Here is a 55942-nt window from a genome sequence, read left to right as displayed (position 1 = left end):
GCCCGAGCAGCGGGTGTCCGCCTCCGCGTTCTACAAGAAGATCGACCGCCCCATTGAGGCCTACGTGGTCAACTTCAGCGGCGACTTCACGACCTCGTACGCCAACGCGCCCGAGGCGCAGCTATACGGCGGAGAGCTTGAGGCAGTGAAGTACTGGCCGCTGGAGGGGATCGGCAGCGGGTTCTTCGCCCCACGCCGGCTGGTGACGATCGCCAACTACACGTTCAGCCAGTCCAAGCTGAAGGTGAGCGCCGATGATACCGTCGCGGTGTTCGGTGCGGCGGCATCGGACGCAGCCAGCTACTTCCGCAACGGCGCGCCGCTGACGGGGCAGTCGGACCACATCGTCAACCTGCAGCTTGGTCTGGAAGACACTGACCGCCTGTCTCAGCAGACGATCCTGCTGAGTTACGCCAGCGACCGGGTGGTCAGCCGTGGGCTCAATGGCACGCCGCCACAACCGGATGTGATCGAGAGCCCGGGCATGCAGCTCGATTTCGTGTGGCGTGAAGGCGTGGACCTGTTCGGGACCGAGGTCGAAGCCAAGTTCGAAGCGCGCAACATCCTGGGCCGCGGGCACCGTGAATTCCAGGAGTTCGGTGACCGGCGGATCGACATCAACAGCTACGATGTGGGCACCACGCTGGCGTTCTCCATCGGCGTGAAACTCTAAGCAGCAGCGCCCTGATCGCCTGCGCACGCGTGGCGATCAGGGCGTGTCGAACACATACCCGGCAGACCGCACGGTCCGCAGCGGATTGCCCGCACCCGCCGCGCGGAATGCCCGGCGCAGGCGACCGATCCAGACGTCTACCGTGCGCGCATCCAGCGGCGGATCGTGCTTGCCGAGCCCTTCGATCAGTTCCGGACGGGTGAGCACCCGGTCGGGGTTGTCGGCGAGGAAGCGCAGCAGACGAAACTCGTTGGGCGGTAGGGTCAGCGGACGCCCCGCCCAGCGGGCCTGCAACGCGTTGAGATCGATCGTCAGCGCGCCGACCACCACCTGTTGCGCGCCGCGCCGCCGGTGAAGCTGCGGATCGATCGCGAGCACCCGCTCCAGTACCTTGTCCCGGTCCGCCGGCCCGACCATGTAATCGTCCGCCCCTGCCGCGAGCGCCCGGCGGCTGTCCTCGCTGCTGTGGCCTTCAAGAATCATGGTGATGTGCGCCGCTGCGGTGCGGGCATCGGCCCGCAGCCGGCGGCACATCTCAAGCCCCGACATCTCGGGCATGACCCAGTCGACGAACGCCCACACCGGGCGCCTGCCGGCGTCCACTGCACTTGCGCCCGCCAGCGGCGCGAACGCGAACGTGCGGCCGCCCTCCTCCCACGGCTCCATGCCCGCCGCAGAGGGATCGCTCAGGAGAATTTCGACCACGTCCATGCGTGCAGCCCCCGGCCCTGCAAGACACCTTGCAAGACCGGAATGCCGCGCGGATGTGACGGGCTTGTTACGCTTCCGCCGCTGCTGTCGTTTCAGCCGGCGAGGCGCGAAGTTGCCGCGAATAGAACCAGCCGATGCCGATTAGGCTGAACCCCAGCGCCATGAACGACGCGATCCGCGCCAGCCCTGCCAGACCCGCCGCGTCGACCAGGAACACCTTCAGCACCGCGATCACCATCAACACCAGGCTGCCGATGCGCCAGCTGCGCTCATGGGTATGCGCGCCCCACGCCAGGAATCCGGCGGCGAGCGCGATGCCGAGCAGCGAGCGCAGCAAGTCCTCGGTCGGACTGATCGGCGGCGCCACCAGAATTGATCCGGCGAACATCTGGCGCAACTCGCTGAGCGCAAACAGCGCGATCACCATCATCAGCGCCGCATCGACGAGCCAGCGCATAAAGGCCGCCTCCCCAAGCCAGCGGCGGAGCAGCAGCAGCCCCGCGCAGCCCACCGCGTAAGCCGGCAAGAGCGCGTTCGCGAGTGGCAGCGGTCCAACCGCCTGCGCGCTCCACAGCGGATTGTGCAGCGTCAGGGAGAACCAGGCGAAGTGCGCCAGCGCCGACGCGGCGAGGCCCACCGCGGCCCCGCGCCACCCGCGCCGGGCGGCCAGCCATGCGGCGACGAGCAGCAGCGCTTCCCACACCATGCGCTCGGCCACTCCGGTGGCGACGAAATCGGTCCCCGCCACGGCAGCGAAAGCCTGACGGAAAATCACATGCCCGGCCACCGCGGCGAGCCCGATTGCGCCCACGGCGATGCCCTTGCGCAGTTCCGCCTTATCAGACGGTAGCACCACCCACCACGCGGCCCAGGCCGCCGCGGCCGGCACGATATGCAGAAGCATCGCGCGCAGCGCGGGAAGCGCGCTGGTCTGCATCGGCTCCCCGACCAGCGCCATCCAGCCGACCTGCAGCCACTGCGCCAGCGGCGCGAGCGCCCAACCGAACGTGATCAGCGCCAGCGTGGCGATCGCTCCCCGCAGACCGGGCAGCCGCCAGGCCAGCAGCGCGGCGGCAAGCCCGCCCGTAAAGGCGAGCGCGTCCTGGGGCAGCACCTGCGCCAGCGCGCCGAAGCCGAGCAATGCCGCGACCGCCTGCGCCGTCAGCAGCGCGTGCCCGCCCTGCGTCCCGGGCAAACGCGGTGCGAGAGCCACCGCCAGTGCGGCAATTCCCGCGAGCGATAGCGATACGAGCGCAATCAGCGGCTGCGGATCGTCCGGCAGGACCGTGCCGAAGTGCCACAGCACCGCAAGCGCGACGGCAAGCGCGAACAGCGCCGCTTGCGCCAGGTCCAGCGGTCGCCCCTGTCCGCGGGCCACTTGCGCGAGCGGGACGCCGGCGAAGATAATCGCCAGTGCTGCGGCGACGAACGCAAAGCCCCATGGGTCCGGCGTGGGCCAGAAGAGCAGCAACGCCGCCCCGACCCCGGCGGCGGCGGCGTTGGCCTCGCGCATCGCCGGTTGCCGCCAGCCGAACCACGCGAGGGCACCTCCGAGCAGCAGATACAGCGACCACTCGAGCGCCCCGAACCCGCTCTGCTGCACCAGAAAGGCGAGCTGCAGCGCCGCCAGCGCGGCCGCCCCCACCCGCACCAGCCAATGCGGCCGAGCGGCGGCGACGCCGGTAAGGCCCGGCACGATGGCTCCCAGCAGCACAAGATAGGCGCCCAGCACCGCCGCATCGGGCGGCTGCCGGATGCCGCCCGCCATCAGCAGCGCACCCCAGCCGAGCCCTCCGGCGAGGGCCGCCACGCCCAGCCACGCCCGGTCCTGCCGCTTGCCGGTCAAGGCCAGGCCGGCGGTCACGAGCGCAAGGTACAGCGTCAGCAGCGGCACATTGGCCTGGTCGCTGCCAACCAGCGCCGGGGCGGCGAACCCGCCGACCAGTCCCAGCACCGCACTGGGCAATCCGAAGCGATATGACAGCGCGATCGCCGCCCCGGTCACCGCCGCCAGGCCCAGGAACGCGAGGGTCGATCCGATCAGGCCATAAGCGCTGCCTGCGAGATAGAACGCCGCATACAGTGTCGCCAGCCCCGCGCCGGCGAGCGCCTGGGCGACGCGCGGGTCCGCCACACGCTCTCGCCAGCGATAGGCGACCTCCGCGCCGGCGATCAGGGCCGCGCCGAACAGTCCGGCGAGCAGCACACGCACGGCGGGCGTCAACAATCCGGCGTCGATCGACCAGCGCACCAGGAAAAACCCCGCGACCGCCAGCGTCACCCCGCCTGCCCAGATCGGCAGACGGCGTCCGAACAGATCCTCCAGATCGAGGCTGGGCCGCCAGGCGAGCGCATCGCCCGCGCGGCTGCCCAGGCTCGTCGGCGCAGGCTCCTCGGCCCGCGCAGCGGGCGGCGGAGTCGGCTCCAGAGCCAGCCGGGGCGCGGGATCCACAGACGGAGACGGTGCGAAAGCCGGCGTGGACGGCACCGCGGCCACCCCGTCGCGCAAGCGGGCGACCTCTCGCTCTAGGATCACAACCCGCCGCCACAGCCAGGCTACAAACCCGATTGCCAGGAGATAGAACAGCCAGGTCACGCCCTACGCTCGGCGCTCGTTGCAGAATTTTCAAGTCTGCGCGGAACCGAATCCCCACCCCAGGCACTAGGGATCACATGGTGGAGGAGGCACAACGTTACCCGCTCACGGGCCGCTTTCTCATGGGGCGGTCGCGCCATGCCATGAGCGAGGCGGACAAGCAGCTTCTCGAGGATTCGGTTTGCGAGGTCGGTGAGTACGACCGGCCGCATCGGATCCTGGCGCGCGGCGAACTAGCCCACCGCAGCGCCATCCTGATCGAAGGATTCATGCTAAGGACAATCTACGAAGGGGACCGGCGCCATATCGTCGGCATCCATGTTCCGGGTGATTTTGTCGATCTGCATGCGTACGCGCTCAAGCGGCTCGATCATGACGTGATCTCGGTGGGCCCGTCCAGGATCGGCTATGTCACGCACGAACGGATCGGCCTGATCCTGGAAAATGAGGCGCATCTGGCGCGCCTGTTCTGGTTTTCCACCTTGCTGGACGCGGCGATCCACCGGCAATGGACGCTGAAGCTGGAGCAGCTCAAGGCCAGTCGCCGGGTGGCGCACCGGCTATCGGAAATCTGGAATCGGCTCGAGATGGTCGGGCTCGGCCGGGCGAACGGCTTCCGTTCCCCGCTTACCCAGACCGATCTTGCCGACATGTGCGGGACCACCCCCATCCACATGAACCGCGCGCTGTCGGAGCTGCGGCGTGAGGAGGTGGTGGAGTTCCGCCGCGGGCTGGTGGTCGTGCGCGACCGGACCCGCCTGGAAAAGTTCGGCGACTTCGATCCGGCGTACCTGTACGGCGAAGGTCCGCTGCACCTGCAAAGCGAGCACGACAACCTCGCCGGATAACCCGCGCAGCCTAGCGCAGCATCCGCCGCCCCAGCTCGATCGCGCCGCGAATACCCGCATCGTCGCCGAGCGTGGGCGTGACGATATACCGCTCGAGCCCCGGATCGAACGCCGGGTGAACGACGTAGCCTTCCAGCAACCGTTCGGTATGACGCCGCAGCGCCGGGATCAGCCCGGGCGTCTTGCACACCCCGCCGCCGAAGATCAGCCGCTCCGGCATGTGCAGCAGCACCAGCGAGGTGGCGAACTCCGCCAGGTAGCGCGCGGTCAGATCGACCTCGAACTCGCCCAGCCGATCGAGGCTGGCACCCCACCGCGCCTGGATCGCAGGACCGGAGGCCAGGCCTTCGACACAGTCGCGGTGCCGAGCGCAGACGCCTGGAAAGTCATCGCCGTCTACCCGCCGCGGACGGACATGACCGCCTTCGTAATGGGTGATCCCGCCAAGCGGCTCGCCACCGCGCAGCACGCCCACGCCGATCCCGGTGCCCACGGTGGTATAGGCGAGCGTCTCCGCGCCCTGCCCGGCCCCCGTCAGCCACTCCCCCAGAGCCGCGGCGTTGACGTCGGTGTCCAGCGCCACCGGCACGCCGAACTCCGCCAGCGCCTCTGGCAGCGACGCGCCGCCCCAGCCCGGCTTGGGAGTGGTGGTGAACCGCCCCCAATCGGGCGCGCGACGATCGAGCGAAATCGGCCCGAAGGTGCCCACCCCGAACGCGGCAATCGGCCCGTGCTCCTGCGCGGCGGCGCGGAAGAACCGCATCATCGGCGGCAAGGTTTCCTCGGGCCGGCCGGTGGGTATCCGCGCGTGCGTCAGAATCGCACCGCGCTCGTCCGCTACGGCCAGCACGAATTTGGTCCCGCCAGCCTCGACTGCGCCGACCAGGGAAGCAGGCCGGCCGCTCATTCGCCGATGGCCGTCAGCACCACCTCGCGCGAGTGACCGCGCGCGCGGTGTTCGGCGAGGAGGACGCCCTGCCAGGTGCCCAGCAGCAGCCGGTTGGAGGAGAACGGGATCGTCAACGCGCTGCCGGTAAGCAGCGTCTTGATGTACGCCGGCATATCGTCCGGTCCCTCGTCATCATGCTCATAGCCAGTGCTCTCGGGCGCGAGCCGGTCGAGCCAGCGCAACAGATCGCGCTGCACTGCCACGCTGGCGTTCTCGGTGATCAGCAGTCCGGCGCTGGTGTGGCGGCAGAAGACGGTCAGTACGCCCGTGCGCATGCCCGACTGGGTGAGCCACCCGGCCACCTCGCCGGTGATGTCGGTCAGCCCTTGTCCGCCGGTCTCAAACCGCAGCAGGCCTTGTGCAACCGACACGCTGCGCTCACCCCTCGCCCGCGGCGGCCAGGGTGCGGCGGGCGGACTTGAGGTGCGGGATGTCGAACATCTTGCCGTCGATTCCCACTGTTCCCGCGTCCGGCTCCGCCGCGAACGCCGCGACCACGCGCCGGGCGAACGCCACCTCCTCGGCACTGGGGGTGAAGCCGTCGTTTATCGGCTCAACCTGCGCGGGGTGGATCGCCAGGCGGCCAGAGAACCCTTCGGCGCGGGCTTGCCGGCTCGACGCAAGCAGCCCTGCCTCGTCGCGGAAATCGGCATGCAGCGTCTCGATCGCCGGCACGCCCGCCGCATGGGCCGCCATCAGCGTCAGCGAGCGGACCAGGCGGTAGGTGAACAGCCACTCGCCGTCCGGGCCGCGATTGCCGGTGGCGCCCAGAGCTGCGGCCAGATCCTCCGCCCCCCAGGTCAGTCCGCGCAGCCGCGTCAGTCCGGCGGTGGCGTACTCGCCCAGCCGGAACGGTGCGAGCGCGGTCTCGGTGGCCACCGGGATGATCCCGATGGAGCCGGGCTGAATCCCGTGCGCCAGTTCCATGTGGTCGAGCAGGCTGGAAACCTTGGCGACATCATCCGGGCCATCGGGCTTGGGCTGCATGATACCGTCTGGGCGTGCGGGGATGATCGCCGCCAGGTCGCGCTCGGCGAGCCCGCTGTCGAGCGGGTTGATTCGCACCCAGAGTTCCGGCGCGCCCTCCGCCGTGCGGTCAAACCCGCGGAGAAATTCCGCCACTTTGTCCCGAGCGATGAGCTTGTTCGCCGGCGCCACGGCGTCTTCCAGATCCAGGATCACCGCATCGGCGCCGCAGCCGGCGACCTTGGCCAGCTTCCTGTCGCTGTCGCCGGGGATGAACAGCAGCGATCGGAGAGCGCGGCTCACGATGGTTTCCGCCGCTGCAGACCGCTCCGCTTGCAAGTCGCCACCAGAACTCCGTCCTGATTGAACGCCCGGTGCGCGAAGGTGACGATGCCGGCTTCGGGGCGCGACTTGCTGGCGCGCAGTTCCAGCACCTCGGTCTCGATCCGCAGCGTATCGCCGATGAACACCGGCGCTGGAAAACGCACCTCGTCCCAGCCGAGATTTGCGACCGCGGTGCCCAACGTGGTGTCCCCCACCGACACGCCGACCATCAGCGATAGCGTGAAGCACGAATTGACCAGGACCCGGCCATATTCGCTGTCTTTCATGTACTCTGCATCGAGATGCAGCGCGGCCGGATTGTGGCTCAGCGTTGTGAACAGCAGGTTGTCGGTTTCCGTCACCGTTCGGCGGATCGCATGATCGAACACCCGGCCCACGGCCAATTCATCGAACCACAAACCCGGCATCGGCGTCTCCTTTGCCGATGCGACTAGCGCGGGCCTGCGACGAATGACAGAGGGAGCGAAACCCGCGCCACCGTTGCGCGTTGGAGCCCACCATGACGATCGCCATCAACGCCCGGTTCGACTTCCAGCTCGACCAGCCCACCGACATTATCCTGCAGTTCGAAGCGGCGGATATTCCCGAACAGAAGATCATCTCGGCCAACACCCGGATAACCCCGACCGATGCCGCCCGGGTGCCCGCGCATGACGGTGTGGGGGAGCGCGTGCTGTTCCAGGCGGAAGGGAAGATCGAGGTCAGTTATCAGGCGGTGGTCGACGTGCAGCGGCTGGTGCCCGAACTCGCGGAGCTCGAACAACTCTCTCCCCACGACCTGCCCGGAGAGACGCTCGATTACCTGCTCGATTCGCGGTACTGCCCCGCCGACCGGTTCCAGCCGTTCGTGGAAGACGAATTCGGCGGCACGTCCGGGGGCGCGCGGGTGCAGGCGATCCACGATTGGCTGGTCCAGCATTTCACCTACGAACAGGTCAGCACCACCAGCACGACCGCGCTCGACAGCTTCGTGGAGCGGCGGGGAATTTGCCGCGATTACGCACACGTCCTGATCACGCTGGCGCGCGCCTCCACCATTCCGGCGCGCTATGTCTCGTGCTTCGCACCGGGGGTGGAGCCGCCCGATTTCCATGCGCTGGCCGAAGTGTTCCTGGCCGACCCGCACACACCCGGCGGCGGCGCCTGGTACATCGTCGATGCGACCGAGATGGCTGATCCCGCAGAAGTGGTGAAGATCGGCATCGGGCGCGATGCTGCCGACGTCAGCTTCCTGACCAGCTTCGGGGCTTCGCAATTCGGTGACAAGACGGTCAGCGTCACCCGTCAGGACGGTTAACCTCTGCCGCGCCGCTGTCCCGTGAGGGGACGCCGGCTGCCGGCCGGTGGAACCGCCTGCCGCCGTGCCGCATAGCCTGTTCCATGAACGCGATGATCAGGTGGTTAGGCGGAGCGACAGCTGCGGTGGTTCTCGGTTTTACCGGCGCCGCGTTTGCGACGGGTCAGTTCACCGCGCCGGAACGGCCCGCGACGCCGGCCGAGCCGGCGACAGCGCTCGCGCAACCGGCCCGGGCGGACCAGTCCGGCTTCTTCACGAGCCCGGCCCAGCCTTGGCCCGCGCGGGCGGAGCGCCTGACGGTCAAGCGCGTCCTGCCGATCGACGGCCCGATCAAGTACGGCGAATGGCACTGGGACGATGCGAACGTGCCCGACGGCCCGATCGTGATGACCGTCGATCTCGACGCGCGCGTGCTGTCGGTGTTCAAGGGCGGGTACGAAATCGGCGCCGCTGCGGTCCTGCTGGGGACCGACGAATACCCCACCCCGCTCGGTACCTTTCCGATCCTGCGCAAGCAACGGCACAACGTGTCGGAGAAATACGACAATGCGCCGATGCCCTGGTCGATGTTCCTGACCAGTGACGGGGTCGCGATCCACGGCGGTCACACGATCGAGAACGGCTATGCCAGCCACGGCTGCATTTCGGGCCCCGACGGGTTCATCTCGAAAATCTTCGCCATCGTGCAGCCGGGGGACAAGGTCATCGTCACCCGCGGCGAGATGCTGCAGCAGGGCGATCCGATCGTCTAGCTGACGGTCGCCCGGGGCGGCTCCGGACGGAAGGTCCACGTCCCCTTGCGAACGGAAAGCTGCACGCCAGCCAGCGTACCGCCGCGCACATCCTGGTTGATGATGGCGTCGTGCAGGCGCGCGACCGCGCTCATGGTGAAGTCCGTACCGCCCGCTTCGGCGATGGCCCGCGCAACGATGCGCAACCGCACCGCGCGCGGTTCATCCTGCGGGCTCCACTCGACCGCATCGTCGACGTAGGCGATCGTCCGGTCCCAGATCTGCGCTGCGATCCAGCCGAGCGCCAGGTCGCTTTCGTGCAGCAAGGCCGCAGAGCGCGCGATCGCCAATGGATTGAGCCAGTCCGCCCCTTTCAATGCCGCGCGAACCTGTGCCCGGTCGAAGCGGGGGTCCGCGTTCGATGGGTCCGTCGCGGGGCTTATGCCGGCACCGGTCACGATCTCGGTCAACTCATCCTTGGACCAGTTCAATAGCGGTCGGAAAATCGCGATGCCGGTCCCTGGGTGACTGGTCATCGGGCGAATACCGCTGAGACCGGAAATCCCGCTCCCCCGATTGAGCCGCATGATGACGGTTTCAGCCTGATCGTCGCCGTGGTGTGCGGTTGCCAGCGCCACCAGGTCCCGGTCGCGTGCCCAGCGGCCGAGCGCGGCGTAGCGCGCGGTGCGCGCGGCATTCTGCAGGTTTCCCCCGGAAACCTCGACCGGCAAGGTCGCGTGGCGGATTCCGAGCTGGTCACAGATCTTGGCCACCATCGCTGCCTCGGCCGCGCTGTCAGCCCGCAAGCCGTGATCGACGGTCGCCACCTCGAACTGCCCGGGACGACAGGCATGGCACAGCAGCATCAGCGCAATGCTGTCCGGACCCCCGGACACCGCCACGCCAAACGGCAACGAGGCGTCGGCCCCGGCGCGCCAGACCTGGCGAAAATCCGCCCCGAAACGTGCGATCAGCTCAGGCGAAAGCGCCGTATCAATTGCACTTAACCTGGCGGCGATCGGCGTCGTACTGGCTCTTCAACCGGCCGCTGGCGACCGCGGGATAGGTTTCGCTGAACTCCGCGAGCGCGATGCAGGCGCGCTTGGTGTCCTTCATCGCGATCATGCTTTCCGCCAGGTACAGCAGGCTGTCGGGTGCGCGCGCGCCCTGCTTGTCGGACTGGTAATTCTTGAGGAACCAGGGCGCCGCTTCCGCCGCCTTGCCGCCATCGAGGTAGGCCCGGCCCAGCAAGTTGCGGCCATAGCTGATCTGCGCGTGGCGCGGATACTTCTCGACGTACAGCGTCAGCTGTTGCTGCGCTTCGGGATAGAACTTGGCCTCCCACAGGCGGAAGCCGTAATCGTATTCGTCCTTGCCGGCATCGTCGGTTTGCGGCTTGGGGATCGCCTGCACCGCCGCGAGGCGCTGCGCGGTTGGGCCAGTCGGCGCCGCCGCCGGCGGGGGCGTGGCCGCGGCGGGCCTTTGGGCGGGTGTGACCACTGTGGAGGCGGGTTGGCTGACTGCCGCGATCGGCGGATTGGCCGCAGTCGCCGCCGTGCTGGTCACTTCCAGCGCGCCCAGCCGGGTGCCCAGCTGAGCGATGGCATTGGTGTTCTCTTCGGTCTGCGAGGTCAGCCGGGCGATCTGCCCTTCCAGCGCATCGAGCCGGGCGAGGATATCGGTGACCGCGGTAGTCGAGGGCCGCCCGGCGACCGCGCCCGCCGGTTGCGCGGCCGTGATCTCCGGTTCGAAATACTTGCCGTCCGAACCCGGGAACACCTTGCGCTGCAATGCGCGAATTTCCGTTTCCGCCTTACGCAGCCGCGCATCGGTCGAAGAATCCTGCGCAGACGCCGGCAACGCGCCCAGGCCCAGCGCCACGATCGCCAACGGCGCCGCGAAGGCGCGGTTCAACTTGATCCCCATCGATACTTTCCCGTCCAAATCTTGTCCCGAGCACCAGTGTCGCCTTCTGTGGGCGAACCGCCGATGAACCGGATGGTTAATGCCTAGGTCCCGGTCGGTCCAGCCGCGGGCGCCGCCGCCGGGGCCGCTTGTCCCCGTGCAAGGAGCGCCTGCGCCGTCACCGGCACGTCGCGGATGATGCCCTCGCTCTCAGCCAGCTTGGGCACGGGCTTGCCGCCGACGGTAATCGCCAGCGCGTCGGGCCGCCCGGTCCACACCTGTGGCCCGGTCGCTTCGGCCGGCACGGTATAGCGTTCGCCGCGCGCCATCTGCTTCTGCATCAGCTGTGCGCCGGTGCCGTCATAGAACTTGACCCACACGCCGTCCTCCAGCGCGGTGAACACCACCGGCCCCGCCGGACGGGCGGCACCCGCGCCCGGACGAGCCGCGGCCGGCGGAATCGCCTTGGCGTTCTGGGCGGCGAGCCGCTCTTCCTCCAGCAGCGAACCCGGTCCCGAACCCGGAGCCAGCACGCGGTTATAGAACATCACCCCGCCCACCAGCAGCAGGATCAGCGCAACCAGGCTGAACAGCGCCAGCCCGCGCGATGGAATGCGCGCCGGGTCGCCGGGTTCGAAAGAGGCGGCGCGATAACGGTCACCGCCGTGGCTGCGGGCAAGCTCTGCGCGCACTTCCTCGACCACCGCACGCTGGTCGAGGCCGACCGCCTTCGCGTAGGTGCGGGCAAAGCCGGTGGCATAGGTCTTGGCGGGAAGTCCGGCGAACTCGCCCTTCTCGATCAGGGCGAGGTGGCGCGCGGGAATGCGCGTTTCGGCCGACAGCTGCGCCAGGGTCAGGCCTTGCTGCTCGCGCGCCATGCGCAGGCGATCGCCCACGCCGTGCAGCGGCAGCTGTCCGTCAGGCGGACTTGTTTCCTCGTTCATCTGGCGTCCCGAACTATCGATCCACGCCCCCCCCTCCTCTTGAGACGGCAGAGCCGCGGTATGTCAAGGTTGGCCGCTGCCAGACTGTTGATCGCGCACGACGAAGCGCCGCCCCTGCGCGGCGAAGTCAGTCGGTGTCGATCCCGTTCGCTTCCGCCCAGGCCTGCAGTTCGGCGCGGATGCTGGCGGTGGGGGATGCGAGCAGCCGTTTCATCGTCTCCTCGATCTGTGGCAGGTCGACCTTGCGGATCAGTTCCTTGATCGGACCCACCGCAACCGGCGTGATCGAGAACCGGCGGAACCCGAGGCCGAGCAGGGCCAGCGCTTCCAGCCGGCGCCCACCCATTTCGCCGCAGATGCCGAGGTCCACCCCGCTGCCCACCGTGCCCTGCGTCAGCCGCGCCAGAAAGCGCAGGATCGCGGGGCTGAGCCAGTCGTACCGTTCGGCCAGCTTGGGATTGGCGCGGTCGGCGGCGAACAGGAACTGGGTCAGGTCGTTGGTGCCGACCGACAGGAAGCTGACCTTGGGCAGCAACTGGTCAAGCACTTCGGCCAGCGCCGGCACTTCCAGCATCGCGCCATAACGGATCGCCTCGGGCAGCGGCTTCTTGCGCGCTTTCAGAAAGGCGAGCTGCCCATCGAACACCGCCTTGGCCGCGTCGAACTCCCATGGCTCCGACACCATCGGAAACATGACATAGAGCTTTCGGCCCGCGGCAGCCTCCAGCAGCGAGCGCGCCTGTGCTTTCAGCAGCCCTTCGCGTTCGAGCGCCAGTCGCAGCGCACGCCAGCCCATCGCCGGGTTCTCGTCATGCTCGCTGGTCACGGAATCGAGGTACGGCACCGCCTTGTCACCGCCGATGTCGACTGTGCGGAAGATCACCGGCTTGTCGCCCGCCGCTTCCAGCACGTCGCGGTACAGGCGGGTCTGCCGCTCGCGCGCCGGCAGCGTGGCGGACACCAGGAACTGGAACTCGGTGCGGAACAGCCCGATCCCGTCCGCGCCGACCAGCGGCAGCGCGGCGAGGTCATCGCGCAGTCCGGCGTTCATCATCACCTGGATGCGCGTGCCGTCGCGAGTGAACGGCTCGATATCGCGCATCTCGGCATAGGCCGCCTGCCGCTGGCGACTTTGCGCGAAGCGTTCGGCAAACAGGTCTGCGGTCTGCTGGACGGGGCGGACGTGGGCAATGCCCTTGTCCGCATCGACCAGAATCTCGTCACCTTCGCGCACGATCCCGCGCAAGCCCCGGACCCGGCCGATCACGGGCACGCCCATCGCCCGCGCGACGATCACCACGTGCGCCGTCAGCGAACCTTCTTCGAGGATCACGCCCTTCAGCCGGCGCCGGTCGTATTCCAGCAGCTCGGCCGGCCCCAGGTTGCGGGCGATCAGGATGGTATCCCGCTTCAGCCCTTGCGTCGCCGCGGTGCCAAGCTGGCCCGAGACGATCCGCAGCAGCCGGTTCGACAGGTCTTCCAGATCGTGCATCCGGTCCGCCAGCAGCGGATCGTCGATCTCGCGCATCCGCATCCGGGTGCGCTGCTGCACCCGCTCGATTGCCGCCTCGGCGGTCAGGCCGGCGTCGATCGCCTCGTTGATCCGGCGCCCCCAACCTTCGTCGTAGGCGAACATCTTGTAGGTCTGGAGGATATCGACATGCTCGCCGCCCACGCCGAATTCGGCCTGGCTCGCCATCGTGTCGATCTGGTCGCGCATCTTGTCGAACGCGAGGTAGACCCGCTGGCGCTCCGCCTCGGTATCCTCGGCCACGACATGGTCGATATGGACGCGCGGCTGGTGATAGACCGCGGACCCGCCCGCGATCCCTTTGACCAGCGTCAGTCCCTGGAGCATCACCGGACCGCTCGCCGCCGCGCCCAGGGCAGCGGTCTCGTCGTCGACCAGGCCGGCGTGCGCGATCAGTTCCGACAGCACCATCGCCACGGTCTGCAGGGTCTCGATCTCGATATCTTCGTAGCGGCGCGGATCGGCATGCTGTACGCACAGGCTGCCAATCGCCCGTTCGCGATAGACGATCGGCACACCGGCGAATGAATGGAATTTTTCTTCGCCGGTTTCCGGCCGGTAGGCGAAGTCAGGGTGCGCGGCTGCTTCGGCCAGGTTCAGCGTTTCGCTGCGTTCGGCGATGATGCCGTTCAGGCCTTCGCCGATCGCCAGCTGGGTCACGTGCACCGCGCTTTGTTCCAGCCCGCGAGTGGCGAACAGTTCCAGCATCCCTTCGCGCAGCAGGTAGATCGAGCAGACCTCGCTATCGAGGACTTCGCCGATCACTTCGACGACGCGGTCGAGCTTGGCCTGCGGGTGCAGGCGCGATGCCATGACCTCGTGCAACTGGGTGAGGATCTGGCGGGCGGCGGCGGCGGCTGACATGCGTGTCCGGGCCTAGCCTATCCGGGCGCCCAAGGGAAACGGCCATCGCGCGGCCAAAGTTCGGTTGATACCCGACGAACACTGAACGCGGCCGCGCGCCCCGGCCGCCGCGATGACCACTCAAGCGCCTGCGGGAATGCCACGCGGGAAAAATGGCGCGCGCGGCCGCCCACTCGCTGGCAGCCGGCGCGCGCCATCCCCTCCCGCAGCTTCAGCCGCTAATCGGAAATCGTCTGTCGGCGCGAGGTCAGAGAGCGGTAAGCTCCTGCTTGATCCGGAGCTTGGCGCGCTTCAGTTGCTGGATCGTCCCTGCGTCCGGCGACGGCCGGCCCATTTCTTCGCGCAGCCGGGCTTCGATGCCGGCGTGCTTGGACTGGAGTGCAGTGGAATGGGACGAAGACAGCATGCGTGTTCTCCTGGTTGCGGACCACACCCCTGCAAGGGGGGGCGGACCTTCTTCAAGGCGACTCGTGCCCGCGCAGGCACCAGCCGCGCTGAGAGGATAGGACCACACGAATGAGGCCTTGCGAAGACCTGCCAGTCGCCTAATCGACGAGCCGCCGATTATCGCGCGATGAGCCGATGACGCATCGCGCGGGTGAGGGACGAGGGACGGTTGACCGAACAGGAACTGACCAAGCTGCTGGCTGCCTTGCGCACCGAACATCGCGACCTCGACGCCGCGATCGATGCGCTCAGCGGCACCGGATCGACCGATCAGTTGCAGATCGCGCGGCTGAAGAAACGCAAGCTGCGCCTTAAGGACCAGATCGCGGTGGTGGAGGACCAGCTGCTCCCTGACATCATCGCCTGAGAACGGGGTAAAGTGAATCCCGGGTAAAACTGTCCCATCCCGGCACGGACTGAAATTGGCGCGGGATTGTTAGGTTAGCGTTGTGGCGGCGCCGAGTCGCGAGGCGTAGCGGGGGTTGGCAATGACTGTTCCCGCCGACCTCAGCCGACCCATCATCGAGGCGCTTTATTGCGAGGCGCTGGTGCTTGCCGACGAAGTGCGCGCCGCGTTCGACCTGGCGCCGCGGCGGTGCGAGCAGGAGGATCTGGTCCGCATCGCCCTGTCGTGCGAGGGGCTGCGCACCACCACCCGGATGATGCATGTGCTCGCCTGGCTGCTCAATCACCGCGCGTATTTCGCCGGCGAACTGTCGGACTTCCAGCTCCGCCGCCACGGCGTTCTGCCGCCCGACCGCCCCGCCGATCCCGACCAGCTCGCGCTGCTGGAACCGGCGACGTGCGCGCTGATCCGCGAGACCGAAGCGCTGCACGGGCGCATCGCGCGGCTGGATAGCGCCTGGCGCGAACGGTTCGTGGTGGCGCCGGCGGTGCTCGGGCAGCGCGAACGGCTCGGCCGGGCGCTCGGATCGCTGTGAGCATGGCGCTCTAGATCGCGGCCAACGCGCGGCCCCACCGCTCCAGCCGCTCCCCGCGCACCGATCGATCCATCGCCGGAGTGAATTCTCGCACCGCGCCGCGCATGGCCTGCGCCGCTTCGTCCAGCGAGCCGAACAGCCCCGCACCGGTTGCCGCGAGCACGCCTGCGCCCAGCGCGGTCGTTTCCACCATGTCGGGCCGCTCGACGGTCAGATCGAGCATGTCGGCCAGATCCTGTGCCATCCAGTCGTTGGCGCTCATCCCGCCATCGATCCTGAGCCGTTTCCAGGCCGCCCCATCAGCGGCGAACGCGCGGGCGAGATCGTGCGTCTGGTGGGCCATCGCCTCCAGCGCGGAGCGGGCGATCTGCGCCCTGCCGCTGGCGAACGACAGCCCGGCGATCACTCCCCTTGCGTCCGCCCGCCAGTGCGGCGCGCCCAGCCCGGCCAGTGCCGGCACGATCGTCACCCCGCCGCTATCCGCGACCGATCGCGCCAGCGCCTCCGTTTCGGATGCACTGCTGATCAACCCCAGGCTGTCGCGCAGCCACTGGATCAAGCTGCCCGCGACGAACACCGAACCTTCCAGAGCGTAAGTTCGCCTGCCGCCGTGCTGCATCAGCACGGTCCCGAGCAGGCGGTGGGACGATCGCGGAACGTTCTCCCCCATATTGGTGAGAACGAACGCACCGGTGCCATACGTCGCCTTGGTCTCGCCATGCGCGAAGCAGCCTTGCCCGACCGTTGCGGCCTGCTGGTCACCGGCCAGCCCGGTGATCGGGATCGGCCGCCCGAGCAGCGCGGTCTCCGCCACCTGGCCATGGGTGTCGACGACCTGCGGCAAGGCACCGCGCGGCACGCCGAACAGCTCGCACAGCCCCTCGTCGAACTGCGCCTCGTCGAGCGGCAACAGCAACGTCCGGCTGGCGTTGGCCGCGTCAGTGACGTGCAGACCGCCCGAGAGCTTCCACACCAGCCAGCTTTCCACCGTCCCCAGCGCCAGCCGCCCCGCCTCGGCAGCGCTGCGCACTTGCCCGTCGTGGTCCAACATCCAGCGCATCTTGGTGGCCGAGAAATAGGGGTCGAGCAGCAGCCCGGTCCGCCGCTGGACCGCATCTTCGTGACCCTGCTCGCGCAGGGCGGCGCAGACGTCGGCGGTGCGCCGGTCCTGCCACACGATCGCACGCGCCAGCGGCTCCCCGCTCTGCCGGTCCCAGGCGACCACCGTCTCGCGCTGGTTGGTGATGCCGATGGCGGCGATCCGCTCAGCTCCGATCCGAGCCGCCACCTGCTGCGCGCAGGCCAGCGTGGCGCGCCAGATCTCCTGCGCGTCGTGCTCCACCCAGCCGGGCTGCGGATAGTGCTGCGTCAGCGGCGCCTGCGCGACCTCCGCCACCCGGCCCGCCCGGTCGAACGCGATCGCCCGCGTTGAGGTGGTGCCGGAATCGAGAACCAGGACGTGATCGGACATAAGCGTGACATGCGGCATGCGGCGCTCCATATGCAAGCGCATGGCAGGACCGCCCCCCAAACCCTGGCCGACCGGCCTGACCGAGCAGGTTGAACCACTTGTGCGCCGAGTTCTGGCGCCCAATCCCTCTCCCTATACGTACACCGGCACGCAGACGTACCTCGTCGGCACCGGTGAGCGGATCGCGGTGATCGATCCCGGCCCTGACGATCCGGCGCATGTCACAGCGCTGCTCGCCGCGATCGGTGAGGCGAGCGTTGCGGCGATCATGTGCACTCACACCCACCGCGACCACTCGCCCGCATCCCGCCCTCTCGCCGCCGCGACCGGCGCGCCGATCGTCGGATGCGCGCCGCTGGTGCTCGACGACAGCGGCCCCCGCGCCGACGCCTCGTTCGACCGCGACTATGCACCCGACCGCGTGATGGAGCACGGCGAGGCGATGACCGGACCCGACTGGACGCTGCGGGCGGTGCATACCCCCGGCCACACCTCCAACCACCTGTGCTTCGCGCTGGAGGAATCGGCCGCGCTGTTCACCGGCGATCATGTGATGGGCTGGTCAACCAGCGTCGTGGTCCCGCCGGACGGCGACATGGGCCAGTACATGGCCAGCCTGGACCATCTCCAGGCGCGGGAAGACCGGGTCTACTACCCCGCCCATGGCCCGCAAATCGACAACCCGCGTCAGCTCGTCCGCGGCATGATCGGCCACCGCCGCCAGCGCGAGAACCAGATCGTCCGCCTGCTGACCAACGAAGGTCCGATGCGCGCAGGCGATTTCGTGCCGTTGATGTACAAGGGGCTGGACCCGCGCCTTGTGGGAGCGGCGGAAATGAGCGTGACTGCGCACCTCGTCGATCTGGAACGCCGCGGCATGGTCGCCCGTTCAGACGATACATGGACCGCCCAGTAAGCACCCCCACTCGTTCCGGCGACGGACCCGTCGTACCCGCGCCTGCAACTCACCAACCGTCGCTCGCCCGCATCCAGGCGGTGCCGTGGCTGATCGTCGTTGCGTTGATTGCAGCGGTGGCCTGGCTCAGCTGGCGGGCATTCTTTTATAATGCAGAAGGCGATCCGGTCGGCAGCGCGATGCTGGCGTTCGAGAAGCAGAACTCGCTCAACGTATTCTCCAGCCGGTTCGAGATCGTGGCCGAGAGCCAGAACGCGCAAGGCGTGTTCGGCATCGACCTGCTCAGAAGCCGGCAGGCGACGATCATTCCGGCGACGGTCACCTACCGGCTCGACCTCGGCAACATGGACCGCGATGCATTTGCGTGGGACGCGGCCAGCGAAACCCTCAACGTGGTGCTGCCGCCGCTGCGCATTTCACGCCCCAATCTGGACGAGGCGCAGGCGCGGGTGTTCACCGAGGGCACCTGGGTGACGGCGGGCGCGCAGCGCAACCTGTCGCGCAACAATTCGATGCAGGCGGAGCGCAAGGCGGCGACGTTTGCCAAGAACCCGCAAGTGCTGGGACTGGCCCGCAACGCCGCCAAGGATGCGATCCGCCAGAACCTGGCCATCCCGTTGCAGGTTGCCGGATACCAGAACGCCAAGGTCAGCGTCCGGTTCGAAGGCGAACAGCCCGCAGACTGAATTCTCTCGCGCCCGCAAGTCTGCTATGCCCCGCAACCGGGGACGCAACTTGAGGGAGTTGTGCGATGGCGACTTTGGCACCGGGTGCAGCGCCGCTTACCGCTGAGGCGCGCGAGCGGCGATTCTTTTTCATCATGGCCTGCGCAATGGCCGCGACGATCGTCGCCGGCTTTTCACTCAACATCGCAATGGGCCGCTCTTCGTTCGCGGCTCCGCCCGTGGTGCATGGTCACGGGGTCATCTTCATGGGCTGGCTCGCGCTGTATCTGGCACAGGCTTTCACCATCGCGAGCGGACGCCGCGCGCTGCATATCCGTCTTGGCAAGGTGGCTTACGTCTGGATCCCGCTGATGGTCCTCGCGGGAGGCATCATCATGCTACGGTCGGCCCGAGTGCACGGCGGGCCTCCCTTCTTCGCGCTCAACGAATTTCTGATCAGCAACCTGGCGTTGCTGGTGTGCTTTGCCGGGCTGGCCTTGTGGTCGCTCAGGATCCGGCGCCACAGTGGTTGGCACCGTCGACTGATGCTGGTCGCGGTGGCGGTGCTCACGGGTCCGGGCCTGGGGCGCCTGCTGCCGATGCCATTGATGATCCCGTATGGCTGGACCGCCTCGTTCCTGGCTACCTTGATCTTCCCGGCGATCGCGATGATGGCCGACAGGCGCCGCCATGGCCGGGTGCATCCGGCGTATTGGTGGGGAACGGGCATTTATGCGGGCACCTTCGTGATCTCGATGCTGCTGGCCTTCAGTCCGCTGGGGTATGCGATCACCGAACGGATCGTGGCGGGCACTCCCGGAGCGGAGCGACCGATGCACGCCTTCCTCCCCCCTGGCTTCACGATGTAGCAAGCCGGGAGCCGGGCCGAACTGACCCTTCCTGCATCAGCGAAGCTGCCTCAGCATCGAGCGCGCTGCCGACGGTCAGAAAGTCTACCACCGCCTCCGCCGCGCTCACCCCTGCCATTGCCGCGCGGCGCGCCGCCCCCTATCTCGCGCTCGCGGCGCATCCATTTCGCGCCCCAGCGTCAAGGATTCCGATGACCGACCAGACCCGCATCCCGCTCGCCGGCGACGACCTGCTCAACGAGATCGACCGTCTGCGCAAGGAACGCAACGCGGTGATCCTGGCGCATTATTATCAGACGCCCGCGATCCAGGACATCGCCGACTTCGTCGGGGATTCGCTTGAATTGTCGCGCAAGGCGGCGGAGACCGACGCTGACGTGATCGCGTTCTGCGGGGTCAAGTTCATGGCCGACACGGCTAAGATCCTGTCCCCGCAAAAGATCGTCGTCCTGCCCGACATGGATGCAGGGTGCAGCCTGGAAGATTCGTGCCCGCCCGAGAAGTTCAAGGCGTTCCGCGAGGCGCACCCCGACCACATCGCGCTGACTTACATCAACTCGTCGATCGAGGTGAAGGCGCTGTCGGACGTAATCGTCACCAGCTCGTCGGCGGAAACCATTATTAGCCAGATCCCGCCCGAACAGAAGATCATCTTCGGGCCCGACCGGCATCTGGGCGGCTACCTGTCGCGCAAGTTCGGGCGCGAGATGCTGCTGTGGCCGGGCGTGTGCATCGTGCACGAAGCGTTCAGCGAGACCGAGCTGTTGAAGCTCAAGGCGCAGCACCCCGGCGCGCCGGTCGCCGCGCACCCCGAATGCCCGCCAACGATCGTGGAGCACGCGGATTACGTCGGCTCGACCAGCGGCATCCTGCAATTCGCCAAGACGTTTCCCGGCGACACGCTGATCGTCGCGACCGAGCCGCACATCATCCACCAGATGGAGCTAGCGCTGCCGGAAAAGAACTTCATCGGCGCTCCGGGCGCGGACGGCAACTGCAGCTGCAACATCTGCCCGTACATGGCCCTGAACACGATGGAGAAGCTCTACGCCGCGCTGCGTGATCTGGAGCCGCGGATCGAGATCGAGGAAGGCTTGCGGTTGGATGCGAAGCGCAGCCTCGACCGGATGCTTGAAATGGCGAGCGGCACGATCGGTCTGGGCGACCTCGGCGCGCGCTAGGCCCGGGCGCGAGGGGCTCCGCCGGGGGCCTTGGCGCGGGCGAGGACCAACGCCGCGCTGACCAGTGCCATGCCCGCAAGGTCAAGCGCGCCGAGCGTTTCGCCGAACGCCAGCCAGCCGACAACCGCAGCCAGCGCCGGTTGGGTCAGCAAGGCCATCCCGATGATCAGCGGGGAGAAATGCTTGAGGGCGAAGACCAGCAGCCCCTGTCCCACGATCTGGCTGCTGATCGCCAGCGCGACGACCGGAAGCCACCCCGCCCCGCCGGGCAGCACCGGCTCCCCCCGGACCAGTGCGATCAGAAGCAGCGGCGGCGCGGCAGCGGCGCACACCAGCGCCAGCACGCTCCACTGCCCCAGCGTCTCTCGCGCGCGCTGCGCCGGGACCAGGTAGAACACGTAGAACACGCCCGCGAGCAGGCACAGGAGATCGCCGATAAGCGAAGTCGTCGAGATTTCCAGGCTGCGGCCCAGCAGAATGGCCGCCCCGCCAAACGCCGCGGCCAGCGCCAGTATCTCCGGCCGGCTCGGCGCCCGCCGCAGCGCGATCACGCCCCAGATCACCAGCAGCAGGCTGCCCGCGTTGCCGAACAGCGTCGCGTTGCCCAACCGGGTCTGCTCGATCCCGATATGCCAGCTGGCCAGATCGGCCGCGAAGAATGCGCCCGCCGCCAGCAGCAGCCACACGGTGCGGGCGCTGGCGGTCCACGTCGCCCGCTCCCGCCACGCGAGCCAGGCGAACAGCGGCAACGGCAACAGCATCCGCCAGAACCCCGCCGCCACCGGCCCGGTGTCGGTGAGGCGGACCAGCCATGGCCCAAGCGCCAGCGCGGCATTGCCGCCGATCAGCGCGGCCAAGTGCCACGCGCCGGCACGATACTCTTTCTTGTCTGCCGGGTCGGTTGCGCTGCTCACGCGCGCCCCCTAGCTCGGTTGCGAAACGAAACCAGCGAAAAGGATCGCCATCGATGCACGAAGCCCTGTTCCAGCCGATCGATCTGGGAGCAATCCGCGCCAGCAACCGGATATTGATGGCGCCGCTCACCCGCGGTCGATCCAGCCAGCCGGGCTCGGTGCCCAACGACATGATGCTGGAATACTATCGCCAGCGCGCCGGCGCCGGCCTGATCATCAGCGAAGCGACCGGCATCAGCGTCGAAGGGTCGGGCTGGCCCGCCGCTCCGGGCATCTGGAGCGACGAACAGGTCGCCGGCTGGCAGCCGATCACCCAGGCAGTCCACGATGCCGGGGGCAAGATCGTGCTTCAGCTGTGGCATATGGGCCGACTGGTGCACCCGGATTTCCTCGGCGGCAACCCGCCGGTCTCCGCCAGCGCGACGTGCGCGCCGGGCCACGCCCACACGCCCACCGGCCGGCAGGACTACCAGCCCGCGCGTGAGTTGACCAAGGACGAGATCGCCCGCGTCGTTGCCGACTATCGCAAGGCGGGGGAGAACGCGAAGGCCGCCGGATTCGATGGCGTCCAACTCCACGGCGCGAACGGCTATCTGGTGGATCAATTCCTGCGCGATGCAACCAACCTGCGGACCGACGAATACGGCGGGAGCGCCGAAAACCGCACCCGCTTCCTGCGCGAAGTGCTCTCAGCGCTGGTCGATGTCTGGGGCGCTGATCGGGTCAGCGTGCGACTGTCACCAAACGGAGAGACGCAGGGGTGCGACGACAGTGATCCGGCAACCACCTTCGGCGCGGCGGCGCAGGTCTGCCAGGACCTGAAGCTCGGCTTCGTGGAACTGCGTCAGCCGGGGCCAGAGGGCACCTTTGGCCAGACCGACGTGCCGCAGCAGGATGGCGTGATCCGCGCGATCTATTCCGGGCCGCTGGTGCTCAACAGCGACTATACGGCCGAGAGCGCAGAAGCGGACGTGAAGAGCGGCCGCGCTGACGCGATCGCCTTTGGCCGGCCCTACATCTCCAACCCCGACCTGGCCGAACGCATCCGCGCGGGCGCGGAATGGGCGCCGAATGTCAACGTGCCCGCTAGCTGGTACCTACCTGGCCCGGCTGGCTACATCGACTACCCGGCGATGGAACAGCAACCGGCGGCGGTCGCCGACTGAGACTCAGTCCGCTTCGGCCGGCGCTGCGGCTGGAGCGGTTTCCGACGTAGACGGCGATGATGACGGGGCGGGGGCTTTCTCCTCCTCGTCGTCGTCGTCGTCCGCCGCTTCGGATGGACCAGCCCCGCTGTCGTCCGCAGCGCTCTCGCGCAGGGGCGGGCTTTGCGACCGCACCGTGTCGAGCGGCAACATGGAGTCGCTGATCGACCCGCCGAGCACTTCGCCCGCGGCGGTCTTGCGTTCGGGCTCGTCACTCTTTTGATCGCCGCAAGCGGAAAGCATCGTGAGTGCCAGCAGGGAAAGGGACAGGCGGCTCGGCAACATCAACGGTTCTCGCACGGCTTCAGCGCGGCAAGGAAATCGCCGGCGCGGGCGAGCAATGCCGCATCGAAGGCCTCGGGCGCAAGATCGATGCCGAGCCTCGCCAAGCTCGTGACGCCGAATTCGGCGATCCCGCAAGGGACGATCCCGCCGAAGTGGGCAAGGTCAGGCGCCAGGTTGACCGAGAAACCGTGCATGGTGACCCATCGCCGCACGCGCACCCCGATCGCCCCGATCTTCGCTTCGGAGCCGTCAACGTCGCGGGTCCAGATGCCGACCCGGCCCGGAGCGCGCCAGGTCTCAAGCCCGACATCGCGGAGGGCGTCGATAACCCAGCCCTCCAGCGCGTGGACGTACGCCCGCACGTCCCGTCCGCGCTGGCCAAGATCGAGCAGGACATAGCCGACCCGCTGACCCGGCCCGTGATAGGTGTAGCGCCCTCCGCGGCCCGCCTCGACCACCTCGAACCGGGGATCGAGCAGTTCGTCGCCAGCGGCGCTCGTCCCCGCGGTGTAGACCGGCGGATGCTCGAGCAACCACACCAACTCGCGCGCGCCTCCAGCGGCAATCGCACGGTTGCGTTCATCCATCTCCGCCAGCGCATCGCGATAGGGTACGCGCGCGGCCGATGTGCGCCATTCGATATCAGCTGCGAGTCCTGTGGACATCATCGTTGCGTGGGGCGGTGCGCGCCGGTTATCAAGACCTTCAACGGCGCGCAGGAGAGATAGCCCGATGAAATTCGACATGAGCGCCGCGTGGAACGAGGCGTTGCGCCTGATCTCGGCCAACCGGCAGGTGATCACGATCGTCGCGGGGGTGTTTTTCTTTCTGCCCTACCTTGCGTTCATGCTGCTGTTCATGAACCAGATGAACGCGCTGGAGGCCGCGCAGGCATCCAACCCGGATCCCGAAGCGATGGGCGCGGCGATGATGACCTTCTACGGCGATGTCTGGTGGGTCATTCTGTTGTTCATGGTGATCCAGGGGGTCGGCATGCTGGGTCTGCTGACCCTGCTGACCGACCGCAGCCGGCCTACGGTCGGTGCCGCGCTGGCGAGCGGGGCGCGGCTGTTCCTCCCCTACTTCGGCGCGCAATTGCTGATGGGCGTGGTGTTCGGATTGCTGTTGCTGGTGCCGATTGCGGTCGGTGCGGGCGCTTCCGCCGCCGCCGGCGTCGTGCTTGGCATCGCCGCGGTGATCGCGTTCGTTTACCTGTTCGTCAAATTCCTCCTGACCCCGGCGGTCATCGCGATCGAGCGGCAGGCCAATCCGATCAGCGCCCTCAGTCGTTCCTGGCAACTGACCAAGGGTAATTCGCTCAGGATATTCCTGTTCATCTTCCTGCTGTTCGTCGCCGTGATGATCGTCGGCGGCGTGTTCAGCATGATATTGGGCCTGCTGTTTGCGCTCGCTGGCGCAGAGGCCGCGGTGATCGGACAGGCGCTCGTATCCGGCCTGGTCAACGCCGTGTTCTACGTCATCTTCCTGGGCGTGATCGCCGCGATCTATCGCCAGCTCGCCGGCACGTCCGGCGAAGCGGTGCACGAAACCTTCGACTGAATGGTCAGTCCTTCCAGCCCCAGAACAGGCGACAGGGAAGAACGTTCAAGGGTTCGAACCCGCTGTCGATATGGCGAAAATGCTTCGCCATGAAATCGCGCGCGGCGGCGCTGAACTGGTAGACCAGAAAGGCGCCGCCCGGACGCAGGATGCGGTGCGTCGCCGCCGCGATCGCCGGGCCAATGCCATCCGGCAGGGTCGAAAACGGCAGACCCGAAAGCACATAGTCGGCGTGATCGAACCCGTGCGCGCGCACGATTTCCTCCACGTCCGATGCGCTGCCCAGCACCGCCTTGAAGCGTCCGTCGGTGATCGTCCGCTTCAAATAGTCGATGTACAGCGGGTTGGTATCGATCACGATCAGGGTGCCGTCGCGCCGCATCCGTTCGAGCACCGGTCGGCAGAAGGTGCCGACACCGGGCCCGTACTCGACGAACACCTGGCACTCGTCCCATTTGACCGGGGCCAGCATCTTGGCGATCGTGAAGCCTGATGACGGGATGATCGAGCCGACCATCTTGGGATGTTCGACGAACCCCCGAAAGAACACGCCCCACTGGCCGAAGAAACGCGTCGCGCGCTGGCCGAAGCTTTCTTGGCGGCGAATTGCCAACTCATTGGGAGGGGTCAAAGCTTGCGCGCCCTGTCTACGCCCCACCGGGGGGCCGAATTCAAGCGCGCGCCACTGACAGTTTAGCAGGCGCATTGCAAGCGCTGCGGACGAACGCTAGCCCCGCTAAGATGAGCGAGCGCGACCCTGACCTCCACGCCGCGGCTGCCGAAGCCGACGCGGTGCGCAAACCCATCTCGAGGGAGCGCATGGCGCTGCTGTTCATGGTCATGCTGGTGACCGCCGCGGGCAACACGGCGATGCAATCGGTGATGCCGTCGATCGGCACCGAACTGGGTGTGGCGGACGTGTGGATCAGCCTCGCCTATACCTGGTCCGCCCTGTTGTGGGTCGTGTGCGCGCCGGTATGGGCCCGCCGATCCGATCGGCGTGGCCGAAAAGCGATGATGGCGCTCGGCCTGATCGGCTTCATTTCCAGCTTTGCCTTGTGCGGCGTCATCCTGTGGTTCGGGCTGTCCGGCCTGCTGCCCGCGCTGTGGACCTTGTTGCTGTTCGCTGCGGCGCGCAGCCTCTACGGCGGGTTCGGCTCTGCTGCTCCTCCGGCCGTACAAGCCTATGTGGCCAGCCGTACGCCGCGTGCGGAGCGGACGCAGGCGATGGCGCTGATCGCGTCGAGCTTTGGCCTAGGCACCGTCATCGGCCCGGCGCTGGCGCCGCTGCTGGTGTTTCCGGCCACCGGTCTGCCGGGCCCGTTCTTTGCCTTTGCCCTGCTCGCGCTGGTGGTGCTGGTCGCCTTGCGCGTGACCCTCCCCAATGACGACCCGATGTTTCCCGCCCGCAGCCAGGTGGTCGGCGCTCCCTATGGGTCCAATTCCAATCCCCGTCCGCAGGAGGCTGACGAGGACAGCCTGGCCGGCACCGCGGATCAGTCGGCCATCCCCAACCTGTCTTGGCGCGATCCCCGGCTGCGGCCCTGGCTCGTGGCGGGCCTAGTCGGCGGGCACGCGCAGGCCGCATTCCTTGGCATCGTGGGCTTCTTCATCCTCGACCGCTTAGGCCTGCGGGACACTCCAGCTGCAGGTACCGGCTCGATCGGGCTGGTGCTGATGTGCGGCGCGATCGCGACGTTGCTGGCCCAGTGGGGCCTGATTCCGATGCTCAAGCTCGGCCCGCGCAGTTCTACCTTATGGGGAATGGCGCTGTCGATCGTCGGCATCCTGGTGTTCGCGTTGTCCGCCAACCTCCATTCGATAGCGCTGGGCATGGCGATCGCCTCGCTCGGGTTTGGTCTCTACCGTCCGGGTTTCACGGCAGGCGCCTCGCTAGCGGTGACCCGGGCGGAGCAAGGACAGATCGGAGGCATCGTCGCCTCCGTCAACGGCGCCGCATATGTGATCGCGGCGCCGCTGGGGGTGTGGCTATACGGCCACCACGCATGGATCGGCTTCTTCGCGATCTGCGCGATGTGCGCCGTGGTGTTCGTCGTCGGGTGGAGATCGCTCGCAAACGACGAGGTGCTCGAAGCACCCCGCTAGAGGATTTCCTCGATCGTCTCGGGAGGACGGCACAGCCGCACGCCCTTGTCTGTTTCGACCAGCGGGCGTTCGATCAGCCGCGGCTCGGCGACCATGGCGTCCAGCACGGTGTCATCGTCGGCGGATAGCAGTCCGCGCTCCTCCGCATCGGTCTTGAACGTGCGCACGCCCTCGCGCGGCGCCATGCCGGCGCTGCGGTAAAGCTGTGCGAGCTTCTCGCGTGTTGGCGGATTCTTGAGATACTCGACTACTTCGAGGTCCACCCCCTCACGCGCCTGCAGGATCGCGAGGGTCGCGCGCGATTTGCCGCACTCCGGGTTGTGCCAAATGGTTGCTTTCACCGCATTCCTCCAACGGGCATTATGGCAAGGTCAGTAACGCGCGACCAGCGTCACCAGCGCCTGACGACCGTCCGCCGGTACTGCGAAATGCGGGTTGCGCAGTTTCACGAAATAGCGCTCGTCGGTCACGTTGTTGAGGTTCACGCGGACGGAGAACTGGTCGCTGATCTGAAATTGCGCATGCGCATCGAACCGCAGATAACCGCCCGCAGAGATCAGGTTCGCCGGATCAGCGTAACGCCGCGAAGCGCCATAAGCACCGCCGCCGATGCTCAGTTGCGGGGTCGCTTGCCAGGCGATCGTCGCCGCCAGATTGTGCTTGGGGGTTTGCGGCAAGGTATTGCCAGCGTTCGCGGGCGCGTCGTCAGGCAGCTTTGCGTCGAGATAGGTGTAGCCGACCAGCATGGTAACGGGCCCCGCGCGTCCGCTCGCGCTCAATTCGAAGCCGCGGGTCCGGGCGGCGGCGAACACTTCGGTTACGGTGCCGGTGGGATCGGTCTGCTGGATGTTGCTGCGATCAATCTGGAACAGAGCACCAGCCAGCAGCAGGTTACCCCCAAGCACCTCTGCCTTGGCGCCCGCTTCCCAGCTTTCGGTGCCTTGCGGTCGCTGTAACTCGGTGACCAGGTTCAACGCGTCCTCACCCTCGCCGGCCGACGCGCCCGGGGGAGACTTGGAATTGCCGTAAGATACGTAAAGGCTGGCGTTGGCACTCGGCTTTGCGATCGCGCCAAGCTGGTACGACCAGAAATCGCCGCCACTCGCAGCGCTGAACGGCACGCCGCTGGTGAAGCCCGAGGCGCGCGCGGCGTAGTCCGTCCAGCGAACGCCGCCGCTGAGCAGCAGTTCGGGGATCAAGGTGACGGTATCGAACAGATAGGCGCTTGTGTCCCGGACCGCGGCGGAGCTCACGTTGGGACTGGCCGTGATGGTGCCTGACCACGGATCGCTCGGGTTTGGCGCGAACAGATCGGTGCAGTTGAACGCCGCGATGTCCGCCGGCGTGCACGCGCGGTTTCCGGTTGCGACCACATAGGGCACGTTGGACTGTCTGGTGTCAGTATACTCGACGCCGGCCGCCAGGCTGTGGGTTACACTACCCGTGGCAATTTCGGCGCTCAGGTTCAAGTTGCTGGCGACGCCTTCGGTTCGGGCATTGCGCGACTTGATGTTGCGCCAGACCAGACCGCGAACGACATTGCCGGCGCTGTCGTCGGGGTTGGTGACGATGTAGTTGTTGCGGGTCCAGCTATAGCGGGTGGTGCTGCTGAGCACGACCCCCGGGGCCAGCTCCGCCGATACCTTGCCGGTGACCGCGTCGACCTTGCCGCGTTGGAAGTCGCGGTTGACGAGACCGTAGAAGTTGTCACGGTCCACATCCGCGGGCCGGCGAATATCGGGGTCGGCCGGGTCAGCATTTAACTGACGGCGGGAGGTCAGCGGAATGCCGTAATCGGGCATCCCGTCGGTCTCGAGATGATAATACCCGACCGTCGCGCTGAGCGGTCCGTTCAGGCCGAATGTCACTGACGGGGCAATACCCCAGCGATCATCGAACACGCGATCGCGGCCGGCGACCATGGAGTCGTGATACATGCCGGCCACCCGGATCGCGACTTCGTCACCAAGCTGGCGATTGACGTCGCCCGTCACCCGGATCAGATCCGATGTCCCAGCCGTCACCTGCGCGGTAGACAACGATCCCGCCCGTGCCAGCTTGGTAACGAGGTTGATCGTGCCGCCCGCGCCTCCCCTGCCCGCCATCGGGCCATTCGGCCCCTTGGACACCTCAATGGATTCGATCGCGAACGACTCCCGCTGCTGCGAGCCGGGATCGCGCACCCCATCGACGAAGATGTCGCCGGTCGAATTGACGCCGCGGATTAGCGGCACATCGCCGCTGGATACGCCGCCCTCGCCGGCACCCAGCGTGATCCCGGGGACCGTCCGCAGCGCATCCTCGATCGAGAACGACGCCGTGTTCTGGATCGTCTCTTCGGAGATCACGCTGATCGTCCGCGGGGTGTCGACAAGCGGTGCGGTATTCTTTGGCGAGGACGTCTCGCTCTGTCCCTGTCCGTTCACGACGATCTGCTCGGCGTCTTCAGCAAGTGCCGGAGCACTGGCGATGAAGCCAATGCAGCTCAGCGCCAGGAAGCTGCCGGTCGCGGTGGTCGGAAAGTGCCTCATAAATGTCCCTGTGATTGCTTTGGCCGCGCTGTTGCGCAGACGATGCGATCAGTCAAGGCTAATGAGAATTATTCGCAAGAAGAGTTGCGCTATGGTTAGAGGTCACCCCAGCGACGGAGCAAGTTGTGATAAAGCCCCGTCAATTCGATGACGGCACGGTCGTCCGGGCCGCGCTCGGCTGACAGATCACGGATGGTGCGGTCCAGGCAGTAGAGTTGCTCTCGTTCGCCATCGTCGCGAATCATGCTCTGCAGCCAGAAAAACGCCGCCGTCCGGGCACCACGGGTAACCGGCGTGACCCGGTGCACGCTTGACGCCGGGTAGAGAACCATGTCGCCTGCGGCGAGCTTGACGCGCTGCTCCCCATACAGGCTCTCGATGACAAGTTCCCCGCCCTCGTATGCCTCTGGCGGCTCAAGAAAGAGGGTGCACGACAGGTCGCTGCGGATGCGGAAACCGGATCCGGCATCGACCCGGATGCTGTTATCGATGTGAGCGCCAAACGCCTCGCCGCCCTCGTAGCGATTGAAGAGGGGCGGGAAGACTTTGAGCGGGAGCGCTGCAGCGATGAACTCGGGCGCCCGACCCACGGCGTCCAGGACGATCTGCCCTGCTCTCGCAGCCGCCTTGCTGCCCTGCGGCAACTGGCGATTGCGCTTGGCAACGCTCGATTGGTGCCCCGACGTTTCGTTCCCGTCTACCCACTCCGCGGCGTCAACGATCGCACGCACCTGAGCTACGCCTGCGCCGTCCAGCACACCCTCGATCTTTATCATCATCGCGATCGGATGCTCTAAATGAGATTGACTTGCAATAGCCGGACTGCGAAGCGCTTGCGCCTTGAGCGGAGTGGCTGATGACGAAAGTTGGTTTGCGGAACGCCTGGTTTCAGGTGCACAAGTGGATCGGTTTGATCCTGGCGGCCGTCATCATCCCCATTTCGCTGACCGGCTCGGCGCTCGTCTGGCACGATCCGCTCGAGAAAGCGCTCAACCCCGAACGCTACGCCCTCAGCGGCACCTCCGTGCTGCCGGTGGCCCGATACGCCCAAGCGGCACAGGCGCGCCTTGGCCCCGGGGAACGATTGCAAAGAATCGAGTTGCCGGCAGAGGCTGGCGAACCAGTGACGGTTCGCGCCTCCAAGCCCGGAAAAGGCCGGCCGCAACGCCTGACGCTGTTCCTCGACCCCGCGACCGGCAAGGTGCTCGACACCGCCCGCAGTGGCGAAGGCGTGTTCCAGGTGATGCACGTACTGCACGGTTCCCTCATGGTGCCCGGCGTGGGGCGCCAGATCGTCGGATGGATCGGGGTCGCCATGCTGGTCAGTTCGATCAGCGGCCTCTGGCTGTGGTGGCCGCTCGTCGGCAGTGTCAGGCGCGGGCTGCGGTGGAAACGGCATCGGAACCTGGACGCCAATCTCCACCACCAATTCGGCTTCTGGATCTCGCTGCCACTGTTCATCCTGTCTCTGACTGGGGTGTGGATTTCCTTCCCACAGTGGTTTGCCGGCTTTGAGGCGACCCAGGCGGAGCGCGCTCCGGGCGGACCGGGGCGCTTTGCAGCCCCGTTGCAGCTACCGCTCTCAGCCGTCGCCGGCGCTGTTGATGCGGCGGAGAAGGCAGCTGGAGGACAGGCGGTGTCAGTCGCGTGGCCGACGGAAAAAGCCAGCGAGTGGACCATCGCCGTGCAGCCGGCCGCTGGGGACACCGTGGGAGAGGATTCCACGGACGTGAAAGTCGCAGCGGCGGACAACTCGGCGACTGTAGAGCGGGGCGCGGGGGAGCAGCCGAAAACGCTGGCTCGCCTGATGCGCCGCATCCACGACGGGAATGAAATGCCACTCGCATGGCAGATCATCGTGTTCCTGGGAGGGATTTTGCCCGCGGCGCTGGCGGTGACCGGGATCATCATGTGGTGGCGCGCACGAAGCTGGCGCGCTCAGCTTGCACAGCGGAGATCGGCAGTCGCGGCCTAATCTCCGCGATCGAGTGCCGGCACGGTGCGGGCCGCATCTTCGGCGCTGATGCCCGGGGCTGGCGCTGCGCTGACCGTCTCCTCGCGCCGCGCAACCCGCCCCGCCCGCTGAACCGCGCGCACCAGCCGGGGATACACGCCGCAGCGGCATAGATTGGGAAGCGCCGCCTTGATTTCGTCGACGGAGGGATCGGCGTTGCGTGACAGCAGCGCAGCGGCGGCCATGGCGATGCCGGGCGTGCAGAAGCCGCACTGGATCGCCTGCTCCGCCACCAGAGCCTGTTGCACCGGATGACTGCGATCGCGGCTCAGCCCCTCGATCGTGGTCACCACGCGCCCCTCCGCCTCGGCGACTGAAATCAGGCAACTGCGCAGCGCCTCGCCATCGACGATCACGGTACAGGCGTGGCAATCCCCCACTCCGCAGCCGTACTTGGTGCCGGTCAGGTTCGCCGCATCGCGCAGCGCCCATAGCAACGGGGTTCGCGGATCGACGTCGAAGCGCAAGGGGCGGCCGTTGACGGTGAGCGCGGTCATGCTGTTTGGCGCTACCTCCCGGCCGCCGCTTGTTCAAGCGCCGGTCGCCGCTCGCTTACGAGAGGTTAACCATCGCGCCCCCATAGCTCCCGTGGAAGGCTAAGGGGGCACCGATGGACGATCTGCTGGGCGAATTCCTGGCCGAAACGCGCGAGATGCTGACCGCCATCGGCGGCGAGCTGGTGGCGTGGGAGGCGGACCCGTGCGACCGGGCGCGGCTCGATGCGATCTTCCGCTTCGTACACACGGTCAAAGGCAACTGCGGGTTCTTTGACTTTCCGCGCCTGGAAGCGCTGAGCCACGGCGCGGAGGACGCTCTTGCCGAAGTCCGCGCCGGCCGGCGCTCGGTCAGCCCGCGCCTGGTCACGGCCGTGCTTGCGATCATCGACCGGATTGCCATCATGGTCGACGCGATCGAGGCAGGCGAGGAACTGCCTGCCAGGGGCGACGACGTGTTGCTTGCCGCGCTGGAGCCCGACAGCAACGACGCCGCGGACCTTGCGGACGACAACTTGTCCGATAACGACGGGGCTCATCCAGCCAGGGTTTCCGGGAGCGCGCAGCGCTCGATCCGCCTGCCGGTCGGCCTGCTCGACGGGGTGATGGGCAGCGTCTCCGATCTCGTCCTTGCCCGCAACGACCTCGCCCGCCGGTTGCGCGATGCCGGGGTCGATCCATCCGTCCACGGCCCTTTCGAACGTCTCTCGACAATTCTCGACCAGGTTCGCGAAGCGGTTACCCGCATGCGCATGCAACGCATCGAACACCTGTTCGGCGCGCTGCCACGGCTGGTGCGCGACCTTTCTGCAGAGCTCGGCAAGCAGGTCATGATCGATCTGGAAGGGGCTGACGTCGAACTGGATCGCGAGATGATCGAGATGATCCGCGATCCTCTCACGCACATCATCCGCAACGCCATCGACCACGGTATCGAACGCCCGTCGGAGCGATTGGCGGCCGGCAAGCGCGAGATCGGCACGCTGCATATCGCGGCTCGCCAGAGCGGTAACCGGATCATGATCTCCATCAGCGACGATGGCCGGGGCATCGACGGCGCACGCCTGGTCGACAAGGCCATCGCCGCCGGCGCCCTGTCGCGGGCGGACGCGGAAACGCTCGGCGAAACAGGGCGCCACAGCCTGATCTTCGAGCCGGGCCTGTCGACTGCGCAGGAAGTCACCTCGGTCTCCGGTCGAGGCGTCGGCATGGATGTCGTGCGCGCCAACATCGAGCGCGTGGGAGGCACGATCGAGGTCGGCAGCACGCCGGGAGAGGGCACCCGAATCGGCCTCAGCCTGCCGCTGACGCTCAGCATCATTCCGTCATTGACGGTCGGGGCTGGCGGACACCTGTTCGCACTGCCGCGATCATCCGTGGAAGAGATCGTGCACGGCGGCGCGAGCCATATCGACTTCGCTCGCGCAGGAGACCGCGTGCTGGTTACGGTGCGCGGCCGAAGGGTCGCCTGTCTGTCGCTTGCCGGCCAGCTTGGCCTCCCTGACCCGGCGGATCCTGAAGCCAGCACCCTCGTCCTGATCCGTCTAGCGCACGGAGAGCTGTTCGCGCTCGCGGTCGATCGCGTATTCGATCACGAGGAACTGGTGATCAAGCCGCTGGCGCCGGCGGTCATGGCCACCGGTATCTATGCGGGCAGCACGTTGCTCGACGATGGTCACCCCGTCCTGATGCTGGACATCACCGGAATTGCCCGCAAGGCCCGGTTGCTTAGCGAAACCCAGCGGCGCAGCCGCGTCAGCGAGGAGCCGAGCGCGAACGAAGCGGCGCGCGGTACGCCGGCGCTGCTGTTCGTCGGTCTCGGCGGAACCCGCAAGCTGGTCCGGCTCGGCACGATCAACCGCATCGAACGCGTGTCCGCCGATGCGGCCGATCTCTCCTCCGATCCGCCGCGCGTCGTCATCGGAGACGCGCTGTTCCCGCTCGCAGGCGTCGATGGCGCCCTTCCCGACCATGGACAGTTGAGCGTGCTGCGCCTCGGTGATGGCGGCAGCGAGATCGCCTATGCCATTGACCGGATAATCGATACGGTCGAACTCGTTGGCGAGATCGCCCCCGCCCGCACCGCCGGCGCCGCCGAAGGTACGGCATTGGTCGATGGATTGCCCGCCGAGGTGCTCGACACCCACTGGCTGTTCGCCGGCCTGGCCGCCCCGAGCCGGGCGTTCGATCCCCCGCTGTGCCGCTTGCCGGCCAACGATCCCTGGGCCCGGACCATCCTGGCGCCCCTCGTCGAAAGCGTCGGGTACAAGGTGGTCGACGAAACCTTTGGAGGAACCGCGGACGTGGCCATCGAGACGGAAGGCGGATCGGCCGCAACGGGCGAGCGATCGGTCATCAAGCTGTGTTCCGACCCTGCGCAGGCAGAACAGCTGCCGGGCGCGCTGTACCGCTATGACCGTGCCGGTCTCATCGCCGCGCTTTCCGCCTTGCGTAGCGGGAGGGCCGCCGCGTGAGCGACCTCGTGGTCATTGTCGAAATCGGGCATCGGCGGGCGGCGTTGCGCACCGGTGATGTCCAGTCAGTCGTGGAACTGGAGGCAATTTCAGTGGTCCCCCGGGCGCCGGCGTTCGTCCTTGGCTTGACGGCATTGCGCTCGAGCACGCTGACCGTGATCGACGCGGCAGCGGCGATCGGACTTCCTCCGTCCGGCATGCCCGCTCCGGGCACCCGCGCGTTGATCGTCGACCAGGCAGGGCACCGCTATGCCCTGGTGGTGGATGCCATCGATGACGTCGCCGCGGTTCTTGGGGATCCCGCCGCCGTGCCCGGTGATGCGGGTCCCGGTTGGGACCGGGTCAGCGCCGGGCTGATCGAAACCGACCGCGGGCCGGCTGTGCTGATTGATCTGGGAGCGTTGCTCGCAGGACCTTTGCAGACCGCCGCTTAATTGGATGGTTACCGCTCGCCGGTAGCACCGCAGGCAAAGCAAAAAAACAGGATCGCCCCGACCATGAAGCACTGCCTGATCGTCGATGATTCGCGGGTTATCCGCAAGGTTTCACGGCACATCCTCGAGGAACTCGGGTTTGCCGTCGACGAGGCGGAAAATGGGCGCGAGGGCCTCGACCGGTGCAGCGAAACGATGCCCGATGTCATCCTACTCGACTGGAACATGCCGGTGATGAGCGGGATCGAATTCATCGTCCAGCTCCGCCAGCGCGAAGGCGGGGACCGGCCCAAGGTGGTCTTCTGCACCACCGAGAACGATGTCGCTCACATCCGCGAGGCGATCAGCGCCGGCGCCGACGAATACGTCATGAAGCCGTTCGACCACGAAACGCTGCAGATCAAACTCCAACTCGTCGGATTTTCCTGAGGCTACGCAGGTGGACCCGCTGGCCCCGCTGACCGGACCGCCCGGGATCGGCCGCGGATCTGTCCGCGATCCCATCCGGGTCATGATTGTCGACGATTCGCTCGTCGCCCGCACCGTCCTGTCGCGCATTATCGAGGCTGAGGCCGATTGCGAGATCGTGGCCAAGGCGACCACCGGTGAAATGGCGATTGCGCGACTGGCGGAAACGCCGGTCGACGTGATCCTGCTGGATCTCGAAATGCCCGGCATGGGCGGCATTGGCGCCCTGCCCCGCATCCTCGACCTGGCGGGTGCCGGCCAGGTACTCGTCGTCTCGTCCCTGACTGCCGCGGGCGCCGAACATACGCTGCAGGCACTGTCGATGGGCGCCGCTGACACTCTCCTCAAGCCTCGCGCCGGCGAATTCGATGAGGGATACGGGCGCGCGCTGATCGGCAAGATCCGCGCACTGGCAGGCCGCGCCCGCCACCCCGCGCCATCGGCCGTCCGAAGCATGCCCCTGGCACACCGCCGCCGGGAACCCGGCGTGCCGCAAGCGATCGGCATCGGCGCGTCGACCGGCGGAATCCACGCGCTGTGCCTGCTATTGGCGGCACTGCCGCGATACTGCGATTTGCCAATCCTCGTGGTGCAGCACCTGCCTGAAAGCTTCATGGACACGCTGGCGCGCCAGCTCGCCGCGGCATCGGGCCGCCCGGCGGTGGTCGCGGATGCGGGGACACCGGTGCAGGCCGGACGCATCCACGTTGCGCCCGGCCATGGCCATATGGTCGTCCGGCGACAGGGTCATGAGATGGTGACCGGCATTTCCCATCACGCGGCACCCAGCGGCTGCACACCCTCGGTCGATCCGCTGTTCGAATCGCTGGCGGATGCGACCGGCGGGCAAGCCATCGGCGCGGTGCTGTCGGGAATGGGCCGGGACGGAGCGATCGGCGCCGCCCGATTGGTGGCGGCAGGGGGAACGATCTTTGCCCAGGATGCGGCCACCTCCGCCGTCTGGGGCATGCCCCGCGCGATTGCCGATGCCGGGTTGGCCACCGCGGTCTTGCCGCCCGCGCAGATCGCCGCGCGCATCGCTGCCATGGCGCGAACCATCGAAACGACCCGGGCGTGAGCGAAGTCTCTCAACGCATCATCGCCGACCTGCTGTTCGCGCGGACGGGTCAGCAGTTGACCGCCAGCCGTCGCTGGCGGATCGACACGGCACTGGCCGGGATTTTCCGCGAGCGCGGCTTGTCCAACCTCGATCAGCTCGTCTGCCTGCTGGCCGACGCGCGCGAGGAGAAGCTCACGCACGAAGTCGTCGAAGCGCTGCTTAACAACGAGACCTATTTCTTCCGCGATCGGTTGATGTTTGATCTGCTAGCGTCGGAAGTCCTGCCCGATCTCGCCAGCAAACGTGCGGAGACGCGGAGGTTATCGATCTGGTCCGCCGGTTGTTCGACGGGGCAAGAGGCGCTGTCGCTTGCGATGCTGTTCGCCGACCAGCCGCAGCGATGGCAGGGATGGCGGATCGACATTCTGGCGACCGATATCTCCAGTCGCGCCATCGAAGCCGCGAAGCGCGGTGTTTACTCACAGTTCGAAATTCAGCGCGGATTGGGCGTTTCGCAGATGCTTTCTTGGTTCACCGAGACGCCAGAGGGCTGGCGTCCGCGCCCCGAACTCAGCCGGCCGATCCGATTCCAGCGCCGCAACCTGCTCGACGCGCCGCCAGACCCGCAGCGGTTCGACCTGGTTCTGTGCCGCAACGTCCTGCTCTATTTTGCAGCCGTGAACCGTGAAAGAGCGCTCGGGCGCCTGGCCGCCGCAACCGCGCCTGACGGATGGCTGATGATCGGCGCAGGCGAAACGGTGACCGGTCATTCAGACGCGTTCTCCGCCGCTTGCGACACCAGCGGGTTGTACCGCCGCCTTCCGCGCAGCGCGCCCCAGCCGGTAAAGCTCGGAATCGGAAGGTAAATTCTGGCTTAGCGGTTCATTAGGCAATGCACGTTAGGCATCTTCCCCGGCGTCTGTTCTGGGGTGACGCCGGGGGGAATCCAGTGAACGCACGAGACAACACGTCTGCTCTCGGTCCGCGTGTGCTGGTGTTCGCGCCGCTGATCATCCTGTCTACCATCTTCGGCATGTTTGCGGGCTTGCTGCTGGTCGGTGCGCAGATCGATCACATCGCCACGACATGGATCGCCGCCATATGCATTGTAATCTACGCGGCCGCGGTTCTCGCGCTGGGCCGGTTCGGCCTTACGCACGTGATCCGGCTGGAAGATCTGAGCCGGACGGACAGCCTCAGCGCCTTACCCAACCGGCGCGCGCTGCATGAGGATGCTGTGCGCCTGGCAAAGCCCGGCGAGGAAGTGGCGGTCGCGCTGATCGACCTCGACGGGTTCAAGCTGGTTAACGACCACTATGGCCACGTCGTCGGCGATCAGGTGCTGATCGAGGTGTCCCATATCCTGCAGGAAATCTGCATGGGTGAAGCGCGCTGCTATCGTCTGGGCGGAGACGAGTTCGCGGTACTCAAGGTTGGCCCCGTGGCGGGCACCATTCTGGAAGGCATTTGCCGCACCCTAATCGAGCGGTTGGGAGCGCCGATCCCGCTTGAGGATCGCCGCATCCTGCTTGGCGCGAGTGTGGGCCTGTCGCGTTCGACCGGACGCGATGGGCTAGGCTCGTCCGAATTGCTGCGACGGTCGGATGTCGCGATGTACGCGTCCAAGCGCGGCGGCAAGATGCGCTGCACCTGGTTCTCGGACGACTTCGACCGAAGCCGCGAGGCGACGCAGAAGCTCGACGAGGAACTGCGTGGCGCGCTGGCCAAGGGCGAATTCACGATCGCTTACCAGCCGCTGGTCGATGCCCGCAGCAGCGAAGTCGTCGCGGTGGAATCACTGCTCCGCTGGGACCGTGCCGATGGCAAGAAGATCGGCCCCAACATATTCATTCCCGTCGCCGAGGAATCCGGCCTGATCAACGGGATCGGCCTGTGGGTGATGGAGCGGTCGTGCCGGGACGCACTCGCGTGGCCGACCATCAAACTCTCGGTCAACATCTCGGCCGCTCAGCTCCGGAACCCGGAATTCCCCTTCCAGTTGGGCCAGATCCTCGAGGAGACAGGGTTTCCGCCGGAACGACTGGAGCTGGAAATCACCGAGACCTGCCTGGTCATCGATCCGGTGGTGGCGGAGCGCTGCCTGAACGTAATCCGCGACTTTGGCGTGAGCATCTCGCTCGACGATTTCGGCACCGGGTATGCCTCGATCGGTTTCCTGCGCCAGTTCCGGTTCGAAAAACTGAAGATCGACCGCTCGCTGGTGACGGATGCCCAGAGCGACGAGGGCAGCCGCGCAATGATGCTGTCGAGCATCTCGGTCGCCCGGGCCATGAACATGGACGTGACCGCCGAAGGGGTCGAAACCGAAGAGCAGGCCGATCTGGTCCGCGCCGCGGGGTGCGATCAGATCCAGGGCTGGCTGTATCACAAGGCGATGCCCGCCGATCAGGTGGCGAGGCATTTGGGCAAGCCGGCGAAACGCACGGCAACGAGGGCAGCATGAACGCGATCACGACATTCGAACCGGGCACCCTGCACGCGGAAATCGCGAGCGTGACGCTGGGCGACGAAGCGGTTCACCGGGAGGTCTCCCGCCAGCCGCTGCCGACCTGGTTCAACAACCTGCCGCTCGATCGGAAGTTCAAGCTGCTCGCGGGGCTGCCGCTTGGCGCTCTGACATTGATTGTGTTGTCTTTCGTCGCGGTTCTGAACGCCAGCGCCGCCCAGGGCGCCCTGCCCGTGATGCTCGCCATCGTCGTGCTGTGGGCGGCTACGCTGGTGCTGACCGGCCTCGCCTTGCGACGCAGTCTGATCGACACGGCGATGCCCCTGCGTCAGCTCACCAGCGATATGGCCGACCTCGCGAGCGGCAACCGCGGCCATAAGCTGCGCTACCTCGACCGGGCGGACGAGATCGGCGACATGGCGCGGGCATTCGAGGTGTTCGTGAAGTCGGGTTATAAACTCGACGAGATGTTCGCGGATCGCAAGAAGGCGCGCGAGGAACAGAAGCGCATGCTCCTCCAACTCAGCGCCGATTTTGATCGCGAAGTGAGCGACGTGGTCAATGCCGTCGCTTCGGCAGCCGCTCAACTGGAGGGCGCCGCCAGTTCGATGGCCACCGCCGCGGAGCATGGGGCCGATCAGATCGACATCGTCTCGCGCTCCATGACGGAAGCGTCTTCCGGCGTCTCTGCTGCCGCAGCAGCCAGCGACGAGTTTGCCATGTCCATCGGCGAGATCAGCCGTCAGGCGGCGCACTCCGCCGTGCTGGCGCGGGAAGCGACGACCGCGGCGGAACAAGCGGACGGAACGGTCAAGGCGCTCGCCTGTTCGGCCGACCAGATCGGGGAAATCGTCGAACTCATCGGCTCCATCGCGCGCCGCACCAATTTGCTGGCGCTCAACGCGTCGATCGAGGCGGCGCGCAGCGGCGAGGCGGGCCGCGGGTTCGCGGTGGTGGCCAGCGAAGTGAAGGAACTCGCCGCCCAGACCAGCAAGGCGACCGAAGAAATCGCCGCGCAGATCCGCGCCATGCAGAACTCCACCGGTGACAGCGTCAGCGCGCTGCAGGCCATCTCCGGTCAGGTGCAACAGCTGGAGGCGACGGCCGTATCGATCGCTTCGGCGGTCGATCAGCAGTCGGTCGCGGGTCAGGAGCTGGCGCGCAACATCGATACCGCGGCGCGGGGTACCGGCGAGGTGAGCGCCAACGTCGTGCACGTGCGGGAAACCGCGCTGGCTACCGGGGCCACCGCATCGCAGGTCTTGAGCTCGGCAAGCGAGTTGAAGCATCAGGCATCGACGTTGCGCCACAAGGTCGACGGCTACCTGAGACACGTCCGGGCGAGCTGAGCGCAGCAGCCCACAACGCGGTTGCCACTTACTCGGCCGGCGCGCCGGCCCGCCGTTCCATTCTCCGCCAAGGCAACCCCCGCGAGCTCGCGTTTTGCGCGCGGGAGTGAATCGTTGCACCTTGAAACGGAAAGGCTTACGTTCGCGTCAACCAGGAGACAGAGTGATGAGCCTGACCGCGTGCGACCACGACGTGCTGATCGTCGGCGCCGGGATATCCGGCATCGGCATGGCCGCTCACCTGGAAATGATGTGTCCGCATCGCAGCTATGCCGTGCTCGAAAGGCGATCCGATCTTGGCGGTACCTGGGATCTGTTCCGCTACCCTGGCATCCGCTCCGACAGCGACATGCACACGCTCGGGTTCAAGTTCGAACCTTGGAAGCACGAAAAATCGATCGCTGATGGCCCTGCGATCCTCGACTATCTCCACCGGATCGTCGACGAGCGCGGCATCCGCGACAAGATCACCTATGACAGCAAGGTCATCGCCGCCGACTGGCGTGCGGATGAAGCCTGCTGGCATGTGACTTACGAGCAGGACGGCAAGCGCGCCACGACCACGGCCAACTGGCTGTACCTCGGCACGGGCTATTACGATTACGACGATCCGTATGACGCCGGCTTCGATCTGTCGCAGTTCGAAGGGCAGGTGATCCACCCACAGTTCTGGCCCAAGGACCTCGACTACAGCGGCAAGCGGGTCGTGGTGGTCGGCTCTGGCGCGACTGCCGTGACCATCGTCCCGGCCATGAGCGACCGCGCCGCCAAGGTGACGATGCTCCAGCGCACGCCGACGTGGATGTTCTCCCGCCCGGCGAAGGACGGAATTGCCAATACCCTGCGCAAATACCTGCCGGAAGAACTCGCCTACCGCATCACCCGGTGGAAGAACGTGCTGCTGCAGGACGTCGCCTTCAAGCGCGCCCGCTCGGCGCCCGAAAAGGTGAAGGAGGCGCTGCACAAGCGGATCAAGAACTCGCTTGGCGACCGATACGATGCGGCCACCTGGACCCCGCCTTACAACCCCTGGGATCAGCGGCTCTGCCTGGTGCCGGACGACGATCTGTTCACCGCCATCCGCGAGGACAAGGCCGAAGTCGTCACCGGCAACATCGCGGCATTCGAGAAGGATGCGGTTCGCCTGACCGACGGACGCCGCGTCCCGGCGGACATCGTGGTCACGGCAACCGGTCTCAAGCTGGCCGTCGCCGGCAAGATCGCTGTCAGCCAGGACGGCGCGCCGGTCGAGTTCAGCGAGCGGTTCTATTACAAGGGCTGCATGTTCTCGAACCTGCCGAACTTCTCTGTCGTGTTCGGGTATCTCAACGCCAGCTGGACCTTGCGCGCCGACATCAACTCGGAATTCGTCTGCAAGGTGCTCAACCACATGGAGGCGATTGGGGCGAACGTCGCCGATCCGGCGCTGCCGGAAGACCACGGGCTGGTCGAGGAAGACCTGTTCGACTTTTCGAGCGGTTACATCCAGCGCAGCAAGCACATCATGCCCAAAAGCGCGGTCAGCCTGCCATGGCGGTTGAACCAGGACTATCGCTTCGACCGCAAGGCGCTGGCCACCTCGCCCATCGATGACGGCGTGCTCAAGTTTGACCGGGCGGCCACGTCCACCGGACAGCAGCTTGAGGCGGCCGAGTAACTAGGCAGAACCCGGGAAATCGCCTAGCCCGCGCAGATGACCACCCCCGATCGCATCTGGACCGCTGCGCTGATCGTGATCGGCGACGAGATCCTGTCGGGCCGGACACACGACAAGAACATCGCCCAGATCGCCAGCTGGCTGCAGGTGCAGGGCATCCGCCTCGCCGAAGTGCGGGTGGTGCCGGATGTCGAAGGGCGGATCGTCGAAGCGGTGAATGCCCTGCGGACCCGCAACGATTATCTGTTCACCACCGGAGGCATCGGCCCCACTCACGACGACATCACGGTCGATGCCGTGGCCGCCGCGCTTGGCGTGCCGGTGGTGATCCATCCGCAGGCGCGGGAAATGCTGGAGCGGTACTACACCGGCCGCGGCAGCGCGCTCACCGATGCGCGGCTGCGGATGGCGCGAGTGCCCGAGGGCGCCGAACTGATCCCCAACCGCATGTCCGGTGCCCCCGGGATTCGCATCGGCAACATGTTCATCATGGCCGGCGTCCCGCATATCACCGCGGGTATGCTCGACGCGCTGACCGGCACGCTGGAAGGCGGCGCACCGCTGATCGCGCGGACCATCGGCTGCTGGGTGGCGGAAAGCGAAGTCGCTGACATCCTGCGCGCGGCTGAGAAGAAACACGAAGGGGTGCAGATCGGCAGCTACCCCTTCTTTCGCGATGGGCGGGTCGGAGCGAACTTCGTGGTCAGATCGACCGACGAGGCGGTACTGGCGGACTGTGTCGCCGCACTGACGGCCGACCTGCAGCACGCCGGCTACGCGGTTCATCCCGAAGAGATCTAGCGACCGCCAGCGACAGTGGCCTCGCGATTGCCGCACGGCACGTGACGACATGAAAAAAGGGCCGGCGGATCGCTCCGCCAGCCCCTTATTCCGTCAACCGAGGACTCAGGCGTTCTCGATGTCAGCGATGTCGAGCTTAAGGCCCGGTCCCATCGTGCTAGTGAGCGAGACCTTGCGCAGGTACTTGCCCTTGGCGCCGGCTGGCTTAGCCCGCACGATCGCCGAGGTGAAGGCCGAGAAGTTGGTCTTCAGGTCTTCATCAGAGAACGACAGCTTGCCGAGCCCTGAGTGGATGATGCCCTGCTTCTCCACGCGGAATTCGACCTGGCCGCCCTTGGCGTCCTTGACGGCCTGCTCGACATTCGGGGTCACCGTGCCGAGCTTCGGGTTCGGCATCAGGCCCTTGGGACCGAGCACCTTACCCAGACGCCCGACCACGCCCATCATGTCCGGCGTGGCAATCACGCGGTCATAATCGAGATTGCCGGCCTGCATGTCTTCCATCAGGTCTTCGGCACCGACCTTGTCGGCCCCGGCGGCGAGCGCCTTGTCGGCGTTGTCGCCACGCGCGAACACCGCGACCTTGACGGCCTTGCCGGTGCCCGAGGGCAGCGACACCATGCCGCGGACCATCTGGTCAGCATGGCGCGGATCCACGCCCAGGTTCATCGCGACTTCGAGGGTCTCGTCGAACTTGGCGCTGGCGTTCTCGCGCAGCAACTTCAGCGCAGCGTCGAAGCTGTACAGCTGGTCGCGGTCGATCTGCGAAACGGCTTTCGCCTTCTTGGTCTGCTTGGCCATCGTCTCAGCCCTCCACGACTTCGAGACCCATCGAGCGGGCGGAGCCTTCGATGATCTTGGTTGCCTGTTCAACGTCGTTCGCGTTGAGATCCTTCATCTTCATCTCGGCGATCTCGGACAGCTTCGAGCGAGCGATCGTTCCGGCCGAAACCTTGCCCGGCTCCTTCGAACCCGACTTCAGGTTCGCAGCCTTCTTGATGAGGAAGCTGGCAGGGGGCGTCTTGGTGACGAAGGTGAAGCTGCGGTCGCTGTAGACGGTGATGACGGTGGGGAGCGGAATGCCCTTTTCCATCTCGCCGGTCGACGCGTTGAACGCCTTGCAGAATTCCATGATGTTGACGCCGCGCTGACCCAGGGCGGGGCCGATCGGGGGCGACGGGTTGGCGGTGCCCGCGGGCACCTGCAGCTTGATATAGCCGTCGATCTTCTTGGCCATGAAAGGCCTCCTTTCTCACTGTCGCCGCGCTGGACAGGGCCAGCGCAGCTCATGGTAAGCGGTCAACGAGAAGCTCCGAAAGAGTTCTCTCCCGCGTGGAATCCCGGTGCTGATGCGTGGGGAAGGCGCGCCCTTACTCAAGTGTCGGCGCGTATGCAAGGTTATCGGCTCAAGGACGCCCCAATGGACGCCCGCGATGAGGTGATCAGAAACGCCGGCTCACTTGACCAGTTCGACTTCCTCGAACCCCAATTCGACCGGAGTAGCGCGTCCAAAGATCGATACGCTGACCTTGACCCGCTGCTTGTCGAAATCGAGCTCCTCCACCAGGCCGTTGAAGCTGGCGAAAGGACCGGCATTGACCTTGACCTGATCGCCGATCTCGTAATCGACGCTGACCTGGCGCTTGGGCGCGGCCTTGGCTTCTTCCATCCCGCCGAAATAGCGCGCGGCGTCGCGTTCGGAGATGGCCTGCGGCTTGTTGCCGGAACCCAGGAAGCCCGTGACCTTGGGGGTGTTCTTGACGAGGTGGTAGACGTCGTCGGTCATCGTCAGCTTGGCCAGGACGTAGCCCGGCATGAACTTGCGTTCGACCTGGACCTTCTTGCCGCGCTTCACCTCGGTCACGGTTTCGGTCGGCACTTCGACCGCTTCCACCGCTTCGGACAAGCCCAGCCGTTCCGCCTCGCTGATGATCGCGTCGCGAACCTTGTTCTCGAACCCGGAATAGGCGTGGATGATGTACCAGCGAGCCATACTTGCGTCTGAAGTCCCGTGAAAAGCGTCAGGCGAGCGACAGCAGGAAGCGCATGATTGCGCCAAACAAGGTGTCGACACCCAGGAAGAAGACGGAGAGGATCACCATCATGATCGCCACGAAGATCGCGGTGCGAACCGTCTCTTCACGGCTCGGCCAGACGACCTTGCGCCCTTCGGCGCGTACCTGGTTGATGAATTCCGCCGGGCTGGTCTTGGCCATGATAACGTCAGCTCTCGCTTCGATTTGGTTGCGCGTCTTCCGGGAGAGGCCCCCCTATTTCAGATAGGACTTGCCGCCGCCCCGGTTCAAGTGCCGGGATGGCAAGCAATGCTCATCTGTCGGAAAAAGCGGGACCGCCATTACGGCGGGCTGACAGCAAAAGCAAGCGAGCGACCAGGGACGGTCGCGCGCCAATTTCAACCGGTGCCGTCAGCCGCGCCCGAACAGGCGCGCCAGCAGGCCCGGCTCTTCCATCGGGCGGATGGGGCCGTACATCTGGTGGCGCGTCGATGCGTCATGAAAGGGACGCGGGTGCACCCAGGAATCGGGGCGGCTGCTGCGGAAAGAGAGACCAGACATGTAAATTCCTCCTAGAACCGTTTGCCCTCCGGTTGTCGCTGGTAACGCTCGCTTCGACGCCGCGGTTCCGGGACTAACTAAAGCTAACCCGCTGAATCCGGCGCAGAAGCCGGTTCATCCAGATGGATAGTCAAACTGACCAAGGTTTGGGAGAAATTGGCAGGGGTGACAGGATTCGAACCCGTGGCCCTCGGTTTTGGAGCACCGCGCTCATGCTCGCTTGATGGCTCCGGACGACTCAAGATGCCTCGAATGTCCACACTTGTTCCCTTCTCGTTTCGCTTTTCCCCATCGCACGCCTTCACACGGTTCCGCTAGCGTGCTAGTCCGGTGCTTATCCGATGGCTACCGGGCGCATCACCAAGCGGGCTGTCGACGCTATAGCGCTCCCGGCAGGTGGAAAGCGGGCTTACCTGTGGGACGACACGCTCAAGGGTTTCGGGTGCATGGTCACCGACCAGGGCGCGCGGTCCTACCTCATCCAATACCGGGTCGGCGGGCGGGGTTCTCCAACGCGCCGCGTCACGATCGGGCGCCATGGTTCTCCGTGGACGCCGGACACCGCCCGGGATCGCGCCGCCGAATTGCTGGAGCAGGTTCGCCGCAAGGTCGATCCGTTTGAGGCTGAGCGCCAAGTTGTCGCCGCTGCCAAGACGCGGGCAGTGCAACAGGCCGAAACCGAGGCCGCATTACAGAAGCTGGCTTGTGGGATCGCGGCAGACAGTTACGTAACAACTGCAAAGAAGTCTCTCCGGCGCTGGAAGGAGCAGGACGCGATCATTGATCGCGATCTGCGGCCTGCGTTTGGTGCCACCCCCCTGCCCTCGATCGGCGCGGACGATATAAACGACCAGCTTGCGAAGGTTGGCGAGCGTAGCCCCTCTGCCGCGCTCAAGGCTCATGTCGCGCTGCGGGCGATCTTCGCCCACGCCCACGCGAAGCACCGCAAGCTGTTCCCATTGTCGCAGTCGCCCTTCGCGGAAGTCGATCGCCCGCAAGCCGGGGGTAAGCGGGAGCGTCACCTAGACCGCCGCGAGCAGCGTCTGATGTGGGTAGCGTCGAAAGTCCTCGGGTAGCCCTTCGGCCCGATCTACCAACTGTTGCTCCTGACCGGCCTGCGGCTCCGGGAGGTCGCGGAAGGTCGCTGGTCGGAAATCGACTTGGACGAACGCAGTTGGTTGATCCCCGGCGATCGGATGAAGAATGGCCAACCCCATTGGGTTCACCTTTCGCCCGCGGCGCTGGCAATCGTGAAGGACCTGCCGCGTATCCAAGGGAAAGAGGGCAAGGACTTCATTTTCACAACCAACGGGGAGTCGCCGGTGTCCGGGTTCAGCCGAGCCAAGCAACGGCTCGATAAAGCGATGCGGGCGGTGGAGGCGTGCGAGGCCAAAGACGACGACCGCGCAGCACTGCCGATCGAGCCCTTCGTGGTTCATGACACGCGGCGGACCTTCGCCCGTGGATGCCAACGAGCGGGAACGCCCCCCGAAGTGGTCGAGAGGCTGCTGGGGCACCGCACCGAAACAGAGTCCGGGGTCAAGGGCGTGTACCAAGTCTATGCGTTCGAGCCGGAGCGCCGGGCGGCGCTGGACAAATGGGCCGACACGCTGCTGGCGACCGTCGCGGGCAAGGCGCGCGTCGTGAAGCTGCGGGGCGCTGCATGAAAAATGCATCCCTAGGACCGGGCGCTGCCGCTCCAACCTGGCGCTGCGCTTCGTCCGCGAACGTGGCCCCGTTGGCGCGACGAGCGATGAAGTCGCTAGCCGGTACGAGTGGGAGCGGTATTCCAGCCGCCCCCGCCTAGCCGAACTACACAAGCGCGGTTTGATCGTGGACAGCGGGCGCCGCCGTGAAGGTGTAAGCGGTCGCAAGCAGGTGGTGTGGGTCGTGCCTGAGTACGGGCCTGCGCCGACCGATGGGGTGCAGCTCGACCTTCTGGCTGTGGCGTAAGGCCGCCCGGATGGCCCACGCCCCCGATCCTCAACGGATTGCCGCTGTCCTCGGCGGGGTGGTGAACGGAGATACCGTGCACTGCCCTACCGAGGGCCATTCGAACAAAGACCGGGGGACCACGGTAAAGGTTGATGCGAACGCCCCTGACGGCGTGCTGGTCCACACCTTCAATGGTGGCGACGCGCTCGCCGTGAAGGACCGGCTGCGCGAGGCCGGGATAATCTCACCCCTCGGAGCCGATCGGCCCCAGGCGCCTCCCAAATGGCGGGAGACGGGGGTTCATGTTTATGACGACAGGAACGGCGAGCCGGTCTTTCGGACGCGGCGGCTTGAGGCGCTGGGGCATAACAAGCGCTTCGTAGCTGAGCGGTTCGAAAGTGGGTCGTGGGTGGCCGGTTTAGATGGCGTCACCCGCCTGCCCTACCGTTTCACGGAACTGGTGGACGCGGCTCACAAAGCCCGTGCGGCTGGTGAGCCCGAGCCACCGATCTTCTTCGTCGAGGGGGAGCGGAAAGCGGACAAGCTGGCGTCGTGGGGTTTCCTCGCCACCGCCGTTGCCTTCGGCGCGAACGGATGGCGCGAAGAATACGGGGAGGCGTTCGGTGAGGGTACTCGCCTTGTCATTCTGCCCGACAACGATGCGCCCGGGCTCGCGTTCGCGGAGAGGGTGAAAACCGAGGTCGAGGCGTACGGCGGCAGCGCTATCATCCTCGAGCTTCCCGGGCTGCCGCCGAAGGGCGATATTATCGATTGGACCGGCACTGCAGAAGATCTGCGCGCTCTTGCCGACAAGGCGCTGGCCGGTGGCGCCCTGCCCATGCCGACGCTCGATCTCGATGCGCTCTCCAAGGTCCGGCCCATCGCCAAGGTGTTCGCGGTCGAGCGGCTGGCGCCGTTGGCGGAAGTCACGCTGTTCACGGGTGCGGGAAGCGCGGGCAAGTCGCTGCTCGGCCAGCAGCTTGCGACCTGTGCCGCGGCCGGGTTGACTTGCCTGGGGGTCACAACCCTCGAGTGCCCCGCGATCTACCTCACCTGCGAGGATGACGAGGCGCAGCTTCATTGGCGCCAGGAGCGTATCTGTGAGGCGCTCGGGGTGCGGATGGATGCCTTGGCTGGGAAACTGCACCTGATTAGCCTGAGGGGCGCTCTGGACAACGAATTGGGGCTATTCGCGGCTGACGGCACCTTGACCCCCGCACCCGCCTTCGATCGGCTGCAACGGATGCTCAAGGCGACTGGCGCCAAGATCGTGGCGCTCGACAACGTGGCCCACCTATTCGCTGGCAACGAGAACAGCCGAGGCGACGTGACCCGCTTCGTCAACTTGCTGAACCGGCTCGCCGGAGAGACGGGTGCGGCGGTGTTCTTGATCGGGCATCCCAACAAGTCGGGGGCGGATTACTCGGGCTCGACGGCCTGGCTCAACGCGGTGCGCTCGCAAATCGTCCTTACGCACGATCTTGAAACGGATGTGCGGACGCTCACGGTTGGCAAGGCCAACTATGCCGAAAAGGGTGAAGCGCTGCGCTTCCTGTGGGTGGATGGAGCCTTCGTTCGCGAGGATTCGCTGCCCCCCGAACGGGCCAAGGAACTGGCTGCCACGATCAAAGCGACTGCTGACAATGACCTGTTCCTAACCTGCCTCCGGGAGCGGGTGAAGCAGCAGCGCGCCGTGTCGGAACGCCGCGGGCCAACGTACGCGCCCACCGAGTTTGCCAAGATGGTCGAAAGCAAGAGCATCGGGAAGGACCGGCTGGAAGCAGCGATGGATCGCCTGTTCCGTATCAACGCAATCGAGCGCGCGCTGCTTTGGAATGGCCCCGATCGCAAGCCAGTCTTTGGCCTGCGGGAAACTATTGAAGGGGCGGGCTAAGTGCTTGATATTGTTGCGGGCAACGGTGCGGGTAACACTTGCGAGGAACGCGGGAGAATACCAGCCAACCCATTGAAAGCACTGCGGGTGACTGAGGGTAACACACACACTGTACTACGTACGCGCTGGCGCGCCCCATTAGGGGCCCTGCGCTTGCGTCTTGGAGTATTGATCTGATGGCCACGCGCAAGGCGTCCTCGGCTGATAATACAGCCACAAAACAGCCGGACTCGCGGCCCGCAGCGTTCATCGTATCGGGCGAAGGTACGGACGACGAGATCGCCGAACGGTGCGCTACGCACCTGCCGGGATGGGCCAACCTGCCGAAGCAGTCGAAGCAGGAGGTCGTCCAGCTTATGCGGCGCTTCTGGGAGCGTGCCAATCCACCGAGCTACGTGTTGGCCGATGGAGAGAAGGGCAAGACGATCGGACCGGGCAACACGGGGCCCGAGCAAGTGACCCTGACCATGCTCCGCCTGACCGACGCAATGGCGAGCGGGAAGCAGGAGTATCTTGACCAGCGGCTAGGCGACCTCGCCAACTATCACGGCAAAGCCGATCGCCACGGGTTGACTGCTTCGCGGCTCAATTCCGACCTGGCCTTCATCACAGGCGGAGGGGCCAAGGACACGGTGCAAAGCACGCTGCTAGTTCAGATGGCGGCGACCCATGACGCCGCGATGCGTGCCCTCGCGAACATCGGGCAGTCGGATATGGTCGATCACGCCCAACTGTTCGGCAATCTCTCGACTAAGCTGTTGGGACTCTACACCCGGCAGGCGGAGGTCTTGGCCAAGCTCCAACGCGAGGGCACTCAGACCATCAAACATGTGCACATCGACAACCGCGGCGGCCAGGCGGTCGTCACCGCGACCGTGCAGACAGGGGGGATGAATGGAAAAGGCGAGCAACAACCCTATGCACTCGGCCCCGCGCTGCTTGGCTCGGACCCGTTCGGGGACGGAGTGCCAATCTCCAGCGATCAAGGGGAGGAATCGCTGTCGGATGCACGGGGGGCAGTCCCCCGGCGCGCCCAAGGGAAATAACAACGCTCTCAAGCATGGGCGCTACTCGGCTGACACCCTGCTGCTCGCCGCGGAATTGCGCTCAATCTTGCGGCGGGGACTAGCGGCGCTCGATTAGCCTCCTCGGCATGAAGCGTGGCGGTTCCGTGCATATGAGGCCTCTACGGTGCGCCTGCTTACGGTCGTGCACTGCGCCAAGGGCCCAATCGGCGTGAGACGGCTAACTGATCTGGGGCAACATAAGCTGCCATTCCGCTAACGACCCCATAGCAGACGCTTACGCACCTCCGCTGCTCTGCTCAGCAGATGGATGAGTAAGCGCACTAACACTCGACCGCTAGCGAAGCGTCTAATCTGCTTGGGTTATTGACGCACGGTGGCATCGAGAGCACCTTCGCGCCTAACGACAGGTTACCGAACGAGTCGCGTGCCTCGTAGTCCCAATGCTGCGGACGCGATCATGTGGGGAGTGTCGACATGGGTAAGCCAACCAAACCACCAGTAGATCGGACGCTAACGGGGACTGCGCGCGATAACTCACTAGCTGGCGACAGCGGAAACGACACCCTGAACGGGTTGGGTGGCAATGACTACCTTTTTGGCCGCGGCGGAAATGATAAGCTTTATGGCGGCGATGGCAACGACAGGCTCTACGGTGAGCAGGGCGATGATTATCTAGATGGTGGCGCGGGCAATGACACTCTGATCGGTGACGATGGGCGCGACATTCTTTCTGGAGGATCCGGCGTTGATATATTGAACAGTGGCGTAGGCGACGACACGCTCGATGGAGGGCTTGGTCATGATGAATTGTTAGGAGCGGGCGGAGCAGACACGCTGACCGGCGGAGCGGATGACGATTGGTTCATCTTCTTGAATCAGAGTGACTCCCGCGGGATCGGCGACATCATCACCGACTACCAGGTCGGCATCGACCGTATCTTCGTGGGTTATTCAGAAGATCGTTGGGACGCCAATGAATCGGTGGAGGGAGTCCAAACATACGATTTTGTTGGAGACTCACCGCTTGACCAACCGTCGGGCGTGAACGGGCAGGCAACAGTCTTACTTGTGGGTGATACCACGGTCCTCAAGTTGTTCAACAACGACGGTGATACTACAGCGGATTTTGTGCTCACGTTCCAAGGCCACTATCAGCCTTCTGATTTGCAACTCTCATTTATGGAAATGGGTGGTCCAACACCGGTATTCACTGAAATGATCCACTTCCCTTGATGTCCGCTTCCCACCCAATATCGGGAGTAGCTGCGAATCTTAGCTGTGCCTCTTAGCCGATAGTCAGCTTCTCGGCTGAACCGGCCAGAAGCCGACAGGCGGCAAACGACCCCATAGCGGACCATAGCGTCAGCCCCGCCTGGCTAGACCACACTACTTTCCCGTCAGCTTTAACCAAACAGTTACCATATCGTCGTATCCAAGTCTCGCGGCCTAGCCCTCTCTCCTCTTGACGATCCATCAGACGAGACGCCGGGGCTAGACCGCAACCCTCTCCATCAAACGCGTGCCGCAAAGAGCGGACTCATCGCCAACGCCGCGTTTACTAAATTCTATTCCTTGCTCGCTAACGAAGCGGGATGGGGAAAGAGTTGTGACCATGCTGGTGAATCGCGCAATTGGTGCCGCAACCGCGGCTTGCCTTGCGTTCGCCTGCGCCCCCGTTTCTGCCGGGACAGCCACCAACACCGTGCCAGCTATTCTGCGAGTTGAATCGGGTTGCTCCCTCCAAGCACGACCGTTGTCGTTTGTGGCAAGCAACGCCCTGCTATCAGTGAATATCGACGCTACTACCACACTGACCGTCGCGTGTGCCCCGAACACTTCCTTCTCGATTGAGATTGACGACGGCCTGAATCCCCAAGCAACTAACAAGCGGCGAATGACAGGCCCTCTTGGTACATCACTGGCCTACAATGTCTATTTAGACAGCGGGCGGAAGAATGTGTGGGGCAAGGGAAATTCTAAAAACTTTTCCGGAAATTCGGGTAGTGGATCACCGATCAACGTACCGGTCTACGGACGAGTGCCGGCTGCTGCGCTGACGATTGTCGGACAATATGACGATACTTTGACGGTGACCCTGAACTTCTAATTGTGAGGTCTTGCTTGCTCAGGAGCTCGCAAATTTCCGTTTTCCACCCAATATCAGACGCAGACGACCGGCGCTGCCCCGCCTGCTAACAGATCGACCGCTTCGCACCCGCGCTCTCGAAAAGCGGACCAGCCGCAAGCGACCCCATTGCGGACATTCGGCGCGGATCGCATGGTTGGCAGCGAGGAGACCCGGATGGATCACGCCACGCCTAATCTGCCGTCTAGGGACTTCGAGGCAACTTCCCGCTTTTACTCGGCTTTGGGTTTCGTCGAAGGTTGGCGCGACGATGGCTGGATGATCCTGACGCGGGATGGACTAACGCTTGAGTTCTTTCCTCACCCCGACCTGAACCCAGCAGAAAGCTGGTTCAGTTGCTGCCTTCGGCTGGATGACTTGTCAGGATTCTATGCCGTTTGCGTTGACGCGGGGGTGCCAGAGCAATGCTGGGGGCAGCCTCGTGTTCAGCCGCCACAGGAAGAGGACAGTGGACCTACTATTGCGGCGCTAATCGACCCGGACGGGACACTCCTGCGGATTATTCAAACCTGATGACTGCGTTTACTTACATTGGGGCGGCGCTTGCCGAGATCGCAGGCTGCTTCGCATTTTGGGCATGGCTGCGGCTGGATAGATCGCCGTGGTGGGTGGCTCCGGGCGTCGCATCGCTCTGTTTGTTTGCCTACCTGCTTACTTTGGTCGATGCCGAACACGCGGGTCGAACCTACGCGGCCTATGGCGGCGTCTACATAATCTCGGCTCTGCTTTGGCTCTGGCTTGCCGAAGAGGTGAGGCCGGATAGGTGGGATTTGGTGGGTGGAGCGATCTGCCTGATCGGTGCGGCAATAATCCTATGGGGGCCTCGCGGCAGCTACGCCGCCTGAATATCGACCACGATTGAGCTCGATTCGGTTGGTCCGCAGTCGCCTTGGCCCTCGCAAGACATTCATGTGGATCGCCGCTCGACCGCTTTCCACCCAATTCCGGACACCAGCCGAACGGCAGCAAGCGCCGCTAAGCAGACATGAAATCGCATCTGCGCGCCGTGAGCACTAACATCAACAAGAGGGGGAGGTTGTGGATTTCGGCCCCCGCACTGACCGCAAGCGAAGATAGGCTCAGCATTCTTCCAACCAGCGCAGGATTGCGCGTCTGCCGATTGCCATGCAAACCTCGTCGGGAGGGGAGTGACAATGAATGGCTGGCAGCGCCTGTGGCTTGTAGTCTCGATCGCGTTGGGGATTTTACCAGCAGTTCTCGCTTACGATATCCACGACACCACGTCATTCCGAGTGCCGTTCACGTCCGAGGAAATGGATCTCACGCAACCCGAACGGGGCCGTCTTTTCTGGGAGCGAGCTAGCAGCTTGCCCGAGGCCCAACCTTGCGATCGGTCAGGATCGTGGAAACCAAGCGGGTCGGCACAACATGGTTGGTATGTCGAGTGCCCTACTCGCACTGAGTATCTTTGGACGCGGACAATTTTTTACGGCGCACTGCCCGCCGGGGTGCTTTATATCCTTGGCATGGCCGTGGCATGGGTTCGACGAGGTTTCCGAAACGCGAAGCCGACGAGTAGCGCTTAGCGATTTAGCCACTTAGTCAGCGCTGCGGACACCTTCGCCCGACGCTCCCCGCACTTCGAGCTGTTCGACCTGATTTACCGCGAGCGACTGCCGACGCCCATGTAGCTGCACCATAAGTTCGACCGCGATCGCGTCGATCACGTAGTCATGCCTGGCAGGTAAATCGCACGCGATAGCCCAGCCGGGCAAACTCTTTGACCGAATCGAGTACTTGGCGTCCCATTCCTTATCTGGAACGAAGAAGGAACAGAACGCAAGGTGATCACCCTGTCAGCCGCTCATAAGCGAACATGCACGCTGCCCATACGTCACCATGAGCATCGCAATGATCTGAGACTTCGGCAGTAGCTTCCCAGATAAAAACGACCTGCGGCGTGCCTTCCGGGCCTCAACACCAAGGTTCCCGGCGCCCAGTCCACGTTCTCGCTAGCCTTTCGCTTACGAGTTGATCGCCAAGCGATCGTCCGTCGCGGGTGACGACCCGCAACTTTCGCCCATATTGATCCTCGTCTCGGTCGCTTATTGGTTGAAGCTCGAATGGCCCTTCGCTCAGAAGCACGGCCAGCCGATCCCGCGCCTCCTGCGCCTTCTGGATTTCCCAATCGCACCGCCCTTTCAATTCTGGCGTATCGATATCAGCGATGCGAATTTTCACGCCATCGAGATGAAAGGTGTCCCCGTCGATCACACAATTTCCGCCCATAAGCCCGCAGACGGCGAATGCGGGAGATCGGGACGAAGACCACAAGCTGCCGGATATCGCTGGCCATGATATGATGCTCAGCCCAAGCGCCACACCGGCTCCCAGGCCACCTGCGATCAGCTTCAGCGATGCCATGCGACGCGTACGCTTCGAACGGCGAACCTCCTTTCGAAAGTCGAAAAGCTCGACCGGTCGCCGCTTTATATGCCTGCCTGGGCCCCTCATGATCCCAAGATGCCACCATTAGGCGAAGCATCCAATAGCCGGGCCGCTCTAGCGACAGGTTGCCCCGCTACGACCCGCAGGCACGGCCGGTTGTCAACGATGGGGCACCCGCGCGGGGAATGGCCACAAGGGGCCGATGCTCGGCGGAATGGCGAGCCGCTCCCACCCTGAGGCGCGGTCGCGGGCCGGTTTACCGGAAACTACCGAAAGTATCTCGCATTTCAGGTTTCAGGGCTGCCCTCAAAAAATGGCAGTATTCCGCCGGTTTTGGACGCTTTCGCTCTAAACCCCCGTAATGGCACTTTCGGGTAGTCGAGATCAGACGATTGCTGGCAGACTGAGCGCATGATGACCCGCGACAAAGAGCTTTGGGCCGTAGCCCTGTGGGTCGAGAGAACGCACGGTGAGTATGGTCCTCAGTACATAGCCGAGCAGATCGGACGGCTTGCTCTTGAAGGAGACGAAGGCGGCATCGCGATGTGGCGATCGGTCGCGGAACGGTTCGACCAGCTAAGTGAGCGCGAAAACTCGCCCCTTGCTTAGCGGGTGCTTATCTGGGCTAGAGGTCCCCGTCACGGGGCGGTTCTGCTTCGACCTAACTATCTAAAACAATTGGCAGGGGCGGAGGGACTCGAACCCACGGCCCTCGGTTTTGGAGACCGATGCTCTACCAGCTGAGCTACACCCCTGCGCTGGAGAGCGCGCGCTGTAGGTGCAAATGCGTTGCATCGCAAGCGGCCAAACCTTGCTAGGATTGGCGCAATGCACGCCCCCGCTTCTCCGCCGGTCATTCCCAGCGATCTGCTCCTGCTCGCTTACCGTAACGGCATCTTTCCCATGTCCGATGGGCGCGATGATCCGGAAGTATTCTGGGTCGAGCCCAAGATGCGCGCGATCCTGCCGCTGGACGGGCTGCACGTCTCGCGGTCGCTGGCCAAGAAGATCCGCAAGGACCACTTCCAGGTCACCTGCAACGCCGCGTTCGACCGGGTGATCGAAGAATGCGCTCGCCCGCGGATCGACCATCCGGACAGCTGGATCAGCGCGCGCATCATGGCGAGTTACCGCGCCCTTCACGATGAGGGCCATGCGCATTCGATCGAATGCTGGCGGGCCGGTGATGAAGCGCCCGAACTCGTCGGAGGCCTTTACGGCGTGCAGTTTGGCGGGGTTTTCTGCGGCGAATCGATGTTCAGCCGCGCCGACGATGCAAGCAAGG

Annotated in this window: 60 protein-coding genes and 1 tRNA gene (2 of these 61 running past the window's edge); 33 read left to right on the top strand and 28 right to left on the bottom strand. The window is 65.6% G+C overall.

Going from position 1 to position 55942, the window contains the following annotated elements; all coding sequences use genetic code 11:
• Window positions 1-673: the 3' end of a TonB-dependent receptor gene (locus tag C0V74_RS10325; protein WP_143251692.1), read on the top strand. Its footprint begins 2063 nt before the window's first position; only the last 673 of its 2736 coding nucleotides appear in the window; its start codon lies off the left edge, out of view; the stop codon is at window positions 671-673.
• A 36-nt stretch (window positions 674-709) separates the two neighbouring features.
• On the opposite strand, the gene C0V74_RS10320 is transcribed toward C0V74_RS10325, so the two are convergent.
• Entirely contained in the window at window positions 710-1384 is a 675-nt protein-coding gene (locus C0V74_RS10320) for a response regulator transcription factor (RefSeq protein WP_143251691.1), read from the bottom strand.
• A 67-nt stretch (window positions 1385-1451) separates the two neighbouring features.
• Window positions 1452-3980, bottom strand: a complete 2529-nt coding sequence (locus C0V74_RS10315; protein WP_143251690.1) for a DUF2339 domain-containing protein — start codon at window positions 3978-3980, stop codon at window positions 1452-1454.
• A 77-nt stretch (window positions 3981-4057) separates the two neighbouring features.
• On the opposite strand from C0V74_RS10315, the gene C0V74_RS10310 reads away from it, so the two are divergent.
• Entirely contained in the window at window positions 4058-4828 is a 771-nt protein-coding gene (locus C0V74_RS10310; protein WP_143251689.1) for a Crp/Fnr family transcriptional regulator, read from the top strand.
• Window positions 4829-4838: 10 nt separating this feature from the next.
• Here the strand turns inward: C0V74_RS10310 and C0V74_RS10305 are convergent, their stop codons facing one another.
• From C0V74_RS10305 to C0V74_RS10290, 4 genes are read right to left on the bottom strand one after another with little or no spacing between them, the layout of a single operon-like run.
• On the bottom strand, window positions 4839-5735 hold the full coding sequence (locus C0V74_RS10305) for an ROK family protein (protein WP_143251688.1): 897 nt from the start codon (window positions 5733-5735) through the stop codon (window positions 4839-4841).
• Window positions 5732-6148 carry a secondary thiamine-phosphate synthase enzyme YjbQ gene (locus C0V74_RS10300; RefSeq protein ID WP_143251687.1) on the bottom strand — a complete coding sequence of 139 codons (417 nt, stop codon included), beginning with the start codon at window positions 6146-6148 and terminating at the stop codon, window positions 5732-5734. Before C0V74_RS10300 ends, C0V74_RS10305 begins: the two co-directional genes overlap by 4 nt.
• Window positions 6149-6155: 7 nt before the next feature.
• Entirely contained in the window at window positions 6156-7046 is an 891-nt protein-coding gene (locus C0V74_RS10295; protein WP_210413405.1) for a CoA ester lyase, read from the bottom strand.
• The gene (locus tag C0V74_RS10290; protein ID WP_143251686.1) at window positions 7043-7495 is read right to left on the bottom strand and encodes a MaoC family dehydratase; all 453 of its coding nucleotides are present in this window, start codon (window positions 7493-7495) and stop codon (window positions 7043-7045) included. The genes C0V74_RS10295 and C0V74_RS10290 overlap by 4 nt, the downstream gene beginning before the upstream one ends.
• Window positions 7496-7587: 92 nt before the next feature.
• Here C0V74_RS10290 and C0V74_RS10285 point away from each other — a divergent pair, with 92 nt between their 5' ends.
• Together C0V74_RS10285 and C0V74_RS10280 are read left to right on the top strand one after the other, a co-directional pair.
• Window positions 7588-8385: a transglutaminase family protein gene (locus tag C0V74_RS10285; protein WP_143251685.1), complete on the top strand. Its 798-nt coding sequence runs from the start codon at window positions 7588-7590 to the stop codon at window positions 8383-8385.
• Between the two features lie 92 nt (window positions 8386-8477).
• Window positions 8478-9137, top strand: coding sequence for a L,D-transpeptidase family protein (locus C0V74_RS10280; RefSeq protein ID WP_246844836.1), 660 nt, complete (start codon window positions 8478-8480; stop codon window positions 9135-9137).
• Here the strand turns inward: C0V74_RS10280 and tilS are convergent.
• The 5 genes from tilS to C0V74_RS10255 form a co-directional block, all read right to left on the bottom strand.
• Window positions 9134-10018, bottom strand: coding sequence for a tRNA lysidine(34) synthetase TilS (gene tilS, locus C0V74_RS10275; protein ID WP_143251683.1), 885 nt, complete (start codon window positions 10016-10018; stop codon window positions 9134-9136). The genes C0V74_RS10280 and tilS overlap by 4 nt on opposite strands.
• 91 nt (window positions 10019-10109) lie before the next feature.
• On the bottom strand, window positions 10110-11042 hold the full coding sequence (locus C0V74_RS10270) for a hypothetical protein (protein ID WP_143251682.1): 933 nt from the start codon (window positions 11040-11042) through the stop codon (window positions 10110-10112).
• A gap of 83 nt (window positions 11043-11125) precedes the next feature.
• Window positions 11126-11965, bottom strand: a complete 840-nt coding sequence (locus tag C0V74_RS10265; RefSeq protein WP_143251681.1) for a helix-turn-helix domain-containing protein — start codon at window positions 11963-11965, stop codon at window positions 11126-11128.
• Between the two features lie 127 nt (window positions 11966-12092).
• Window positions 12093-14360 (bottom strand): phosphoenolpyruvate--protein phosphotransferase, encoded by a 2268-nt coding sequence (ptsP, locus tag C0V74_RS10260; RefSeq protein ID WP_143251680.1) that lies wholly within the window; start codon window positions 14358-14360, stop codon window positions 12093-12095.
• 247 nt (window positions 14361-14607) lie between these two features.
• The gene (locus C0V74_RS10255; protein WP_207912107.1) at window positions 14608-14766 is read right to left on the bottom strand and encodes a DUF465 domain-containing protein; all 159 of its coding nucleotides are present in this window, start codon (window positions 14764-14766) and stop codon (window positions 14608-14610) included.
• A gap of 210 nt (window positions 14767-14976) precedes the next feature.
• Here C0V74_RS10255 and C0V74_RS10250 point away from each other — a divergent pair, with 210 nt between their 5' ends.
• Together C0V74_RS10250 and C0V74_RS10245 are read left to right on the top strand one after the other, a co-directional pair.
• The gene (locus tag C0V74_RS10250) at window positions 14977-15174 is read left to right on the top strand and encodes a DUF465 domain-containing protein (RefSeq protein WP_131621523.1); all 198 of its coding nucleotides are present in this window, start codon (window positions 14977-14979) and stop codon (window positions 15172-15174) included.
• Between the two features lie 121 nt (window positions 15175-15295).
• Complete coding sequence (locus C0V74_RS10245) at window positions 15296-15748, top strand: DUF1465 family protein (RefSeq protein ID WP_131621521.1); 453 nt, start codon at window positions 15296-15298, stop codon at window positions 15746-15748.
• Window positions 15749-15758: 10 nt separating this feature from the next.
• Here C0V74_RS10245 and glpK read toward each other — a convergent pair whose 3' ends face one another.
• A complete protein-coding gene (gene glpK, locus C0V74_RS10240) occupies window positions 15759-17219 on the bottom strand; it encodes a glycerol kinase GlpK (protein ID WP_143251679.1) in 1461 nt (486 codons plus the stop codon).
• A 40-nt stretch (window positions 17220-17259) separates the two neighbouring features.
• On the opposite strand from glpK, the gene C0V74_RS10235 reads away from it, so the two are divergent.
• From C0V74_RS10235 to nadA, 4 genes are all read left to right on the top strand, one after another.
• On the top strand, window positions 17260-18135 hold the full coding sequence (locus C0V74_RS10235) for an MBL fold metallo-hydrolase (RefSeq protein WP_143251678.1): 876 nt from the start codon (window positions 17260-17262) through the stop codon (window positions 18133-18135).
• Window positions 18120-18821 carry a DUF4230 domain-containing protein gene (locus C0V74_RS10230; RefSeq protein WP_143251677.1) on the top strand — a complete coding sequence of 234 codons (702 nt, stop codon included), beginning with the start codon at window positions 18120-18122 and terminating at the stop codon, window positions 18819-18821. Before C0V74_RS10235 ends, C0V74_RS10230 begins: the two co-directional genes overlap by 16 nt.
• Before the next feature lie 65 nt (window positions 18822-18886).
• Complete coding sequence (locus C0V74_RS10225) at window positions 18887-19669, top strand: hypothetical protein (RefSeq protein ID WP_143251676.1); 783 nt, start codon at window positions 18887-18889, stop codon at window positions 19667-19669.
• A gap of 191 nt (window positions 19670-19860) precedes the next feature.
• Window positions 19861-20850, top strand: a complete 990-nt coding sequence (nadA, locus tag C0V74_RS10220) for a quinolinate synthase NadA (protein WP_143251675.1) — start codon at window positions 19861-19863, stop codon at window positions 20848-20850.
• Here nadA and C0V74_RS10215 read toward each other — a convergent pair.
• Window positions 20847-21764 carry a DMT family transporter gene (locus C0V74_RS10215; RefSeq protein ID WP_131621511.1) on the bottom strand — a complete coding sequence of 306 codons (918 nt, stop codon included), beginning with the start codon at window positions 21762-21764 and terminating at the stop codon, window positions 20847-20849. The genes nadA and C0V74_RS10215 overlap by 4 nt on opposite strands.
• A gap of 53 nt (window positions 21765-21817) precedes the next feature.
• On the opposite strand from C0V74_RS10215, the gene C0V74_RS10210 reads away from it, so the two are divergent.
• Window positions 21818-22930, top strand: coding sequence for an alkene reductase (locus C0V74_RS10210; RefSeq protein ID WP_143251674.1), 1113 nt, complete (start codon window positions 21818-21820; stop codon window positions 22928-22930).
• A gap of 3 nt (window positions 22931-22933) precedes the next feature.
• Here C0V74_RS10210 and C0V74_RS10205 read toward each other — a convergent pair whose 3' ends face one another.
• On the bottom strand, window positions 22934-23254 hold the full coding sequence (locus C0V74_RS10205; RefSeq protein WP_143251673.1) for a hypothetical protein: 321 nt from the start codon (window positions 23252-23254) through the stop codon (window positions 22934-22936).
• Window positions 23254-23919 (bottom strand): lipoyl(octanoyl) transferase LipB, encoded by a 666-nt coding sequence (gene lipB / locus C0V74_RS10200; RefSeq protein WP_143251672.1) that lies wholly within the window; start codon window positions 23917-23919, stop codon window positions 23254-23256. Before lipB ends, C0V74_RS10205 begins: the two co-directional genes overlap by 1 nt.
• A 67-nt stretch (window positions 23920-23986) precedes the next feature.
• Here lipB and C0V74_RS10195 point away from each other — a divergent pair, with 67 nt between their 5' ends.
• A complete protein-coding gene (locus C0V74_RS10195) occupies window positions 23987-24814 on the top strand; it encodes a glycerophosphoryl diester phosphodiesterase membrane domain-containing protein (RefSeq protein WP_143251671.1) in 828 nt (275 codons plus the stop codon).
• 4 nt (window positions 24815-24818) lie between these two features.
• Here C0V74_RS10195 and C0V74_RS10190 read toward each other — a convergent pair whose 3' ends face one another.
• The gene (locus C0V74_RS10190; RefSeq protein ID WP_131621653.1) at window positions 24819-25427 is read right to left on the bottom strand and encodes a methyltransferase; all 609 of its coding nucleotides are present in this window, start codon (window positions 25425-25427) and stop codon (window positions 24819-24821) included.
• 128 nt (window positions 25428-25555) lie between these two features.
• Between C0V74_RS10190 and C0V74_RS10185 the strand changes: the two genes are divergently transcribed.
• Complete coding sequence (locus tag C0V74_RS10185) at window positions 25556-26920, top strand: MFS transporter (protein WP_246844835.1); 1365 nt, start codon at window positions 25556-25558, stop codon at window positions 26918-26920.
• Here the strand turns inward: C0V74_RS10185 and arsC are convergent.
• From arsC to C0V74_RS10170, 3 genes are all read right to left on the bottom strand, one after another.
• Entirely contained in the window at window positions 26917-27261 is a 345-nt protein-coding gene (gene arsC, locus C0V74_RS10180; protein WP_143251670.1) for an arsenate reductase (glutaredoxin), read from the bottom strand. The genes C0V74_RS10185 and arsC overlap by 4 nt on opposite strands.
• 30 nt (window positions 27262-27291) lie before the next feature.
• On the bottom strand, window positions 27292-29451 hold the full coding sequence (locus C0V74_RS10175; RefSeq protein ID WP_143251669.1) for a TonB-dependent receptor: 2160 nt from the start codon (window positions 29449-29451) through the stop codon (window positions 27292-27294).
• 95 nt (window positions 29452-29546) lie between these two features.
• A complete protein-coding gene (locus C0V74_RS10170; RefSeq protein ID WP_143251668.1) occupies window positions 29547-30230 on the bottom strand; it encodes a Fe2+-dependent dioxygenase in 684 nt (227 codons plus the stop codon).
• Window positions 30231-30307: 77 nt separating this feature from the next.
• Here C0V74_RS10170 and C0V74_RS10165 point away from each other — a divergent pair, with 77 nt between their 5' ends.
• A complete protein-coding gene (locus tag C0V74_RS10165; protein ID WP_143251667.1) occupies window positions 30308-31426 on the top strand; it encodes a PepSY-associated TM helix domain-containing protein in 1119 nt (372 codons plus the stop codon).
• On the opposite strand, the gene C0V74_RS10160 is transcribed toward C0V74_RS10165, so the two are convergent.
• A complete protein-coding gene (locus C0V74_RS10160; protein ID WP_131621494.1) occupies window positions 31423-31962 on the bottom strand; it encodes a (2Fe-2S)-binding protein in 540 nt (179 codons plus the stop codon). The two genes, C0V74_RS10165 and C0V74_RS10160, sit on opposite strands and share 4 nt — an antisense overlap.
• Before the next feature lie 113 nt (window positions 31963-32075).
• Between C0V74_RS10160 and C0V74_RS10155 the strand changes: the two genes are divergently transcribed.
• The 9 genes from C0V74_RS10155 to C0V74_RS10115 all read left to right on the top strand — a co-directional run bounded on the left by C0V74_RS10155 (window position 32076) and on the right by C0V74_RS10115 (window position 42669).
• Window positions 32076-34433 (top strand): chemotaxis protein CheA, encoded by a 2358-nt coding sequence (locus C0V74_RS10155; protein WP_143251666.1) that lies wholly within the window; start codon window positions 32076-32078, stop codon window positions 34431-34433.
• Window positions 34430-34867, top strand: a complete 438-nt coding sequence (locus C0V74_RS10150; RefSeq protein ID WP_143251665.1) for a chemotaxis protein CheW — start codon at window positions 34430-34432, stop codon at window positions 34865-34867. Before C0V74_RS10155 ends, C0V74_RS10150 begins: the two co-directional genes overlap by 4 nt.
• 63 nt (window positions 34868-34930) lie before the next feature.
• On the top strand, window positions 34931-35296 hold the full coding sequence (locus C0V74_RS10145; RefSeq protein WP_131621488.1) for a response regulator: 366 nt from the start codon (window positions 34931-34933) through the stop codon (window positions 35294-35296).
• 10 nt (window positions 35297-35306) lie between these two features.
• On the top strand, window positions 35307-36413 hold the full coding sequence (gene cheB / locus C0V74_RS10140) for a chemotaxis-specific protein-glutamate methyltransferase CheB (RefSeq protein ID WP_246844834.1): 1107 nt from the start codon (window positions 35307-35309) through the stop codon (window positions 36411-36413).
• Entirely contained in the window at window positions 36410-37261 is an 852-nt protein-coding gene (locus tag C0V74_RS10135) for a protein-glutamate O-methyltransferase CheR (RefSeq protein WP_207912098.1), read from the top strand. Before cheB ends, C0V74_RS10135 begins: the two co-directional genes overlap by 4 nt.
• Before the next feature lie 83 nt (window positions 37262-37344).
• Window positions 37345-38859 (top strand): EAL domain-containing protein, encoded by a 1515-nt coding sequence (locus C0V74_RS10130; RefSeq protein ID WP_246844833.1) that lies wholly within the window; start codon window positions 37345-37347, stop codon window positions 38857-38859.
• Complete coding sequence (locus C0V74_RS10125) at window positions 38856-40211, top strand: HAMP domain-containing methyl-accepting chemotaxis protein (protein WP_143251664.1); 1356 nt, start codon at window positions 38856-38858, stop codon at window positions 40209-40211. The genes C0V74_RS10130 and C0V74_RS10125 overlap by 4 nt, the downstream gene beginning before the upstream one ends.
• A 166-nt stretch (window positions 40212-40377) precedes the next feature.
• A complete protein-coding gene (locus tag C0V74_RS10120; protein ID WP_143251663.1) occupies window positions 40378-41868 on the top strand; it encodes an NAD(P)/FAD-dependent oxidoreductase in 1491 nt (496 codons plus the stop codon).
• A gap of 36 nt (window positions 41869-41904) precedes the next feature.
• Window positions 41905-42669 (top strand): molybdopterin-binding protein, encoded by a 765-nt coding sequence (locus C0V74_RS10115; protein ID WP_143251662.1) that lies wholly within the window; start codon window positions 41905-41907, stop codon window positions 42667-42669.
• 105 nt (window positions 42670-42774) lie between these two features.
• On the opposite strand, the gene rplA is transcribed toward C0V74_RS10115, so the two are convergent.
• The 5 genes from rplA to C0V74_RS12925 all read right to left on the bottom strand — a co-directional run bounded on the left by rplA (window position 42775) and on the right by C0V74_RS12925 (window position 45245).
• Entirely contained in the window at window positions 42775-43470 is a 696-nt protein-coding gene (gene rplA, locus C0V74_RS10110) for a 50S ribosomal protein L1 (RefSeq protein ID WP_143251661.1), read from the bottom strand.
• 4 nt (window positions 43471-43474) lie between these two features.
• Window positions 43475-43906, bottom strand: a complete 432-nt coding sequence (gene rplK, locus C0V74_RS10105; RefSeq protein WP_131621481.1) for a 50S ribosomal protein L11 — start codon at window positions 43904-43906, stop codon at window positions 43475-43477.
• A gap of 219 nt (window positions 43907-44125) precedes the next feature.
• A complete protein-coding gene (nusG, locus tag C0V74_RS10100) occupies window positions 44126-44662 on the bottom strand; it encodes a transcription termination/antitermination protein NusG (protein WP_131621479.1) in 537 nt (178 codons plus the stop codon).
• A 28-nt stretch (window positions 44663-44690) separates the two neighbouring features.
• Window positions 44691-44885: a preprotein translocase subunit SecE gene (gene secE, locus C0V74_RS10095; RefSeq protein ID WP_131621477.1), complete on the bottom strand. Its 195-nt coding sequence runs from the start codon at window positions 44883-44885 to the stop codon at window positions 44691-44693.
• 210 nt (window positions 44886-45095) lie between these two features.
• Complete coding sequence (locus C0V74_RS12925) at window positions 45096-45245, bottom strand: hypothetical protein (protein ID WP_168194200.1); 150 nt, start codon at window positions 45243-45245, stop codon at window positions 45096-45098.
• A gap of 341 nt (window positions 45246-45586) precedes the next feature.
• Here C0V74_RS12925 and C0V74_RS10090 point away from each other — a divergent pair, with 341 nt between their 5' ends.
• From C0V74_RS10090 to C0V74_RS10055, 8 genes are all read left to right on the top strand, one after another.
• Window positions 45587-46321 carry an Arm DNA-binding domain-containing protein gene (locus C0V74_RS10090; protein ID WP_143251660.1) on the top strand — a complete coding sequence of 245 codons (735 nt, stop codon included), beginning with the start codon at window positions 45587-45589 and terminating at the stop codon, window positions 46319-46321.
• Between the two features lie 24 nt (window positions 46322-46345).
• Window positions 46346-46912 carry a site-specific integrase gene (locus C0V74_RS10085; protein WP_168194199.1) on the top strand — a complete coding sequence of 189 codons (567 nt, stop codon included), beginning with the start codon at window positions 46346-46348 and terminating at the stop codon, window positions 46910-46912.
• Between the two features lie 296 nt (window positions 46913-47208).
• Entirely contained in the window at window positions 47209-49074 is a 1866-nt protein-coding gene (locus tag C0V74_RS10080) for an AAA family ATPase (protein WP_168194198.1), read from the top strand.
• 176 nt (window positions 49075-49250) lie between these two features.
• Window positions 49251-50120, top strand: a complete 870-nt coding sequence (locus tag C0V74_RS12920) for a hypothetical protein (protein WP_168194197.1) — start codon at window positions 49251-49253, stop codon at window positions 50118-50120.
• Window positions 50121-50576: 456 nt separating this feature from the next.
• Entirely contained in the window at window positions 50577-51335 is a 759-nt protein-coding gene (locus C0V74_RS10070) for a calcium-binding protein (protein ID WP_143251656.1), read from the top strand.
• A 379-nt stretch (window positions 51336-51714) separates the two neighbouring features.
• Entirely contained in the window at window positions 51715-52209 is a 495-nt protein-coding gene (locus C0V74_RS10065) for a spore coat U domain-containing protein (protein WP_246845005.1), read from the top strand.
• 195 nt (window positions 52210-52404) lie between these two features.
• Complete coding sequence (locus C0V74_RS10060; protein WP_143251654.1) at window positions 52405-52761, top strand: bleomycin resistance protein; 357 nt, start codon at window positions 52405-52407, stop codon at window positions 52759-52761.
• Window positions 52761-53093, top strand: a complete 333-nt coding sequence (locus C0V74_RS10055) for a YnfA family protein (RefSeq protein ID WP_143251653.1) — start codon at window positions 52761-52763, stop codon at window positions 53091-53093. The genes C0V74_RS10060 and C0V74_RS10055 overlap by 1 nt, the downstream gene beginning before the upstream one ends.
• A 714-nt stretch (window positions 53094-53807) precedes the next feature.
• Here the strand turns inward: C0V74_RS10055 and C0V74_RS13285 are convergent.
• Entirely contained in the window at window positions 53808-53936 is a 129-nt protein-coding gene (locus C0V74_RS13285) for a hypothetical protein (protein WP_272916574.1), read from the bottom strand.
• 247 nt (window positions 53937-54183) lie between these two features.
• Entirely contained in the window at window positions 54184-54498 is a 315-nt protein-coding gene (locus C0V74_RS13330; protein ID WP_337190583.1) for a thermonuclease family protein, read from the bottom strand.
• Window positions 54499-55071: 573 nt separating this feature from the next.
• Here C0V74_RS13330 and C0V74_RS10045 point away from each other — a divergent pair.
• Window positions 55072-55266 (top strand): hypothetical protein, encoded by a 195-nt coding sequence (locus C0V74_RS10045; RefSeq protein WP_143251651.1) that lies wholly within the window; start codon window positions 55072-55074, stop codon window positions 55264-55266.
• A 70-nt stretch (window positions 55267-55336) separates the two neighbouring features.
• On the opposite strand, the gene C0V74_RS10040 is transcribed toward C0V74_RS10045, so the two are convergent.
• Window positions 55337-55412 (bottom strand) — tRNA-Trp (locus C0V74_RS10040).
• A 73-nt stretch (window positions 55413-55485) separates the two neighbouring features.
• On the opposite strand from C0V74_RS10040, the gene aat reads away from it, so the two are divergent.
• A protein-coding gene (gene aat / locus C0V74_RS10035) for a leucyl/phenylalanyl-tRNA--protein transferase (RefSeq protein ID WP_143251650.1) crosses the window boundary here: on the top strand, window positions 55486-55942 show its 5' portion. Its footprint extends 257 nt past the window's final position; only the first 457 of its 714 coding nucleotides appear in the window; its start codon is at window positions 55486-55488; the stop codon falls past the right edge of the window.

Source organism: Altererythrobacter sp. TH136, from assembly GCF_007065885.1.
Taxonomy (GTDB): domain Bacteria; phylum Pseudomonadota; class Alphaproteobacteria; order Sphingomonadales; family Sphingomonadaceae; genus Tsuneonella.
The sequence above is the reverse complement of the archived record's forward strand: the minus strand, read 5'-3'. Positions and strand labels throughout refer to the sequence as shown.

Bases quoted from the DNA above. Each gene is read 5' to 3' on its own strand.
- C0V74_RS10320 (WP_143251691.1), bottom strand. From the start codon at position 1,384: ATGGACGTGGTCGAAATTCTCCTGAGCGATCCCTCTGCGGCGGGCATG.
- C0V74_RS10310 (WP_143251689.1), top strand. From the start codon at position 4,058: ATGGTGGAGGAGGCACAACGTTACCCGCTCACGGGCCGCTTTCTCATG.
- C0V74_RS10305 (WP_143251688.1), bottom strand. From the start codon at position 5,735: ATGAGCGGCCGGCCTGCTTCCCTGGTCGGCGCAGTCGAGGCTGGCGGG.
- C0V74_RS10290 (WP_143251686.1), bottom strand. From the start codon at position 7,495: ATGCCGGGTTTGTGGTTCGATGAATTGGCCGTGGGCCGGGTGTTCGAT.
- C0V74_RS10285 (WP_143251685.1), top strand. From the start codon at position 7,588: ATGACGATCGCCATCAACGCCCGGTTCGACTTCCAGCTCGACCAGCCC.
- C0V74_RS10280 (WP_246844836.1), top strand. From the start codon at position 8,478: ATGATCAGGTGGTTAGGCGGAGCGACAGCTGCGGTGGTTCTCGGTTTT.
- C0V74_RS10270 (WP_143251682.1), bottom strand. From the start codon at position 11,042: ATGGGGATCAAGTTGAACCGCGCCTTCGCGGCGCCGTTGGCGATCGTG.
- C0V74_RS10265 (WP_143251681.1), bottom strand. From the start codon at position 11,965: ATGAACGAGGAAACAAGTCCGCCTGACGGACAGCTGCCGCTGCACGGC.
- ptsP (WP_143251680.1), bottom strand. From the start codon at position 14,360: ATGTCAGCCGCCGCCGCCGCCCGCCAGATCCTCACCCAGTTGCACGAG.
- C0V74_RS10255 (WP_207912107.1), bottom strand. From the start codon at position 14,766: ATGCTGTCTTCGTCCCATTCCACTGCACTCCAGTCCAAGCACGCCGGC.
- C0V74_RS10245 (WP_131621521.1), top strand. From the start codon at position 15,296: ATGACTGTTCCCGCCGACCTCAGCCGACCCATCATCGAGGCGCTTTAT.
- glpK (WP_143251679.1), bottom strand. From the start codon at position 17,219: ATGTCCGATCACGTCCTGGTTCTCGATTCCGGCACCACCTCAACGCGG.
- C0V74_RS10235 (WP_143251678.1), top strand. From the start codon at position 17,260: ATGGCAGGACCGCCCCCCAAACCCTGGCCGACCGGCCTGACCGAGCAG.
- C0V74_RS10230 (WP_143251677.1), top strand. From the start codon at position 18,120: ATGGACCGCCCAGTAAGCACCCCCACTCGTTCCGGCGACGGACCCGTC.
- C0V74_RS10225 (WP_143251676.1), top strand. From the start codon at position 18,887: ATGGCGACTTTGGCACCGGGTGCAGCGCCGCTTACCGCTGAGGCGCGC.
- nadA (WP_143251675.1), top strand. From the start codon at position 19,861: ATGACCGACCAGACCCGCATCCCGCTCGCCGGCGACGACCTGCTCAAC.
- C0V74_RS10210 (WP_143251674.1), top strand. From the start codon at position 21,818: ATGCACGAAGCCCTGTTCCAGCCGATCGATCTGGGAGCAATCCGCGCC.
- C0V74_RS10205 (WP_143251673.1), bottom strand. From the start codon at position 23,254: ATGTTGCCGAGCCGCCTGTCCCTTTCCCTGCTGGCACTCACGATGCTT.
- lipB (WP_143251672.1), bottom strand. From the start codon at position 23,919: ATGTCCACAGGACTCGCAGCTGATATCGAATGGCGCACATCGGCCGCG.
- C0V74_RS10195 (WP_143251671.1), top strand. From the start codon at position 23,987: ATGAAATTCGACATGAGCGCCGCGTGGAACGAGGCGTTGCGCCTGATC.
- C0V74_RS10185 (WP_246844835.1), top strand. From the start codon at position 25,556: ATGAGCGAGCGCGACCCTGACCTCCACGCCGCGGCTGCCGAAGCCGAC.
- C0V74_RS10175 (WP_143251669.1), bottom strand. From the start codon at position 29,451: ATGAGGCACTTTCCGACCACCGCGACCGGCAGCTTCCTGGCGCTGAGC.
- C0V74_RS10170 (WP_143251668.1), bottom strand. From the start codon at position 30,230: ATGATGATAAAGATCGAGGGTGTGCTGGACGGCGCAGGCGTAGCTCAG.
- C0V74_RS10165 (WP_143251667.1), top strand. From the start codon at position 30,308: ATGACGAAAGTTGGTTTGCGGAACGCCTGGTTTCAGGTGCACAAGTGG.
- C0V74_RS10160 (WP_131621494.1), bottom strand. From the start codon at position 31,962: ATGACCGCGCTCACCGTCAACGGCCGCCCCTTGCGCTTCGACGTCGAT.
- C0V74_RS10155 (WP_143251666.1), top strand. From the start codon at position 32,076: ATGGACGATCTGCTGGGCGAATTCCTGGCCGAAACGCGCGAGATGCTG.
- C0V74_RS10145 (WP_131621488.1), top strand. From the start codon at position 34,931: ATGAAGCACTGCCTGATCGTCGATGATTCGCGGGTTATCCGCAAGGTT.
- C0V74_RS10125 (WP_143251664.1), top strand. From the start codon at position 38,856: ATGAACGCGATCACGACATTCGAACCGGGCACCCTGCACGCGGAAATC.
- C0V74_RS10120 (WP_143251663.1), top strand. From the start codon at position 40,378: ATGAGCCTGACCGCGTGCGACCACGACGTGCTGATCGTCGGCGCCGGG.
- C0V74_RS10115 (WP_143251662.1), top strand. From the start codon at position 41,905: ATGACCACCCCCGATCGCATCTGGACCGCTGCGCTGATCGTGATCGGC.
- rplA (WP_143251661.1), bottom strand. From the start codon at position 43,470: ATGGCCAAGCAGACCAAGAAGGCGAAAGCCGTTTCGCAGATCGACCGC.
- rplK (WP_131621481.1), bottom strand. From the start codon at position 43,906: ATGGCCAAGAAGATCGACGGCTATATCAAGCTGCAGGTGCCCGCGGGC.
- nusG (WP_131621479.1), bottom strand. From the start codon at position 44,662: ATGGCTCGCTGGTACATCATCCACGCCTATTCCGGGTTCGAGAACAAG.
- secE (WP_131621477.1), bottom strand. From the start codon at position 44,885: ATGGCCAAGACCAGCCCGGCGGAATTCATCAACCAGGTACGCGCCGAA.
- C0V74_RS12925 (WP_168194200.1), bottom strand. From the start codon at position 45,245: ATGTCTGGTCTCTCTTTCCGCAGCAGCCGCCCCGATTCCTGGGTGCAC.
- C0V74_RS10090 (WP_143251660.1), top strand. From the start codon at position 45,587: ATGGCTACCGGGCGCATCACCAAGCGGGCTGTCGACGCTATAGCGCTC.
- C0V74_RS10080 (WP_168194198.1), top strand. From the start codon at position 47,209: ATGGCCCACGCCCCCGATCCTCAACGGATTGCCGCTGTCCTCGGCGGG.
- C0V74_RS12920 (WP_168194197.1), top strand. From the start codon at position 49,251: ATGGCCACGCGCAAGGCGTCCTCGGCTGATAATACAGCCACAAAACAG.
- C0V74_RS10070 (WP_143251656.1), top strand. From the start codon at position 50,577: ATGGGTAAGCCAACCAAACCACCAGTAGATCGGACGCTAACGGGGACT.
- C0V74_RS10065 (WP_246845005.1), top strand. From the start codon at position 51,715: ATGCTGGTGAATCGCGCAATTGGTGCCGCAACCGCGGCTTGCCTTGCG.
- C0V74_RS10060 (WP_143251654.1), top strand. From the start codon at position 52,405: ATGGATCACGCCACGCCTAATCTGCCGTCTAGGGACTTCGAGGCAACT.
- C0V74_RS10055 (WP_143251653.1), top strand. From the start codon at position 52,761: ATGACTGCGTTTACTTACATTGGGGCGGCGCTTGCCGAGATCGCAGGC.
- C0V74_RS13330 (WP_337190583.1), bottom strand. From the start codon at position 54,498: ATGGGCGGAAATTGTGTGATCGACGGGGACACCTTTCATCTCGATGGC.
- C0V74_RS10045 (WP_143251651.1), top strand. From the start codon at position 55,072: ATGACCCGCGACAAAGAGCTTTGGGCCGTAGCCCTGTGGGTCGAGAGA.